Below are 41222 nucleotides of genomic sequence, written 5' to 3'. Positions count from 1 at the left end.
GAGATGTGGGATGTCATCGGCATTCGTATTCTTGTCGAATCCGAGGCGCTGCAACGGGCCGTAAGCCTCGGCAACGACGACTGGGAAGCGCAGGTGGTCGCCGCCTTCCACGCATTCAGCAAGGTCATCGCCAGGCACGAGCCGGAGACGGCAATGGCACCAGGCGCCTTCGACCAGGCTCTGGAGGATCGGCACCAAGGCTTTCACCATGCGCTGATCTCGGCCTGCGGTTCAGCCGCGCTGCTCGAGATCGCTGCCCAACTTTATACCAGGACGGAGCGCTATCGCCGGCCGGTGCTGTCGAGCGAACTGCGGGGCGGACCAAGAAACATCATGAAAGACCATTCCGCGCTGATGACCGCAGCCCTGCAGCGCGATGGCGGAGGCGCGGTCAAGCTGCTCGCCGAACATTATCGGCGCACCGGCGACCTCATCGAGATGGGATTGAAGGCAGCATCAACGACGATGACGGCCGGCAAGGTCGCCAAGCGCCACGCCACGAAATAAACGCTTTGTCAGCGAGCTACTAGAGAAATTGGATACGGCATACCCTGTGAAGCGCCGGTTTTAGGCTCAGGCCTCTGGGATTTGGCGAACGAACTCAGTGCTCCCATGGCCGTCAAACATCTCGGCCCCAACGGTTCGCATCGCTCTCGCACACCCGGTCGATCCTGTCGTCATGACGCGCCACAATCGACCCCACTTGCGGCTGGGCTGGATCCCTCCGCTGAATATGCTCTCAACTTCAACCGCGCAGGGACCTGGCGCTGCGCTCGATCATGGTTCGGCGCGCCACATGCCCCCCACGTCTGTGCTGCCTGAAGCAGGCACCACGTTCGCTTCCGTGAAAGCGACCCTCGCGGATATGGAGCTGGCAACACACTCGCGCGTCGGTATTGTTGCTTTGGCGGTCCCAAGTGGCCCGTGCGCTGACCAGACATCCCCTTCTCGCGTTGCCGGTTGCAAAGTGCATGCTTCTCAAGCCGCGTGTATCTGCGCGAGACCGCTTGTCGATTACTGATCCGACTGGTCGTCCTCGCGACCGTTGGGGAAAAACGGCAACGTGCGAACCCACAGTTCCAGTGTTGTCTCGTTGCCCAATGTCGCAGACCGGTGCGGGAGATGAGATTGAAAATKCATCGAATCCCCCTTGTTCAGGATGTGACGTTCTCCATCCACTTCAAGGAGCATGGTGCCTTCAAGGATATAGACGAAATCTTCGCCTTCGTTGCGCATGATCTCGGACATATGCCCTGCGGGACGACGGACCAGGGAAGGATGCAGCTGGGCGCCGGGAAACCCGCGGCCCAGAAGTTCGTAGCTCCGGCTGATGTCCCCCAGATTGAACGTTTCGCGTTCTCCCTGGCGAGAAACGGCAGCCGTTTGGCGTGGCGCTGGGACGAAGGTGTCGATGTTGGTCCCAAGCGCATCGGCGATGTTGCAGAGCGAAGACAGGGATGGCGTCGACATGCCCCGTTCGACTTGCGACAGGAAACCGATCGACAATCCCACCTTTTCTGACACCTGCTGCAACGTCATTTCAAGGGCACGACGCCGCTTGCGGATTTTTTTCCCGAGCGATGCCTGCGTAAGCTGATCGGCCGCGTCCGTTTGCTCGGTGCTTGGTTGCGAAACCATCTTGAAATCCATCGTGCGCCCGGCCACTGGCAACTATGCGGCGCGCCCTTAGTGAAGTCGATTAATGAGCTGATACCCGATTGTTCGCCAGACTCATAAAGTATTTTTCCACACTATAAAAATTTCACAACAGCTTAAATTTCTTTTGCCTGGCTTGGGTTTTTATGACAGATGTTGGGCATTCACGCTGGTGCTCAGGGAGGAGCGAATGCGCATTCATAAAAGGCCAATTCCGATTTGGGCTGCGATGGTGCTGGCAGGCACCCTCACAGCAAACGTGCAGGCGCAGGAGCCGCAGAAGGGCGGCACACTTCGAATACTCGCCACCGGCGAGCCGGATCACATGGATCCAGCACTTGCGGGTATGGTTCCGACCAACAATCTGATGCGGGCCATTTCCCGGCAACTGATCAGCTACGAGGCTTCGAACGACCCGACCGTCGCGATCAAGCCTGTTGGCGATCTGGCGACAGAAGTGCCACAACCGACCGACAATGGCCTGATCTACACGTTCAAACTGCGCCAGGGCGCCGAGTGGAACGCGCCGTCGGGCGCGCGCCAGATCACTTCCGTGGATGTGGAACGTGGCTTTAAGCGTCTGTGCAACCCGCATCTGCAGGCTGCAACGCTCACCTATTTTACGGCGCTAGTCTCGGGTCTCACCGAATTCTGTAATGGCTTCGCCAAGGTCGAACCGACCGCCGCGGCGATGAAGAAGTACATCGAGGAAAACGATGTGAAGGGCATCGAGACCCCAGACGACAACACCGTCGTCTTCAAGCTCAAGGAGCGGGCCGGAGACTTTATCTACATGCTGTCATTGCCAATGCCTGCACCGGTGCCGGTAGAGACGCTGGAGTACATTCCGGACAGTCCGGAGTACCGCGCCCATTTCATCGGCAGCGGTCCCTACACGATCGGCGAATACGCGCCCGATACGAGCCTCAAGCTCGTGCGCAATCCGGCCTGGAAGGCCGAGAGCGATCCTCTGCGCAAAGCGTATGTGGACGAGATCGAGATCACCATGGGCATGCAGCCCGACGCCATCATGCAGCAGTTGCAGGCAGGCGATGCCGATTTGTCTTATGACATCAATGTTCCGACCGCGATCCTGGCGACGCTTGTCGCCAATGGCGACGAGAAGCTAACCGCGATGTCGGCCGGCAACACCAACTTCTTGTTCATCAACACCGTATCTAGCAACAACAACAGCGCGTTGAAGAACCTTAAGGTCCGTCAGGCGCTGGCTTATGCCGTCGACAAGGCGGCGGTCGCACAGCAATGGGGCGGCATGACGGTCGCCGAACCGGTCGGCGGCATCTTCGGTCTTGGCGTGCTCGGTCATCACAAGTTCGAGCTCTATCCGTCACCGGATTCAAAGGGCGATCCCGAAAAGGCGAAGAAGTTGCTCGCCGAGGCTGGGTTTCGGGATGGGATTACGCTCAAGATGCCTTATCGCAACAAGGATATGGAGGCGACCACCGCCGCTACGATCCAGGCCAGCATGGCACGCGCTGGCATCAAACTTGAGCTCAGCCCGGTCACTGCCGCCGACTACTACTCCAAGTTCATGACCAATCCGATCAACACCAAGAAAGGCACCTGGGACATCGCGCCCGTTGGCTGGACGCCGGATTGGGTCGGGGGCGCGGCGCGCTCCGTGTTCCAGCCACAGTTTACCTTCAACGGCACGCACCAGACTTACAATTACACCGACTACAACAACGCCAAGGCCAATGAGATTGCCGCACAGGCGATCAACGCCACCACACCGGAGGAGACCGGGAAGTTGTGGGCCGAGGTCGATGAGCTCGTGATGGCGGACGTGCCTGTCATTCCGCTGATCGCTAACAAGAACCCGAAGTATCGCAGCGAGGAAGTGCAAAACTACCAGCCTTATGCGCTGGGCGTCGAAGGCGACTGGACCAATCTCTGGCTCGAACGTTGAACTGAGCACAAGCCGGCGCCCGTTGCGGCGCCGGCTTCCGATCCAGTACAAAAGGGTTAGAACGTGGCACTTCTTGAAGTCAAGCAGCTAACGGTCGATATTCCGACCGAGGACGGCGTCGTCCATGCCGTCCGCAACGTCTCATTTTCGGTCAAGCAGGGCTCTCTGTTCGGCATTGCAGGGGAGTCAGGCTCGGGCAAGAGCGTGCTCACCCAGGCGATCGTTGGTCTGCTGCCCAACGCGGACATCAGCGGCGAGGCCTTGTTCGAAGGGCGCAATCTGATCGGGCTTGCGCAGGAAGAGGCACGCAAGCTGCGCGGTGGACGCATCGGCATGATCTTCCAGGATCCGCTTTCCAGCCTGCACCCCTTTTACACGATCGGCGCGCAGATCGCAGAAGCGCTCTATCTGCACGAGAAGATCGATCGCCACGACGCGCGCTCGCGCGTCGTCGACATCCTCGGCAAGGTCGGTATCCCTTCCCCGGCCGATCGGCTGGATGATTATCCGCATCAGTTCTCGGGCGGCATGCGCCAACGCGTAATGATCGCCATGGCGCTCATTCTAAAACCGTCCCTGGTGATCGCGGACGAACCGACGACCGCACTCGACGTCACCGTTCAGGCCCAGATCGTCGCGCTGCTCGACGCCATGCGCAAGGAACTCGGCACGACAGTGATCCTGATCACGCATGACCTCGGCCTGCTGTCGAGCGTGGCCGATGACGTGATGGTCATGTATGCCGGAAATCGCATGGAGTACGGCAAGAGCGCTGCCGTTTTCCGCTCGCCTGTTCACCCGTACACGAGCGGTCTGCTTAAATCGTCCCCCGCCAATTGCCAGCCGGGCTCGGATCTCGTCCCGATCAAAGGGCGGACGCCCAGCCTGCTCGCCCCCTCCGCTGGCTGCGTTTTCGCACCACGATGCAATGACGCACTGGCAAATTGCACCTCAGAGCCACCACCCCTGAGGCTCTACAGCGACGGTGTAGAGTCTCTATGTTGGCGAGAGCATGGGGCAGACATCGAGCCTGCAGTCGCGCGGCCGATCGTAACAGTGCCGGACCAGACCAACGCCGCTGAGCCGATTGTTGAGGCAAGGGACGTGCATCTGAGCTACCAGATCGGCAACTTCTTCGGCCAGCGCCGAACCCTCGATGTTCTCAAGGGAATCGATCTAACCGTTGCCAAGGGTGAGACGGTCGGTCTGGTTGGGGAGAGCGGTTGCGGAAAATCGACCTTCGCGCGTGTCGTTGCGGGGTTGACCCGCGCTACCAGCGGCTCGGTCAAATTGCGCGGAGAAGACATCGGCGCGCTGGATGGCGCCCGCTGGCGCGAGATGCGCAAGAACGTACAGCTTGTCTTTCAGGATCCTTTCGGCTCGCTCAATCCGCGCCGCCGTGTCGGGTCCATCATCGGCGATCCGTTTCGCCTCCATGGAGAAGCCTACGGCGAGGAACGCAAACACAAGGTACGGCATCTGATGGAGATCGTCGGCCTCAACCCCGAACACTACAACCGGTTTCCCTCGGAGTTCTCCGGCGGCCAGCGGCAACGCATCGGCATTGCGAGGGCACTGGCGCTCAACCCGTCGCTGATCATCTGCGACGAGCCCGTCTCGGCCCTCGATGTCTCGGTGCAGGCGCAGGTTCTGAACCTACTGCGACGCCTGCAGCGCGAACTCGACCTGACCTATCTGTTCATTTCGCATGACCTCTCGGTCGTTCGGCATGTGTGCGACCGCATCGCCGTCATGCAGGGCGGACGCATCGTTGAGCTGGCAAGCTCGGAACAACTGTTTGCCGATCCGCAGCATCCATACACGCGAACTCTTCTGGCGGCGACAAATGTTCCGCCGACCCTGACGGGCGCGCCAGACCGCATCCTTCGCGAAACCCGGATGGCAGCGCTATGAGTGAAATCGTATCGCAAATTGGTATCACGGAAGCCGAGGTCATTCAGCGTGGCTCACTGGAGCTCACGCTTCGGCGTTTGCGGCGCGACAGTGCCAGCATGGCGGCGGTTGGCGTGATCGTTGCCGTAGTATTGCTGGCAATAGCCGCGCCTACCATTGCCGCCCTGACCGGCCATTCACCGATCGAGCAGTTCCGCGACATCGGCCTCACGCCGATGGGCATCCCGGTGGGACCAAGCGCGGACTTCTGGTTCGGCAGCGATCAGCTTGGTCGTGATGTTTTGGTACGGCTCGCCTACGGCGCGCGCGTGTCACTGCTTGTTGGCGTTCTGGCTTCGTTAGCCGCCTCGACGATTGCGGTCATCGTCGGGGTAACCGCAGGCTATTTCGGCGGCTGGGTCGACACCTGTCTCAGTCGGCTTACAGACCTTGTCATGAGCGTGCCGTTTTTGCTGTGCGCGCTGGCCTTGGTTTCGGCATTCGGCCCTAGTCTCTTGCTCAGTGTGATCGTCATTGTGTTCTTCAGCTGGGCGCCGATGGCGCGCGTCATCCGTAGCCAGGTCATTTCGCTGAGCAGGCAGGATTTCGTCCAGGCAAGCCGGTCGCTGGGGGCTCGTCCGCTGTCCATCATGGTCGTCGACATCCTGCCCAATCTGTCGGTGCCGATCATCGTCTACACGACCATGCAGATTCCCAGCTCGATCGTCTTCGAGGCGACGCTTTCCTTCCTCGGCATGGGCATCGTGCCGCCGACGCCAAGCTGGGGCGGCATGTTGGCGGACGCATCCTCCAATTCACTCTACCTGATCGCGTGGTGGATGGTGTTCGTGCCAGGCATTGCTTTGCTCTTGACCACTCTGGCCTTCAACATTCTCGGTGACGGCTTGCGCGATGCGCTCGATCCGAAAAGCGCCCGTACGGCACGCAGTCTCAGGAAGAAGGCAAAGGGAGCCACGAAACGATGATCGGTTTTCTCGGTCGACGCATCCTCTTTGGTGCCGGCGTCATGATTGCACTCAGCGCTTTCGTCTTCTTTTTGTTTTTTGTCGCGCCCGGCGATCCGGCACGCATGATTGCCGGTGATAAGGCAACCGAAGCCCAGATCCAGCTCATATGGAAGAATCTGGGCCTCGACCAGCCGATCCTTGAGCAATATGGCCGCTTCGTCGCCAACGCCGTTACCGGCGATCTCGGGTTCTCCTACCGTAACCAGCAGCCGGTCGCGGACATTATTCTGCGTCGGATTCCGGCGACGGTCTCGCTGGTGGCGGGTGCGGTTCTGCTTTGGCTTGCCATTGGCATACCCATCGGCATCAGTTCGGCGCGCCACGCAGGTAGCCTGCGCGACCGTTTCGGACAAGCGTTCATCTTGGTGGGTCTGAGTTTCCCGACCTTCGTTCTAGGCATGATGTCGCTCTACCTGCTTTATTTCCTGCCCAAGCAATCCGGCTTCACGCTGTTTCCGGCCGGTGGCTACAAAGCGTTGACCTCGAATCCCGCGACTTGGGCTTGGCATCTGGTTTTGCCCTGGACGACGCTTGCCCTCACCATGGCAGCCATCTACGCCCGGCTCACGCGCGGACAGATGCTTGAGGTCATGGGCGAGGACTACATTCGTACCGCCCGTGCCAAAGGTGCCAGCGAACGCACTGTGGTCTGGCGGCACGGCATGCGCGCGGCGCTCACGCCCCTGGTCACGCAACTGGGCGCCGACATCGCGCTTCTGCTGGGCGGCGCAATCGTCATTGAACAGGTCTATGGCCTGCAGGGCGTCGGCGCGCTGGCGGTKCAGGCCGTCAACAACCAAGACCGTCCCATTATCATCGGCGTCGTGTTGCTGGGTGGCGTGTTCATCGTTGCCGCCAACATCATTGTCGATCTGCTTTACCTCTTCCTCGATCCACGTGTGCGTTGAGATTTCCAATGGCTGTCAGTGAATACACAATCCCCGGAATGCTGGTGCGCGACCACAAGCTTGCGGTTCCCCTCGATTGGTCGAAGCCGGAAGGTACAGCCATCGAGGTGTTCGCGCGCGAAATCGTCGACCCGGTGCGCCGATCGGAAAACTTGCCCATCCTGTGCTACCTGCAGGGCGGGCCTGGCGGAAAGTCGCCGCGCCCGACGCGCGGTTCGCCGGCCTGGCTGGCCGAGGCACTGAAGACGCATCGCGTCGTCCTGCCCGACCAGCGCGGCACAGGGCGTTCGACACCCGTGGAAGCCGCCGCCATCGCGGGCTTCGTCGATGGCGAAGCGGCAGCCGACTATCTCGCCCATTTCCGCGCCGACTCCATCGTCGCCGACTGCGAGCACATTCGGAAGACGCTTTTCGGCGGAGGGCGTTGGGAGACACTCGGGCAGAGTTTCGGCGGTTTCATTACAATGACCTACCTTAGCCAGGCTCCCGAAGGACTTTCTGCCTGTTATGTTGCTGGCGGGTTACCCAGCCTCGTGCCTTCGGCTGACGAGGTCTATCGCAGAACCTATCCGCGCGTGGCGGCAAAGAATGCTGGCTATTTTCGACGCTATCCGGAAGACGCAAAACAACTGGCCGCAATCGCTGACTTCATCGCCGGCAACGATGTCCGTTTGCCTGATGGCGACCAACTCACCGTCAGGCGTCTGCAGACGGTCGGCCTTGATCTCGGCATGGGGCCAGGGTTCGAAAACATCCACTGGCTGCTCGACGAGGCTTTCGCCACACGAGATAAGGACCGGCTGACCGATTTCTTCCTGTCCAGCGTCATGAACCTGACCGCGTTTCGCGGCGCTCCGCTGTTCGCCACCCTGCATGAGGCGGCCTATATCCAGGGCGAGGGAACGACGAATTGGTCGGCCGAGCGGCTGCGCGGCGATTTCCCTTCATTTGCCGAAGACAGGCGCCCGCTGCTTTTCACCGGCGAGATGATTTATCCTTGGATGTTCGAGGAAATCGCTGGGTTGCGTCCTTTCAAAGCCGGCGTCGACGTTCTTGCCCAGCGCCGGCTTCACGGCCCGCTCTACGATACGGTACGTCTTGCCGAAAACGACATTCCGGTTTTGGCCATCATCTACCATGACGACATGTTCGTCGATGCGGACCTCTCTCTGCAGACGGCGAGGCAGGTCGGCAATCTCGACTTCTGGATCACCAACGAGTTCGAGCATGACGGCATCAAACAGGCCGGAACGGTGTTTCGCCGCCTGGTCGACATGGTTCGAGACAAGGGCGGGCCGCGGACGGTCGCATAGGACGCAACAGCGAAATCACACTCATGACATCGACAATGAATGAAATGACGGACCGCCTCGGCCGCTTGCGCAACTGGATGGCGAATGCCGGCCTGGACGGGCTCATCGTGCCTCGTAACGACGCGTATCAGAGCGGGATCACCGCCCCGCATGACACTTGCCTCGCCTTCATCACAGGCTTCACCGGTTCTGCCGGGCTGGCGCTGATCCTGCGCGACAAAGCGCTGCTCTTTGTCGACGGACGCTACCAGATCCAGGCTCGAGGCGAAGTCGATCTCGATGCCTTCGAACTGCGCCATCTTCGCGACCAGCCGATCGACCAGTGGTTTGGGGAGGCGGCCCAGCCAGGCTGGCGCATCGGCGTCGATGGCATGAAAACCACCTTCATTCTGCATGACAGGCTGGAGGCGGCGTTGACCGGGCGCTGCGCATCGATTGTCCAGCTCGATCGCGATCCATTCGACGCGATATGGGACGACCGGCCGCCGGCGCCGCTCGGCAAGATCCGTGCAATGCCGGTGGAAGCCACCGGCGAGACCTCCATCGACAAGCGCCGGCGCATCGCCGGGCAACTGCGCGAGATGGGGGCCGACTGGCTGATCGAGACGCTGCCCGACAACATCGCCTGGCTGCTCAATGTGCGCGGCTCGGATGTCGAGATGAATCCGGTGCCACACTCGTTCCTCGCGCTTGGCGCCGACGGAGCGGTCGAATGGTTTGTCGACAGCCGCAAGCTCGGCAACGACCCGAGCGCCTACGAAATCGCCGATGTGCGGCTAGCCTCGCCGCAACGCTTCCTCGAACGGATCGCCGAGATTTCGGCAACGAGAACAGCGATGATCGATGCGGATTTCGCGCCGCACGCGCTGCGCGCCCGGGTTTTGGCCGGCGGCGGCCGCGTTGCCGCGCAGACCAGCCCAGTTACGCTGGCGAAGGCGGCCAAAACCGAGGCCGAACTCGAGGGCTATCGCAATAGCCATGTCGAGGACGGCGTGGCGATGACCGATTTCCTGGCGTGGGTGACAAAGGAGGCCAGCCGACGGCAGCATGCGGTCAGCCCGCTGACCGAACTGGAGGCGGAAGCGCAACTGCTGGCCTTCCGCAGAGGACGGCAAGGTTTCCTGGAACCAAGCTTCCGCACCATCTCCGCGGCCGGCGCCAACGCCGCGATGTGCCACTATGCGGCGAAGCCGTCGACCAATGCCGCCATCGACGGCCAGGCGCCCTACCTGATCGATTCAGGCGGGCAATATCTGACCGCCACCACCGACCTGACGCGGACACTAATGTTCGGCGAACCGAGTAGCGACATGCGAGTGGCCTACACGGCCGTTCTGAAAGGGTTCTTGTCGCTGGTTTCGGTCCGTTTCCCGATAGGGACGCAAGGCCATCAGATCGACGCGTTCGCGCGGCGCGCGCTTTGGGATGCGGGTCTGGACTATGACCATGGCACCGGCCATGGAGTCGGCYACAATCTGCTGTTGCATGAGGGTCCGCACCGACTGGACAAGAGACCGAACCTGTACGGCCTCGTGCCAGGCAACATTATGACGATCGAGCCAGGCTATTACCGCGAAGGCGCCTTCGGCATGCGCGTCGAAAACCAGGTCGAGGTGGTCGCCGACGGAGCCCGTTTCTGCCGCTTTGCCTCGCTCACCCTCGTCCCCATCGATCTTGCGATGGCCGACCTGAAACGGCTGAGCCTGGACGAGGTGCGCTGGCTCGACGACTACCATGACCGTGTCAGGGACACGCTCGCCGACCTGGTGCAGCCGGAAACGCTGCCTTTCCTGATCGAGCAAACCCGCACCATCGCGGAACGCCGGCAGGACAGGCCCGCCGGCGATGGCAAGCGGACGCGAGTGCCGCTTGAACAGGAAGCTTGAAGTTCAGACTATGGAGCGGCGGGATCATAAATCCGCTTGCTCCTTCTCGTCATGTATCGATGTTTGACCACGCGTTCAATGCCTGCAAGCAGGGCATCGAGTCCGCGCCCTGACCCAGGAGTTGATATGGCTTTCCCCATCCGCCCGGCGCCGATCTCCGTTGCCGAAAGACAGCGGCGGCTGCAAAAGTTGCGCGAGAGCATGGAGGCGGCCGGTCTCGCCGCCGTGCTGCTCGGCCCGACCGAGAGCCTGCGCTACTTTACTGGCCTTGTCTGGCACCAAAGCGAACGGCTGTTGGGAGCGCTGGTGACGCCCGCCGGGCTCACCTACATCGTTCCGGCTTTCGAGCGCAGCCGAGTGGAGACGCTGCCRCATCTGGCCGGGGACATCGCAACCTGGGAGGAAGAAGAGAGCCCCGCCGCGCTGGTGCGGGCCCTTGTCGGTTCCACCGGCCGCGTCGGACTGGACGATGCGCTGCCGCTGTTCATCTACCATGCGCTGGTGGAGAGCCTGGGGAGCGAACGGCTTGCCAACGGCACGCGCCTCATTCGCGACCTGCGGCGCTGCAAGTCAGCCGCGGAGATCGCGCTGATCCAATATGCGATGGGCCTGACACTCCAGGTGCACAAACGCGCCCATGCGATCCTGACGCCGGGTGTCCGCGCATCGGAGGTGGTGCGCTATATCGACGAACAGCACCGGGCGCTGGGAGCGTCGGGCGGCTCGACTTTCTGCATCGTATCGTTTGGGGAGGCGACGTCCCTGCCGCATGGCGCCGACGACGATCAGGTGCTGGAGGCAGGCCAACCAATCCTGGTCGATACCGGCGCGCGGATCGAGGGTTACCATTCCGATCTGACACGTTCCTACATGCTCGACGAGCCGGACGCCGATTACACGCGGATCTGGCGGATCGAGCGGGAGGCGCAGCAGGCGGTTTTCGACAGCGCGCACCTCGATACCCCTTGCCACAGTCTCGACGAAGCAGCGCGCGCCGTGCTCATGCACCATGGCCTGGGCCCGCATTACCGGTTGCCTGGCCTCCCGCACAGGGCCGGACACGGCCTCGGGCTGGAGATACACGAAGAGCCTTACATCGTGCGCGGCAATGAAATGCCGCTTCGCCCGGGCATGTGCTTCTCAAACGAACCGATGATCGTTGTTCCCGGGCGCTTCGGAATTCGGCTGGAAGACCACATCTTCATGACCGAGGAAGGGCCGCGCTGGTTCACGCACCCCGCGAAGGGTCCGACAGAGCCTTTTGAATAATCTAATCTCTGGAGGGGGCTAAAGAGCCGATGCGCTTGTGACTAAAAGAATATCTTAAGCATTGAATCTGTTGTCACTTTAGTTCTTCTCAGACGCGCTTTATTATGGTGATGCAACAATGCGCATCCGCAATGCTAAGGATGGACACCCATGACACGTCGCCGACATTAACTTACTTGCCGCTGCCTCGCTGAATGCGTTCATGGCACATGGCGCCGTTGCCCAATCGAATGGGAAAGCATTGCCAACTGACAGCGCCCGTGCCTATTTCGCGGTGTCTGATGGTACTTCGGCATCGTTGGGCGAAACAATGAAGCTCAGCAGCACAGCAGCACACTTTTTCCTCGTTGAAAGGCGAAATGAAGCTGCAGTACTCGGGCGAGCGCAAAAGCGACAGTGAACCTGATACGAAATTCAGAGGAGACGTTTATCAGGTGCTGAACGCCGACGCGTTTTTCTCGCTGAACAAAGGTAGCAACCTTTGTGACAAACCAATTCGGTGGGCAACCATCAGAGATTCAAGCGATACCATCGGCGAAGGGACCGTTGCGTTGGCATGCTGAGCATCGACGATTGGCGCAAATATGATCCCAACACACTCGGCGCGTGCAGTGCGGATTCGTTCAAGCTGAAATAATCGCCTTTCGACTGACGTACTAAGCTAAATTATTCCATGGGCGCAGACGCAATTTGCGCGCTGCGCCCTCTTTTTTGATTCTCGTATGATGTCGGTCCGTTTCCCGACAGGGATGCTGGGCTTCAGATCGACGCGTTCACGCGGCGCGCGCTTTGGGACGCGGGCGAGCGCCGCTGGTTGCAAATTACAAGTCCCTCACTGGCTCTCCAGCGCCCCTAAACGGGGTCGATTGGAGATAGTGATGTTCCTCGATTTGCAATGTCCTCGGCAGCATCGAGAAGGACATCCTCGCGGAATCTCGCCGCTGTCAATTGGATACCGACAGGCGACTGTCCGTGCATTCCAGTGGCCACTGCTAGTCCAGGCAAGCCCATGAAGGGAAGACCGAGCTGCGGAATCTGCGCTTCCCAGACGGACAGGTAATCGCTTTCAGAGCCCATATCCAAATTACTCGGGAAGGGTAGACGCGCCGAAACTGGAAGCATCAGCACGGGATAGCGTTCGAAGAACAATTGCCATCTGCGCAGATAGTCCGTTCTCACTTTGAATAGTTCGGCGAAACCCGCCAAGGTGAGATCGCGAACAGCCTCCCGCTGTCCTTTCAGCATCGTCAGCGCTCCCGGATCGCCCTCGACCTCGGCGGTCCTGACCATCGCCTCATAGTCGTCACCGAGCCAGAGTTTTACTTGCATCTTCGCGGCGTCACGCAACGGAGGAGTCTGCGTCACTTGCTCGACTGTCCATCCAGCGTCACGCAATCGGTCAGCCGCATCAAACAAGGCGTCAATGACCGGCTGTTCAGTTTGCAGGCCGTCAGGCGCCACGCACAGCGCAACACGTTTGGGAAGTGGGCGCCCCAGCAGCGGCGCAGGCACCCACCACGGATCACGAACGTCCTCCTGCGCCATGGCTTCCAATGCCAGTCTCAAATCGCCAACCGTTCGCGCCAGCGGGCCGGAAACCGTCATAAGGTGGCCGCCAATAGATCGTTCCGGCAACGAAGGATTGTAGTTCGCCACCCTTCCAAAACTTGGTCTTAGTCCATGTACGCCGCATGCATACGCGGGATAGCGGATCGAGCCTCCGATATCGGTTCCATGCGCAATCGCACCGATACCCACCGCCAGTGCGGCGCTCGCGCCTCCTGATGAGCCGCCAGGAGTTAGAGAGCGGTCAAAGGGATTGAAAGTCTCGCCATGGAGCAGGTTCCCGGTGAACCATCGCAGCCCATAGGAAGGCATGTTCGATCGACCTATCGGAATGGCGCCGGCACGTTCGAAATTGTCAACGACCGTCCCGTTCGCAGATGGGTAGTGCTCCTTGTGAGAGGTTACTCCCATGGTTGTCGGGTACCCGACCTGATCGATTCCGGCCTTGATCGTCACGGGAACGCCGGCCAAGCAACCCGGGTCTTTGCCGACGGCAACCATCGCATCGATACGATCCGCGGCCTCAAAAGATCGTTCCGGGTCGTGGGCTACAACCGCATTAATTCTGGGATTCACGGCCTCCATACGTTTGATCGCGGATGCAGTCACCTCTCGCGCGGAGAAGGCTCTCGACTTCACGCCGATCGCTACTTCTTCAGCTGACAGCCGCCATAGCTCGCTAGTCGAGACCTCAGTCATGCGTGGCTCCAATGGTTTTACTACAGGTTGTGTGGCATTTCCGGAAGCTCCTCGCGTGCCGGCTACATGCCGCTCTTCTTGCCGCAACGACGGCCAGGGGGTGGGCATGCACACACGCGCCCAAGGAGATGTGCTTTGATTATCGTGCAATAATTATTGTGTCACTATAATTTTTTTGCAAAAGTACAATTTTTCACCTAACGTGCTCTTGATGCTAGTGCTCAAGGAGGAGGAGCGTATGCGCGTTAGGAATAATTCGATGCGGCTGTGGACCATAGCGGTTCTTACGGGTGCGATCGCAGCAGGTAGCGTTCAGGCGCAAGAACCACAGAAGGGTGGCACGCTGCGCATCCTTGCCACGGGTGAGCCGGATCACATGGACCCTGCCCTTACCGGCATGGTTGCGACGCAAAATCTCATGCGAGCCATTTYCCGGCAACTGATCAGCTACGAGGCGTCCAGCGATCCGGTCCTTGCGATCAAGCCGGCCGCAGACCTCGCGACGGATGTGCCGCAACCCACCGATAACGGGCTAACTTACACCTTCAAATTGCGCCAGGGCGCAATGTGGAATGCACCGTCGGGATCGCGTCAGATAACTTCAGCCGACGTGGAGCGTGGTTTCAAACGGTCGTGCAACCCGCACATGCAAGCGGCCACGCTCACCTATTTTACGGCGCTGATTTCCGGGCTTTCCGAGTTCTGCGATGGCTTTGCCAAGGTCGAGCCGACCGTTGCGGCGATGAAAAAATTCATCGAGGAAAACGACGTCACTGGCATCGAGACACCGGATGAGCAGACTGTCGTCTTCAAGCTCAAGGAACGGGCAGGCGATTTCATCTACATGTTGACGCTGCCCAATTCAGCGCCAGCTCCCATCGAGACGCTCGATTATGTTCCGGACAGCCTGGAGTATCGGGCTCATTACATCGGCAGCGGTCCCTACACGATCGGCGAATACACGCCCGATACGAGCCTCAAGCTGGTGCGCAATCCCGCCTGGAATGTTGAGAGCGATCCTCTCCGCAAAGCGTATGTGGACGAGATTGAGATCACCATGGGCATGCAGCCCGACGCTATCATGCAGCAGCTGCAGTCTGGCGACGCCGATCTCGCCTATGACATCAATGTTCCGACCGCGATCCTGGCAACGCTTGTCGCCAGCGGGGACGAGAAACTGGTGCCCATGTCAGCCGGCAATACCAATTTCTTGTTCATCAACACCGTATCGAACAACAACAACGGCGCTTTGAAGGATCTGCGGGTTCGTCAGGCGCTGGCCTATGCGGTCGACAAGGCGGCGGTCGCACAGCAGTGGGGCGGCTCGGCAGTCGCCGAGCCAGTCGGCGGCATCTTCGGTCTCGGCGTGCTAGGAAATCACAAGTTCGAGCTCTATCCGTCGCCAGATTCAAAGGGCGATCCCGAAAAGGCGAAGAAGTTGCTCGCCGAGGCCGGGTTTCGGGATGGGATTACGCTCAAGATGCCGTATCGCAGTAAAGATATGGAAGTGACCACGGCCGCCACGATTCAGGCGAGCATGGCACGCGCCGGGATCAAGCTGGAGCTCAGCCCGGTCACCGCCGCCGACTATTATTCCAAATTCATGACCAACCCGGTCAATACGAAAGACGGCATTTGGGATATCGCACCTGCGGGTTGGACGCCACAATGGTTAGGTGGCGCGGCACGCTCCGTGTTCCAGCCGCAGTTTACCTTCAACGGCACGCACCAAACCTACAACTACACCGACTACAACAACCCCAAGGCCAACGAGATCGCCGCCAAGGCGATCAATGCCACGACACCGGAAGAGACCGGCAAGTTGTGGTCCGAAGTCGATGAGCTCGTGATGGCGGACGTGCCTGTCATTCCGCTGATCGCCAACAAAAACCCGAAATATCGCAGCGGGGCGGTGCAAAACTACCAGCCTTATGCGCTGGGTGTCGAAGGCGACTGGACCAATCTCTGGCTCGAACGTTGAACTGAGAACAAGCCGGCGCCCGTTGCGGCGCCGGCTGGACGCGACCGATTTGGGCGAACCTATACTCGAAGGCGACGAACCAAACTAGGCGGTGCGTCAGGAGGAACGTGCGTCTGTTGCAGCAGCGCAGGAGGAACGACGTATCGAGCGCACGCGCGTATCTCACTCATGCATATGCGGGCAACGCTAAGGCTAACCGTCACCACTGACAGCCAGCAACTCCCGGGAATATTCCTAAACCACGCGACCTTCCTGAAGCTGACGCCGGGCGAGCGTTTCAACGCGCTCGCAGGTGCGTTGCTGCTTGTCACCCCCGCTTCTGCAGCGGGCATCGAACCCGAGGCCGACCGCACCTGACGATAGATTAGCCACAGATCATGCCTCTGCCCAGCGATGCGCCACTGCCACCCAATCTGCCCCGGTTACCCCCACCAGGAGTAACTGGGGCAGATTTGTTGGCGGCCCGACAAGCCGCGGCGCACTGTGACGAGATGTTCTGACGTTACGTCAGAAACGGTCAGGCATGTTTTTCAGCAGGCTAATTTGCAGGCGCCAGATTCTTGAACCTGTTCCATGGGGTGGTGTAGCTTGGCTAGATAACTGCACTGGCGTCGAAACCAGAGAGAGGGGAACAGGCAATCCACGGCCGTAAGCGAAATGCCACGTCCAGCTACTACGGGTTTCGACGCCGCGGCAGTCGGGAACCACCACCGGATCGTTGTTGTAACGGGGGCACATGCAGAGCAGCAGCGCGTAGCGCTGGTTTTCGACCCGCACCAGAGCTGTGCCAAACCAGATCAGCAGCCCCAGCGGCACGATGATTATGTCCCACAAATCCAGTCCTATCCGAACGTGCCCATCATCGCCTACAGCAATCGACCTGCAACACTGTCGTTCTTTTGGTCGGGGCGCGCCACCATGGAGCGGCGGCCCGTCAACCGAAGCAAATCTGCGCGCCAGAACGTGACATTCGCCGCGGATGCGAACGTTTGGGTTAGGTTTTGAAGCGGACCTTCCCGGTCAACATCTACCAGGTCAGCTTGACGCCGAGCTTGCCCTCCCAGGCGTGGGCGGTGCCGTCGAAGCTCTGCTCGTAGCCGACATTGCCGTAAAGGGTCGCGTCGGTGTTGAAATCCCAGCTGCCGCCGAGGTCGAGCTTCCACACGTTGTCTTGCAAGCCGTCGACGGTGAACGGCACGAACCCGCTGGCGGAGGAGAACTCGGTCGTCGGCTCAGCAATGAACTCATGCCAGAAGTCGCCGCGTAACCACAGCGAGGCTTGGCGTACCGGCTCGCCAGGTTTGGCGGGATCATTGCCTTGCGGCTCCTCCAGGTTCCAGCTCCGCGCCAGCCGAGCGCCAATACGGCCGGCCAGTGAATCTTCATTGCTGTAGCGCACGTCGGCATAGCCGTCATTGAAGCCGGAGAGGTTGATGGTCTGGTAGACAAGCTGCGCCTGCGGCTCGATAATCCATCCATTGCCGAGATCGAACGGATAGCCACCCTCCAGCGATGCAGCCAGGCCCCAGCCATCGGTCTCGCCGGCGCGCAGGCCACGCCTGCCCGTCATCGATGCGTCGTACCAAGTCGCCTGCAGCACGCCGTCCACATACCAGTCGCCCGGTCCGAAATGCGTCCAGTAGCCGCCAAGGCTGAAGGCATTGAACTCGTCCTTGCCGCCCTTGAAGCTGAAGCCGAGCAGTTGGTGGGTGACATCGACCTCGCCATGGCCGAAGGCGACGTAGAGGCCGGCGTTGTCGCGTCCACCATCCTGGCTTTCCCGGCGGTAGAGGTCGGTGCCTGCCTGCAGCGCGCCGAAGCCGTAGTCGAACTCGGGTCCGCCGCCATAGATGCCGAGCGGATTGCCGTCGCGGCGGCCGGAAGCGCCGATCAGCCGGCCCCATAGGCCATCGGGCGAACTGTCGTAGCTGCCATCCGCGCCCGGGCCGAGCGCCTGAGCGTTGCCGCCCATGCGTTCGTGCAGCGTGTCGATGATACGGCGGCCGTAGATCGCGGTCGCGACAGGCATCGCCGCATAGAGCGAGACCTCCTGGCGGAAGTGCGGTGTCGGGTTCGGCGGCACCGCGGCATCAGGCGGCACCGGCGGTTTCGGGCCTACGCATTCGGGCAGTGTCGGGACGAGCCCGCAGTCGAGCGCCGAGCGCAGAAACCAGGCCTCGCCGTTGCCGCCGGTCACGCTGCCGCGCTCGAGCGTGTATTCGTAGGGACCCGCCACCACCGGCGCGCCCAACCTGAACGCGCCCGCAGCGGTCGTGCCGCCATTGACCGTATCGACGACCTTGATGCCGTCCGCGCGCGTCAGCAAGCCCGGGCCGCCGGCATTGGTGACGACGATCCCCGTATTGCCGGTTGCAGTGCCGGCGTCGATGAGCAGGAGGTCGGAGGGAGATCCATCGGCGCCTAGAAACGTGGTCAGCGCAAGTGTGCTGCCGGCGGTATAGTCGCCGGCCACGGTAAGCACCGTGCCCTTGCCGGCGGCCGGCGATCCGCCGGTGCGGACGACGCCATGGTTGATGAGCCCGGGGATGGTCTGGTCGAAGCCGGCCAGGTCGAGCGTCCCGCCGCTGCCCACCGTAAAGCTGGAATTGGGACTGAAGGCTCCGGTAGCGCCTGCCCGTAGCGTGCCGGCCGAGATCGTGGTGCCGCCCGTGTAAGTGTTGGCGCCAGTCAGGATCGTCGTACCCGGACCGGTCTGGTTGACCGTTCCTCCACCGGAGATAACGGGCGCGAAGACGTAGCCCGATGCCGTATGATTGAAGTTGATCGTGCCGGTACCGGCGCCGAACTCGACTGACGCGGTGCTCAGCGAGCCCGGTGCCGCCGCCGGATTGCCGGCGCCCGCGCCGATGTTGAGCGTTCCGGTCGAACCGGCGCCCTTTGCGATCGTGATAGGCCCGGTGACCAAGCCGCCCTCCGCTATGGTCAGCGTGCCGGTGCCGAGGTTGCCGACGTTAACTCCCGACGTGTTGCTCCAGGTGGAGCGTGCGCCGGTCACTGTCACCATGCCCTGTGAGCCTGCACCGCTGCCGATGTTGGCGGCGAAGGCGGAGGCATTGATGACTCTGCCGCCGTTCTCGACCTTGAGCGTGCCCGTACCAAAACTGCCGATATTGAGACCGCCGCTTGTTCCGTTGACCCAGACGGAGTCCGGGCCGGCCACGGTCACCRTGCCCGTGGACCCTTGAGACAATCCGATGGAGCTGCTGCCGCTATTCACGCTGCCGCCGCCTTGGATTGTGAGCGTGCCCGTGCCCTGGCCGCCGATCACGACGTTTCCGGCATTCGACCAGTTGGAGCCCGCTCCGGTCACTGTCACCGTGCCCCGCCCGCCAGGTAAATTGCYGATCGCACCGGAGGAATCGGCCAATGTCCCGCCGCCTTGGACAACGAGTATTCCCGTCCCGTTTTGACCGATGGCGAGATTTCGGGCCAACGCGCCCGGGCTCGCGACCACCGTAGAATTCCGCGTCACCGTGTTGATGTTTCCGTCTATCGTCTGCCTGGGAAAGCCGGCAGTCCAGTTCTCAGCCAGAAACCAATTGGAGGAGACCGCGCCGGTCCAATCGGTGGACTGGGCGTGTGCCGGAACTATAGAGGCTGTTGCAAGCGCAACTGTCGTAAACAATCTGATGTGTGCAAAGCGTCGTGTCCGCAGTCGAACGAGCGGTCCGCGGGCGGGTGCGCGCATGGGCACCGTCTCCTTCTCCGCAAGGCGCCCTTGGCAGCCTGCGAGTCCAGCCCCCCGTACCCGATGCTGCCGTACGCTAGTCGGCAGCATCAGAAGCAATCATGTCGTGATCCGGCCGAATCCAGAAGCGCAAACCGTCCACCGCAGGCGCGGCGCCACGGAAATGGGGTGCAGTGTTGCCGCAGGGAGACACCCTGGCAGTCGCATTCCAACTCTTCGGATCTGCGAAGGACCGTCGGCGGCAATCGCGCCAGTCAATTCCTCGGCGAAAATGTCGATCTCGGGTCGAGCCCGACGCTCACCCTGATGCAGCGGTCGAGAAAGCGAGTTTCACAATTGCCCAGCGATGCGCCACTGCCCCCAAATCTGCGCCGGTTACCCACCAGGATTATGCACGGCGTCCTAGAGGCTACTTGTAAGCCATTGATTAACCTTAATACATTTTCCAATTACAAAGCTATCCGGCCATTTACTTTAGCCACATCGTGGTGCAAACGAACGATCTTTCCATATCGATAATGACCTCTTATCGATAATGATGGATTTCAGAGTCGAAATCGCTCAAATTCGTGCCAGACATGGCCGCGCGCGGCCCAGGAAATCCGCTCAAAAGGCACCTCATGGCCAAACTGCCCGCAGCTTCCAACGCCCAGCGTGACTTTGCCGAAGCCGTTGCCCGCCGGGCCGAAGCGCTGGATGCGCTCGATGCCGTCTTGCCGTTCGACCGCCGCACCCAGCTCGCCGGCGTCCTCAGCGACGACGACGTCGCAACCTTGCGCCACCTCGCCAGCCAGGGCCTCGGCCCAAACTCGCTGCGGGCTCTCACGTCTGATCTGTTTTATCTCGAGGCCTGGGCACTCGCCGCAACAGGCATGGAACTGCCGTGGCCAGCGCCGGAAACGCTGTTGCTGAAATTCGTCGCCCATCATTTGTGGGATCCTGTCCACCGCCTGAGCGATACCGCCCACGGCATGCCCAGCGAGGTGGCGGCAGCCCTGGTCGCCCAGGGCCTGCTTAAGGTGAAGGAAAGACCACATGCGCCAGCTACGGTGCGGCGCAAGCTGTCGAGCTGGTCGACGCTAACCAAATGGCGCGGCCTGCTCGGAGATTTCAACGCGCCTGGCCTCAAAAGTGCGCTCAAGCTCGCCATACGCGCCACGGATCGGCCGTCTCAGCGCAAGAGCCAAAAGGCGGTCACGTCAGACATTCTGGCGGCGGTGCTGAAGACCTGCAGCGGCGACAGTCTTGTCGATGGCCGCGACCGGGCGCTGCTGATCGCCGCCTTTGCTTCGGGTGGCCGCCGGCGCAGCGAGATTGCTGCTCTTCGCCTCGACCAACTGATGGAACAAGAGCCGGTGCCGGCCGATCCGCACGACCCCGACGGCGAAAAAATACCCTGCGTGGCGATAAAACTCGGTCGGACCAAAACCACCGACGGAGACAGCCGCAGCGAGGTGTTGCTGATCGGCCGCCCGGTAACGCTGCTCAAGGACTGGATCGCCCAGGCACAGCTCAGCGAGGGGCCGGTGTTCCGCGCCATCGACCGTTGGGGCCATCTCCAGCGCCGCGCGCTGACCCCGCAGGCGGTCAATCTGATCCTCAAGCGCCGCATCGCCGAAGCCGGGCTCGACCCCCAGGAATTTTCGGCGCATGGCCTACGCTCGGGCTATCTCACCGAAGCGGGCCGGCGCGGCATTCCGCTGCTCGACGCCATGCAGCAGTCGCAACACCGCTCGGTCAACCAGGCCTCGGCCTATTACAACGATGCCGAACGCAAGCTCGGAAGAGCCGCACGCTTGATCGTTTGACCGGAAGCGGACGCTTCATCCTAGGCAGCGCAGTGGCCGCTAACCTGCTTCACAGCCAGGAAACAGGCGTTTTCGGCAAGCGTTGATCGGGGTCGATCACCTTCAGTGAAGGCTTGCCCGCGCCGTTCCAGTGCCACAAGGCAACGCAGCTGCCGCCCGGCGACATGAAGGAGGGGTAGACGACACCTTCAAAGCCCTGAGACAGCAGCCTTTGCCGCAGCAGATGGGTTTCAGGCGTCCGGCCCTCGTCTAGATCGGCGCGCCACTCGCATCTGTGAATCGACGGATCAACGCCGAGCCCCTCCAGCACCGCGGTATCAGTCAGATCGGCCAGCCTCGCATCCGACAATTCAAGCTGTGCGATCAATGCCGGATGCTGGACAAAACCCTGATTATATTCGGCCCAGGCGGTGGAAAGCTCGCAAGCGGCATAAAGTGCCGACGCACCGACCGGATTCCAGCGTCCGCCAAAGCGTGCAGCACCCTCGCCTGACAACGGCATGTGCGCCCAGYGCGGCACAAAGGCTCTCCACAGCGTGCGGACCTGCTGCGTAGAAGCTTCAGGCATAAACGCCGGAGCGCACCGCCTCCAGATAGGCCAGAACCTTGTCGGCCTTGCCCTCGCCGACCAGATCGTAGGCCGTCTTCCCCGCCCAGCCTGGGATCGGCTGATGCTTGAACCAGATTACAGCGCGGTTTTCGTCGCCCGCCATCTCGGCAGCCATCGCCAGAATGCGCACGACCGGGCTCAGCGCCTGATCGACCTTGCGCGCGCCCGACCGCGCCGTCAGCGTATTGCGGGCGACACCGACAAGCCGGGCAAGCTCGGACTGGGTCACACCCAGCAGTTCCGACACGCGCCGCGCCGACAGAAAGGGCGACCGGGCGTCACCGAAATGGGCCGCCGACATTCCCAAACTCTGAGCCGTCATAACCCGCTCCTGTCGTAGTTTGATATCCATGTGATCAATATGTGCTCATTTGACGCTCAATTCAAGCTCAACCGACTTCTTCAAGCAATCGGCAGCTGTCGGTCACCCTGCCTTGGCCTGGGCCCCTCCCCTGCCCCGCAGCAGCGCCATCAGCACCGGTCCGATGGAGAACTCTCCGGCGTTGGCCTTGGCTGTGAGGCTGCGCAGGTAACCGCCCGGGCTTGCAATCGCCTCACCCCGCTGCAGCATCGCCGCCACCATGATCGCTGCGTCCACCGCCCCCATCGCCTCGCAGGCCTGGTTCCACGCATCCGGACTGACGCCAAGGGCGCCGCGCACCAAATTCGCCGTTTCCACCAGATCGGCCCAGCCCGAAATGCCGTTTCGTGCGTAATCGGCAATATCCGGGCAGGCACGCAGCACCATGCCAAGCGGATATCCCGTTGGTGGCTGGCTCTTGGTCTCCAGTTTCACCGCAACGGTCGTCCCCTGGTCTTTTTCTGGGCCGGGTTCAAATTCATAAGGTTGTGTATTTGAATTCTGTATGTGGCGCTCGAAATGAGACTCATTGCCGCTTGTTTCTTCAGTTTTAACGTGGCTTTCCAGTATCTTGCGCACCTCTTGGGCAAGCAGAGCAAGCTCAGCGGCAATTGGCTCAAGCTCAAGCCTGCTCGCCGTACGTGGAATGGCTGCTGCGATCTCGCGATACTCCAGATGCAGGCGCTGCCAATCGGCCTTGATGCCCTCCTCCAGGCCGAACGCGATCATCTTGGCGATGTCGCGGCGCAGGATGGTGATGCGCTCACGTACGAGCAGCAATGCCCGGCGCTCGGCCCTGACAGCCTCGGCCATATGCTCGAACTCTTCGGCACGTGCCAGAAGCGGGGAAAGGTCGAACCCAAAAGCCTGCTCGATCGAACCGTCAAAGCCCTTGCGGGCGTAGCGCTTGCCATTGGGGCTGTCGCGGCGCACCACAAGGCCGCAGTCGATAAGCACCGACAGATGCCGCCTGAGCGTTGCCGGCGCCATGCCATGCGCACGAAGCGCAAGCTGCGTGTTGGACGGAAACACCACCAGCCCCTCCCCTTCCACCAGATCCGTGTCCGGATGAAAGGTCAGCAGCGCGTTGAGCACAGCCAGAGCGCGATCGCTCGCCCCCAGCAGTCCCTTAGCCTCACAGACGGCGCGAAACACCTGCCATTTGTTGGCGCTAGCGCCAGGGGCGCAATTGTCGGCCGACATCTGCCCTGCCACCATGGCAAGCGACAGCGACCGCCGCCCAAAGGGCGTCGTCGAAATATGCTCGATCATCCTCGTTTACCTCACTGCGAGGCAAGCCAAAGGCGTTCCAGAACGCGTCCAGTGGTTGACAAGTCAGCCCGGAAATGATTCTCTCACAATTGCTACATTGATGAGGGCTTCCGGAATGGCGACGTTTCGGGGGCCTTTTTCTTGCCGGTTATCCTTCTATTTCCAGTCCTCTACACATTTGGCACTGACGCCCTACGCTCCACTTCCGCGGGGTGCTGCATTGAAGCATGCGCCCGATTCGCGGGGGCGTGGATAATTTAGTTTTGCCCGGCCGATTGGCCGCGCTCCTGTTTGAACCTTTCCAACAGCTTGGGCAGCTCCTCGCCCAGAAAATCCTCAAAACCGTCGGAAACCTTTTCCACGAAGTCGACGCGGGCCTTGCCCTTGGCGACGCTCAGATGCGCCACCGCCCTGCCCTCGCCATTGCGGATTTCGCGTGCGCCATCGGCCTTGACCTTGCGCTGCAGCCGCGTGAACAAGAAGTTGAAGCGCTCATCGCTCGAAGCAGCAAGGAAGCGGGAACTTGATACCTCGTCTTCAGCCTTGACGCGCGACGCCTCGCTCTTGAGCAGTTCGGCGAGCGCCATCCAGCGCGGCCGACCGACCTTGGGCGCGGCACCTATGGCGCGCACGATACGTTCTGGTACAGCATCGGCGACCTGCAGGAAGCGCGTCATCTCGGCCTTGTGCAGCGACAGCGCATCCTGGACGAGCCCACGCTCGAAGCCACGTCCAATCAGTTCATGGGCAAACAACGCGCGCTCGATGAAGGACAGGTCGCGCCGCTCGGAATTTTCCTTGCCCTGGGCCAACACCAGCTCGACGTCGGAGAGCACCCGTACGATCGCCAGCGCGGGAATGCCGAGCCTGTTTGCCGCCCGCACACGACGATGGCCATAGGCAGTCTGATAGCGGCCGGGCTTGTCAGGGTGCGGTCTTAAAAGCACCGGCACTTGCTGGCCGGAAGCCTCGATGCTGGCGACCAGCGCCTCGAAGTCGTCGTCCTGCGCGCCGTGATCTAGCCGGTCGGCAACGAAGGACGCTTCGATCAGCGCGGTATCGATCTGGGTGACGCGCTCGGCCGTGTCGAGACTTGCCTTGATCTGGCGCGCCTCCTCGATCTCCCTGGAAAGACCGCCGAGCGAAAGCCCCATCGCCTTCACAGCACCCGAAGCGCTGCGCGGCCGCACGGCTTCTGTTTCGGCTGATTTTGTTTCCAGCGCCTTCACGGTTGGGCCCACAGCCATTGGTGCCGGGTCCGCCGCGCCGAAAAGTGCCTTGAGCTGATCCTTGCGATTCTGTGCCATGTGCGCCTCCCTCAGCCTGCCCGGTTCCAGGCTTTGAGCATCAAGGCTTCGATCTCGCCGTTGACAGCTGTCAACGATTCCATCGCGCGGTCGTAGGTAACGCGGCTGAAGTTCTCTCGCGCCACTTCGTAAAGCGTCTGCTTGGTCAGGCCGGCGTCGGAAAATGCCGTCGACTTGACCAAGGGTGCCGTCAAAACGCGATCGCCAAACAGCGAGCGAAGGAAGCCGACGATCTGCGTCTGTGGCCCGTCATTGGGCTCGTAACGCGTGATCAGGTAACGCATGAAATCGAAATTCAGCTCGCCACCCGCCTCACGCACCACCGACAGCAGATCGGCGGTCATGAATAGGAACTGGCTCATCGAGGCGACGTCGAGCATCTGCGGGTGAATGGTCACCAGCACGGAGGTCGCAGCACAGAGCGCCGATAGCGTCAGGAAGCCGAGCTGCGGCGGGCAGTCCATGACAACGACGTCATACTCGTCGGCAACAGTCTGCAGCGCCTCCTGCACCCGGGCAAAAAACATCGCCTTGCTGTCGCCAGCCTGGCGCGCCGCCAGCATCTGCGGCGTGGTGTGCTCGAACTCCTGGAGTTCGAGATTTCCCGGCACAAAGTCGAGCCCGTCGAAATAGGTACGGCGGATGATCTCGGAGAGCGGCCGACGCTCCTCGTCGTAACGGATCGCGCCATAAAGCGTGTCGTTGCCATCGAGGTCTAGCTCGGGCTGGTAGCCGAGCAGCGCCGACATCGACGCCTGCGGATCGAGGTCGATGGCAAGCACGCGGTAGCCGGCGAGCGCCAGATGCTGGGCGAGATGCGTGCTGGTGGTGGTCTTGCCCGAGCCGCCCTTGAAGTTGGTGACGGCGATCACCTGCATATGCTCGCCGCGCACGGCGTCGCGCCGCGGCAGGTAATGCCGCGCCTTGGTCGGATTCTGCTCGGCGAGATGCCGACGCAGCCCGTTGATGTCGTCGAGCGCGTAGTAGCGACGCCCCCCTGCCCCGGTCTCCGGCTGCGGGCCTTCGCCGGCGATGGAGAGCTGGCGCAGATAGCCGTCAGTGACGCCGATCAGACGCGCCGCCTCGCCGCTCGAAAACTTGCGCAAGACCTTCTTCGAGGTCGGCGAAAACAGCCGGTCGCGCATCGCTTGCAATTGCGCCGACAACATCTCGGCGTCGCGCGCAATGGCACGATCGGTCGCCACGACCTCGGCCTCTTCGCTCGCGTTTTCCGCCCGTGCTTGAACTGCCCCTACCAAGTCTTTAGTCCCCTCTCGCCATCCAGCACCGGTCGCTCGCGACCCGCCGTCAGGCTTCGTTAAGATTTATGCGCCGATTCGCTTCAGAATCCGAATCCGGGTTACRCCTTCCCACATTTTAACGTGGCGGAGCGTGGATAACGGTTTGCTGAAGCGGTTACGCCGGACACATCGAATTACGACGATTTGCCGTAACAAAGGTGCTGGAGAGGTCGAGTCGAGTCAACTTGTTTATAGTTAACGCAAATTAACCATTGTGACGGAAACGAAACGGCCCATGACGGCGATCGTTTCGGCCCTATCACTAGGTCGTTGACAGCTGTCAACGCGCGTCGAGATAGCCGCGCTTGATCTTGGAAGCCGCCAGGCGGCGCAAAGCCATCTGCGCCTGGCAACGTCGGCGAAGAGATCAAGGCGACGACGCCCCGAGGTTCCTATGCGACCCCCTTCGCGCACCAAAGCCGTATCGCCAAACAGCGACTGCTCAACCGACAGGCAATAGAACCGGGCCATGTTTCGGCTCCGGTCGCGGCGCTCAAGATGCAATGGGGAGGTCGGCTGGTCCATATCAGGCAGAATCGCGCGCGACGAATCCACCGTCCAGTGAAAGTGCTGAATCGATCAGCCGTGATCGATTCAGCCTATTGATGCTACCGAAGTGAGGCTCAGGCCGCCTGCGATTTCCGCGGCTTCCGCAAAGGCTGCGAGCAACTCGACCTTGCGATTTTCAAAACGCTCAACAGATGCGAGCTTCACGTGTCCGTAACCGCGGATCTCGTCCGGCAGTGCCGCGAGTTCGGTCGCGGCGCGCAGATTGTCCGCCGAAAGCCGCGTGATCAGGTCTTCGACCAGCGCGACATAGTCGGCGGTCAGGCGCCGCTCCATCTTGCGCTCGGCGGTGCGGCCAAACGGATCGAAGCGCGTGCCGCGCAGGCCCTTGAGACGGGCGAGCACCGCGAAGGCTGGCTCGATCCAGCGGCCAATGGCGATCTTGGCCGGATGGCCGGTGCGCGGATCGGTGCGGGTCAGCATGGGCGGCGCCAGATTGTACTGCAGCTTGAAGTCGCCTTCGAACTGCTCGGCGAGCTTTTGCCGGAACGCCGGATCTCGATGCAGCCGCGCCACTTCATATTCATCCTTGTAGGCCATCAGCTTGAAGGCGGCCTTGGCGACCGCATGGGCGAAGGCTTCCTGCCCTGGCACAGCAATCGCCGTCTCGGCACGCCGCGCTTTATCGACCAGCGCACGATAGCGCCCGGCATAAGCGGCGTTCTGATAGCCGGTGAGGAAATCAACGCGGCGCGCGACGATCTCGTCGAGAGTCTTTGCCTCGCCGGCGGGCAACGACAGGACGCCCGCCTGCCGGCTGACGAAGTCCATATCCTCGGCCGAGCGCCGGCCCCACGCAAAGGCGGCACGGTTCATGGCGACGCCAGCGCCATTGAGGTCGATGGCCTTTTCGATCGCCTCGCGGCTGATCGGCACAAACCCCTTTTGCCAGGCGTGGCCCAGCAGGAACATGTTGGCGGCAATGGCGTCGCCGAAGACCGCGGTCGCGAGCTTCATGGCGGGCAAAGTCGTGAGCGCGTCCTCGCCACCGGCATTGCGCAACCGCCGCAAAGTGGCACTTTCGCGGAAGTCGATGGTGGTGTCTTTCACAAAGGATGCAGTCGGGGCGACATGGTCGTCGACCACGGCCTTGGTCCGACCCTTGCCGAAGGTGGCGATGGCGTTCTGCGATGCTGCGACCACAAGATCGAAGCCGAGCACCAGATCGGCCTCGCCGGGCCCGATGCGCGCCGCGTTCAGCATTTCGGGTTGCCGGGCAAGCCTTATATGCGAGACCACCGCACCGTTTTTCTGCGCGAGGCCGGTCTGGTCGAGTGTCACCAGCGACAGCCCGTCGAGATGGGCGGCTTGTGAGAGGATCGCGCTGACCGTTATGACGCCTGTGCCGCCGATGCCAGTGAGCAGCACGCTATAGGGCTCGTTGCCCAGGGCAGGGCGATTGGGCTCGGCAAGGCTGGCATCTACGCCACCGGCGGCCTTGGCGCGCGGCTTGCGCAGGCGTCCGCCTTCAATGGTGACGAAGCTGGGGCAAAAACCCTTGGTGCAGGAAAGGTCGGTGTTGCAGCTCGACTGGTTGATGGCGCGCTTGCGACCGAACTCGGTCTCGCGCGGTTCGATGGAAATGCAGTTCGACACCGCAGAGCAGTCGCCACAGCCTTCGCAGACCAGTTCGTTGATGAAGGCGCGCTTGGGCGAGACGGGGTAGGTGCCGCGCTTGCGGCGGCGGCGCTTTTCGGCGGCGCAGACCTGATCGTAGACCAGCACCGTGACGCCCTCGACCTCGCGCAACTCGCGCTGCACCTGATCAAGCTCGTCGCGATGGCGTACATTGACCGAGCGCGGCAGCTCGCCAGCCAGCAGCTGTGGCCGTTCGGAAACGACGACGACCTGCTTGGCACCTTCAGCCAGGACCTGGCCGACGATCGAGGCCACCGAGAGCTCGCCGTCATGGCGCTGGCCGCCCGTCATGGCGACGGCGTCATTGTAAAGGATCTTGTAGGTAGCGTTGACCTTGGCGGCGATGCCTGCGCGGATGGCGAGCAGGCCGGAATGGAAATAGGTGCCGTCGCCCATATTGACGAAGATGTGCTTCTCGTCGGTGAAGGGCGACAACCCGATCCACGAGCCGCCTTCGCCGCCCATCTGGGTGAAAGTCGAGGTGTCGCGCTCCATGCCGATCACCATCATGTGGCAACCAATGCCGGTCGAGGCGCGGCTGCCCTTGGGCACGACTGTCGAAGTGGAGTGCGGGCAGCCCGAGCAGAAATAGGGCTCGCGGTTGAGTAGGCCGGGCTCAACAGGGGAGGGGAGCCCGACGGTTGACAGCTGTACAGCGCGCGCGGCAAGGCCAGCATCTTTCGGGCCAAGCCATTGCAGGATGGCGCGGGCCACCGACAGCGCGCCGATTTCGCCGATCGACGGCAGAAGAGGGGATCCGTCCGGGCCCGTCTTGCCAAACACCTGCGGCCGGCGGTCGCCGGCCAGGTTGAACAGCTGCGACTTGATCTGCTCTTCGATGACGGGGCGCTTTTCCTCGACAACGAGGACCTGTTCCAGCCCGTCAGCGAATTCGCGCAAGCCTTCCGGTTCCAGCGGCCAGACCATGCCGACCTTGTACAGGCGGAGGCCGAGTTCGGCGGCGCGGGCTTCATCGATGCCAAGTAGCGACAGCGCGCCCTTGAGGTCGAGCCAGGATTTGCCCGTCGAGACAATGCCGAGCCTTGCCTTGGAGGAGGGCCAGACCTGCCGGTCGAGGCGATTCGCACGGGCGAAGGCCAGCACTGCCGCAAGCTTGGTCTCGAGCCTGCGCTCCATCGCCTGCTGCCCGTCGGGCCATCGCATCGACAGGCCATCAGCCGGCAGGGGCAGGTCGGGCGTGACGATCTCAAGGCGCGTCGGATTGAGGTCGACGCTCGCCGAGCATTCGACGATTTCGGTTTGGCACTTGAAACCGACCCAGGCGCCGGAATAGCGGCTCATCGCCCAGCCGAGCAGCCCGTAGTCGATATATTCACCGACGCCCGCCGGCGACAGCAGCGGCACCATGGCCGAAATCAGATTGTGCTCGCTCTGGTGCGGCAAGGTCGAGGACACCGCGCCGTGGTCGTCGCCGACGAGCAGCAGCACGCCGCCATGCTTGCTGGTGCCGACAGCGTTGGCGTGACGGATGACGTCCATGGTGCGGTCGACGCCGGGGCCCTTGCCGTACCACATCGAAAAGACGCCATCGTAACGCGCGCCAGGAAACATGCCTGTCTGCTGCGTGCCCCACACAGCAGTCGCCGCCATGTCCTCATTGAGGCCGGGCTGGAAAACGACGTGGCTGGCCTTGAGATATTTCTTGGCGCTGCCCATTTCGCGATCGAAGCCGGCTAAGGGTGAGCCGCGATAGCCCGAGACATAGCCCGCCGTGTTAAGGCCAGCCGCGAGGTCGCGCTGGCGCTGGACCATCGGCAGGCGCACCAGCGCCTGCGTGCCGGATACAAGGATACGTCCGCGCTCGAGCGTGTAGCGCTCGTCGAGCGCTGAGGGCATGTCGACCTTTTGGGCGCCATCATCGGGGGACTTCACTGCAGTCATGGTGGATTCTCAGACGTTGAGCGGGGCAGGCGGCATGTCGAAGATGCGGCCCGGATTGAGGATGTTACGCGGGTCAAGCGCTGCCTTGAGACGGCGCATCGCAGCGAGTTCGGCGGGCGTCCGCGCCAGATGCAGATAGGCCTTCTTGTCGAGACCGATGCCGTGCTCGGCCGAGATCGAGCCACCCGTTTGCGCGACGCTGTCGAACACCGCCTTGGCGACCTCATTGGGCCTGTCGGTGCGCACGACATAATGCAGGTTGCCGTCGCCGAGGTGGCCGAAGACATAGTCCCGCGCCACTGGGTCGGCGCGCGTCTGGCCTGCCTTGGCCAGATCGAGGAACTCGCCCATGCGCGGCAGCGGCAGGCTGACATCGAGACTGAGCATCGCGCCTTCGGCAAACAGGAAGCGGTTGCAGTCGTCGCGCAGGGTCCACAGCGCCTGGAACTCGCGCTCCGACTGCGACAGCACGACATCCTCGACCAGCCCGTCCTCGATCGCTTGCGAAAGGGCCTCGGTGAAGGCTTCCTCGTCCGCGCCCGGCGCCATGCCCTGGATGTCGGTCAGCACATAGACAGGCGATGAAAGCGCAACCGGAGCGGTCAGCCCGAGGGACGAGACCATGTCGCCCATCAAAGGCGCCAGGATGACTTCGAAGCCGGAAAGCAGATTGCCAAGACGGCCACGCAGGAATTTGAGCAGGCCAAAGGCCGCATCGAGCGAGGGCACCGAACAGAAGGCGGCCGACTGGGTGACGGGCTTGGGATGTAGCTTGAGGCAGGCGCGAGTGACCACACCGAGCGTGCCTTCGCTGCCGATGAAAAGCTGGCTCAGATCGTAGCCGGAATTGTCCTTGGCAAGCCCTTTGAGTGAGGACAGCACCGTACCGTCGGCGAGCACGGCTTCCAGTCCCAGCACCTGGGCGCGGAAATTGCCGTAGCGCAGCACGCGAATGCCACCCGCATTGGTGGCGATGTTGCCGCCGATGGTGGCGGTGCCACGCGCGCCGATGTCGACGCCAAAGACCAGCCCCGCCGCATCGGCTTTTTCCTGCACGATCTGCAAAGGAACACCGGCCTCGGCGATGATGGTACCGGCGGTCGGCTCGACGTCTTGCAGGGCTGTCATGCGTTCGAGCGAAAGCACCGCCTCGCCCGCCAATACCCTCGCCCCGCCGGAAAGTCCGGTGCGGCCGCCCTGGACGACCAGAGGCAGCCGCGCAGCGTTGCAGGCGTTGAGGATCTCAGCGACTTCGTGGGCGTCGCGCGGGCGCAGCACAAGTTCGGGCCGGGCGCCCGGCTCGCCGGAAAGGTCGTCGCTGTAGCGCGGGTCGATGGCGTCGCCCACAAGGATCGCTGCCTTGTCGAGCCGCGTTTGAAGGGTGGAAAGAACCTGATCGGTCGGTCGCGCCATGATGCCTGGATGGCCCGGAGGAAGCCATTTCCGGGCGCTGTCTCGGGTCAGCTTATTTCGCTTGCAATATTTGTCAAACCTATATTGTTTATTCGCATGTCGAGACGGGTGACGGCCTTGCAGGTCGCACCGACGGAGGTCGAATGCCGATCGAATATCAAGACGTGGTGCGCACAGGCGTTGCCCGGCAGGTCGCTGACAAGATCCGCGCGGCCATTCTCGACGGCCGGCTCCAGATCGACGAACGCCTGCCGACCGAAGAGGATCTGGCGAAGAGCTTTGGCATCTCAAGGCCAACCGTTCGCGAGGCACTGAAGCGGCTCGCAGCCCAGAACCTCATCCGTTCGCAGCGCGGGCCGACCGGCGGCACCTTTGTCAGCCGCCCAGATCCGGAGGGCCTATCGTCGGCGATAACAGGGGCTGCAACGCTGCTGGTCGGCGTCGGCGCCTTCGACATCGACGAGATCATCAGCGCGAGGCTGGAGACAGAGGCGATCTGCTCCCGGCTCGCCTGCGAACGCCGCAGCGACGCCGATCTGGCAGCGATGCGCACCGAGATCGCGCTGCAGCGCTCCAAGTCGCTCAGCGACGAGGATTTTTGCGCCTCCGACGTTCGCTTCCACCGCGCCGTGGTCAAGGCCGCCGGCAATGGTCCGCTCAGCCTGATGATGTACACGGTGGTCGAGGCCTTCATGCCGATCACCAACATGATCGTGTCGCATGTGCGCGAGCGCAGCACCGTGGCCGACTTCCACGAACGGCTCGTGTCGGCACTGGAAGCGCGCGATGCCAAAGCCGCAACCTCTGTGCTTTCCGAGCTCCTGACCTATGTTCGCCAAAGCTATGCGATCAGCCTGGCGCGGCGCGCCGAACGCGAAGCCATATCAGGCTGACGCACGAGATTTACCCCTATGATTTCCTGGAGACTATCATGAGCGAGACTTTCACAGCTTTGATGCTGGAAGATGTCGACGGCAAGCCGCGCGCCGGCTTCCGCGAGATCACCAAGGCCGACCTGCCCGACCATGACGTGCTGGTCGAGGTCGCTTATTCGAGCCTCAACTACAAGGACGGCCTCGCCGTATCGGGCAAGGGCCGCATCGCGCGCCGCCTGCCGATGGTCGCCGGCATCGATATCGCTGGAACCGTGGTCGAGTCGCGCTCGCCGGCATGGAAGGTCGGCGACCGCGTCGTCGCCAATGGCTGGGGCATGTCGGAAACCGAATGGGGCGGCTACACGCGTTTCCAGCGGCTGAAGYCGGAATGGCTGATCCGCCTGCCCGACGCGTTTTCGATGGAACAGGCGATGGCGATCGGCACGGCCGGCTACACGGCTGCCCTTTGCGTCGACGCGCTTGAGAATTGGGGCACCATCCAGCCCGGCACGGGCGAAGTGCTGGTGACTGGTGCTGCCGGCGGCGTCGGCTCCACCGCCGTCAGCCTGCTTTCCTCCAAGGGCTACACCGTCGTTGCCTCCACCGGCCGCGCCGAGACGCATGATTACCTGCGTTCGCTGGGCGCCACCTCCTTCCTCGAACGCGCTGAGCTCGCCGGCGAGGTCAAGCCGCTGCAGAAGGAGCGCTGGAGCGGGGCTGTGGATTCTGTCGGCTCGTCGACGCTTGCCAATGCGCTGGCCCAGACCATCTATGGTGGTGCTGTCGCTGCCTGCGGGCTTGCCGGCGGCCATAACCTGCCTGGTACCGTCATGCCGCACATCCTGCGCAGCGTAGCGCTGATCGGCGTCGATTCCGTTTACGCACCGCTGCCCAAGCGCCAGAAGGCGTGGCTGACGCTGGCCGATCATCTCGACCGGACAAAGCTTTCGGCGATGACCGAAGTTCACAAGATGGCCGAACTGCCCGAGCTCGCCAACCGCATCCTGGCGGGCGCCGTGCGCGGCCGCGTCGTCATCGAAATCGCGTGAAGGGAACGGGAGAGACCATGACCAGCGAAGTCGTAATCTGGGAAAAGGACGCCGAGGACGCGTTCGTCACCTTGACCCTCAACCGTCCCGACAAGATGAACGCCATGAACCAGGAGCTCGGTGACGCGCTTGAGGCGGCGATCGACCGTGCGATCAAGGATCCTGAAATCCGCGCGGTGATTATCACCGGCGCAGGCCGGGCGTTCACGGCGGGCTTTGATCTCGGCGGCGAAGATTTCGAGATGGACACCGAGGCCTGGCGCGAGGACATCGGCGCCAATATGCGCCGCATGAAGTTCATCCGTGAAGCGCCGATCCCGATCATCGCCGCCGTCAATGGCTATGCGCTGGCCGGCGGGCTGGAGCTGATGATGTGCTGCGACATGACGATCGCCGCCGAGGACGCGATGCTGGGCGAGCCGGAAGTGCGCCACGTCTCAGCGCCGCCGACGCTGATGCTGCCCTGGACGGTGCCGATGATCCATGCCCGCCACCTGATGTACACCGGCGACCTGGTCGACGGCCGCGAGGCCGCGCGCATCCACCTCGTCAACAAGGCGGTGCCGCGCGACCAGTTGAAGGCCGAGTCAGAAAAGCTGGCGCGCAAATGCGCCCGCATGCCCGGCGCTTCGATCAAGTTCGCCAAGGCAGCGCTCAACCACCAGCAGCAGACCGCAGGCCTGGAAAGCTCGTGGACCTATAACCGCGAAACCACCGCGATCCTGCATGGCTCGGAAGAGGGGCGTAGTTGGATGCGGCTGCTCAAGGAGCATTCGCTGAAGGAATTCCTCGACATCCGCGAAAAGCCGTTCCGCGATCTCGATTGAATTGGATCATGCGTCAGGCGCCCCTGGGCGCCTGACCTCCACCTGCCTGCAGCGCCTCGAACAGTTCCGCGTTGTTGCGCAGAAAACGTGACTGCACGATCTGCCCCTTGTCCGACAGTTCGCCCTTGCTGCGCTCTGCTGGTGTTGTCGCCAGATCAAAGCGAGCAATCATTGTCGAACCGCCGGKATTGGCCGCGTTCCAGCCGGCGATGCGCGCGCTAAGTTCATCAACGCGATCCTTGCCCGCCGCCGAGGCAAGAATCAGCGCCACCAGCCGCTCGCGGTTCTCGCCTGAAATCACGATGTCGTCGGCCAGCGGCGCGCATTGCGCCAACAACCCAGCGCGCAGCGGGCCGGTGCGCACCTTGACCCCGCTCGACAGCTTGAAGTCCTCGGCAAGACGGCCATCGAAGCCGAAAACCGGAATGCCGTCCGAGCGCGAAAGCAGCACAGCAGCGTCGCCGGTGCGGTAAAAGCCAAACTCATCTTTGGGCAGTTCGACCCTGCCGCCCTCGATGAGGTAGCAAGGTGCTATGTTGGGGCCTGAAACACGCAATTCGCTGCGGCCGTCGATATCGACCAGCGCGAGCTGGTGCCCAGGTAGGGGATGGCCAAGTTCACCCGGCCGCTCCAGCGGCGCCGGCGACAGCGTGATAGTCGAGGCGGCCTCGGTCGCGCCATAGCCTGACAGGATCTGGAAATCGCCATGCCTGTCGCGGAAATGGGCGAGCCGGCGCCACAGCTCGGCATCGATACCTGCACCGGCAAAAAAGATCGCCCGTAGTTTGCCGGTGAAGGCGCGCGCGGCTGGCTCATCATTCTCCAACCGGTCAAGCAGCAATTTCAGACCAAGCGGCACGGCGATATGCATGGTCGGAGAAACCTCCTCCATGATCCGCACGCTCGCAGCCATTGTAGATGGGCTGGGCGCGGCATCGACATGCATAGCGCCACCGTTCCAGATCACCTTGAATATATTGTCGAGGCCACCGAAAACATGATGCCACGGCAGCCAGTCGACCAGCACCGGCGGGGTTTCGGCGACGAACGGCCACATCGCGGCGATAGCGCCCTGGTTGGACGAAATCATGCCGCGCGTTATCGGCACGCCCTTGGGTGCGCCGGTGCTGCCCGAGGTGAAGAAGATTGACGCCCAGTCATCGGGCGAGGTTTGTTCGTCGGCATCGAACGCCGTTTCGCCCGCGTTTTCGCGCACAAGATCGGCAAGCGAAACCGCATTCATGCCTTCGATGGCCGGGTGGCCCGCCGGTGCGACAATCAGAGTGGGTTTGACGGCGACAAGAAACGGCTTCGTCGCGGGGCTTTCGACACCGTCGCGGAAAGGGAAGGGGGGCAGCGCGGCATGAACGAAACCGCCCGAGAGACAGGCCAACTTGAGCACCAGCGCATCGATGCCCGCAGGCGCCAGCGTTGCCACGCAATCGCCCTTGCGCAGGCCATGGAGGCTGGCAAGCACCTGTCGCATGGCGCGGGAACGGGAAAGGGCGGCACCATAGCTGATAGAGGGCCTGGCGCCATCGGCAGGCTCGGACAACAGGGTCCTGTCGGGCTGCTCGGCCGCCCATGTGGCGAGCCGCGCAAAAATGTCCGGCAGATCGCCGGGCAGGGGGGTCGAACTGCGATAAAGGCGGCGCCCGTCCGGGAGCTGCTCTTCAATCAGCTCCTGGCCTGGGGCCACCAGGAAACTCATCGGGCTTCCTGCCTCTCGGCTACATCGGCCTGCCGTGCCGACAACGCCTTTTCATAGACGCTCGACTGATAGGCGATGAGTTCTTCGAATGCGGCGGTAGCGGCGGCCGCGTTGCGGGCGCGCAAGGCTTCCAGGATATCGGCGTGTAGCGATACGACGCGGCCGCGCTCGCGGAAGCGGAACGAGATCATGTTGGTTGCCGGGATCAGCGAGTCGTTGACCACCAGCATGATGAAGCGCAGCTCGTTGTTGCCGGTTGCCTGGGCGATGGCATGGTGGAAGGCGACATCGAGCCGGCAAAATTCCTCGTCGGAAATGTCGTCGCGCTCGAAAGCATCCAGTGTTGCCTCGATCGATTCGAGGTCTGCGCTGGTGGCGCGTTCGGCGGCAAGCTGAACGCAGGTGCGGCCAAGCAAAAGCCGGGCTTCGACAATTTCGTTCAAGCCAAAGACCCCGAGGCCGACGAACCAGGTCGTCATCTCCTGTAGCATCTGGCTGGCTGCGGTGAGCGAGGGCGCATTGACGAAGACGCCGCCATTGGGGCCGCGCTTGGAACGCACCAGCTTCTTCGCCGCCAGGATCTTGAGTGCCTCGCGCACCGTTGGCTGCGAGACGCCGAAACGCTGCGCGATCTCGGCTTCTGACGGCAGCCGCGCCTCGACGCTGAGCGTGCCCTGCACGATCTCTTGCTGGAGCGCCGTCGCGATCTGATGTGCCAGGCTCTTGGTCGCCTGGACTGCCTGCTTGGCGTCCTCCATGCGCGTATTCTCTCCCTCGTTGGCCGCTTCTTATTATTTCAATATTACAATATCTAAATTGTTGACCGTCTGGTCAGAAAATGCAAGCCTTCGATCCAACAGGGCTGCGCTTTCGACCCGCGACGCAAGCCACAATAAGAACTTCAGTGGGAACATGGGAGATAATTTCCGATGAAGCTGACTAGGCGTGAATTCGCCGTCGGTACGACGGCTATCTTTGCCTCAATGACCCTGCCGCGACTTGCATCGGCGCAATCGTCGCTGGTCGTCCCGACCTATGGCGGGCTGTGGGCGAAGTTCTGGGAAGAGAACCTGCTGCCGGGCCTTACCACTGCCACCGGCATCCAGCCGCAGCTCGACGTCGGGCTTGGCAAGGACTTTGTCGCCAAGATCCGCGCCGGCGGCGACCGTTCGCCCTACAGCATCTTCATGGGCAACGAGAATATTGCCGCCGTGCTGCGCGCTGAAGGCTTCTTCGAGCCCTTCGACCTCGCCAAGGTGCCTAACGCCCAAAAGACCTTCCCGCAGTTCATCAACAAGGACGCCAAGGGCATCCGCGCCATCGTTTCGCCGATCGGTCTCGCCTATCGTACCGACCTGGTGAAGACCGCACCCACCTCCTGGCACGATCTGTGGGAAAACCCGGAATTCAAGGGCAAGACCGGTCTCTACCAGATCGGCAACACCGGCGCGGTTCTGTTCCTGCGCCTTGTCGCCGAGCTGTTTGGCAGCGGGCCGGACGATTTCGATACCGCTTTTGCCAAGATCAAGGAACTGCTGCCCTTCACGCAGGCATCGTGGAGCGGTGAGGTGGCAACAGCACTGATCCGCGGCGATGCGATCATCGCCCCGGTCGACTGGACCGAGATCATGACGCTGCAGGACAAGGGCGCACCGGTTGCGATCATCGCGCCCAAGGAAGGCGTGCTCGCTTTCGAGCAGTCGTTCAACCTGGTTGGCACCGGCGCCGAAAAGGACGCCGCGCACGCCTATCTGAACTACATCCTCGACGCCAAGGTGCAGCAGGACATGGCCAAGGCTTTCTACACCTCGCCCAGCAACAGCTCATCCGTCGTCGACGCGGCGATGTCGGCGCGCACGCCGATCGTCGGCCCGCGCATGGCCGAGATCAAGAGCTACGACTGGGACAGCTACGTCGACAAGGCGGCCGAGATCGCCGACCGCTGGAACCGGGAAATGACCTGAGGCCCCGGCCTTAGCAACCAGCCTGCAAACGCGTGACCGGGAGGCGCCCCCGCCTCCCGGCAGGGAAACTGCGCGAGGACATCGGATGACCGCACTCACCATCGACCGTATCAACAAGCGGTATGGCAATCTGCACATCCTCAAGGACATTTCGATCCCGATCGGCCAGGGCGAGTTCGTCTCGCTTTTGGGGCCAAGCGGCTGCGGCAAGACAACGACCTTGCGCTGCATCGCCGGCTTCGAGCGGCCCGACAGCGGCCGCATCCTGTTTGGCGAGCGCGACGTCACGCACGCTCTGCCCGAGCAGCGCGACATCGGCATGGTGTTCCAGTCCTACGCGCTGTTTCCGCACATGACGGTGGCTGAAAACCTGAGTTTTGGCCTCGAAGTGCGCAAGGTCTCGATGCATGATCGCCAGCGGCGCATCGCCGACGTGCTGGCCATGGTGCGCCTTGAAGGCTACGACAAGCGCTATCCGCGCGAGCTCTCSGGCGGSCAGCAGCAGCGCGTGGCGCTGGCGCGYGCGCTSRTCAYCGAGCCGYSCGTGCTSCTGCTCGACGAGCCGCTGGCCAATCTCGACGCCACCTTGCGCGACGAGATGCGCTTCTTCATCCGCGACCTGCAGCAGCGCGTCGGCATCACCAGCATCTATGTCACCCACGACCAGGCCGAGGCGATGGTCATGTCGGACAAGATAGTGGTGATGAACGCCGGCACGATCTCGCAATTCGGCTCGCCGCGCGAGATCTACGAACGCCCGGCCTCGCAATCGGTAGCCGGCTTCATCGGCCGCTCCAATACGATCGGCGGCAAGGTCGCCGAAGCATTGGGCGGCGACAGCTACAAGGTCGAGACCGCCAGTGGCAGCATCGGCACGACTGGCCCGGCGGGCCTGGCCAAGGGAGCGTCCGTGCAGGTCATGATCCGGCCGGAGAATATCCGTACCCGCAAGCAAGGGGCTGGCCACCAGCAAGGGGCCGGGKCAGGGGATGCGGGCAGGGACGAAAACGTGCTTGCCGGCGCTGTGGTCAACTCGGTCTACCAGGGCAGTGCCAACCAGCTCGCCGTCAAGCTCGCCAGCGGCGACCGCGTCATCGTCGACGTCAATGGCCGCAATCCGCTCGAGGTCGGCGAACAGGTCGCGCTGGGCTTTGCCGCGCGCGACACATGGCTTTTGGCGTCATGAGTGTGGTCGAAGCAGCGCCGCGCCTTGAAAGCCGCAGCAGTCGCGGCAGCGCCACCTGGATGATCGTGCCGGCACTTGTGCTGCTGATCGGCTTTTTTGCCCTGCCATACCTGACCATCATCACCATGAGCCTGCGCGAGGCTTCGACCCGCGCGGTCTATGGTGAAGGCTTCACGCTGGCGCACTACACGACAGCACTTGCCGACTTCTACATCTGGGGCATTCTCGGCCGGACCCTGCTGATCGGCGCAACCGTCACCGTGCTATCGCTGCTGCTCGGCTACCCGGTCGCCTATCACCTTGCCATGTCACGCTCACGCTGGACAAGCCTGCTCTACATCTTCGTTCTGTCGCCGCTGCTTGTCGGGCTGGTGGTGCGCACCTTTGCCTGGATGATCATCCTGTCCAACAACGGCGTTGCCAACCAGGCGCTCAAGGCCGTCGGCCTGATCAGCTTCCCGCTCCAGCTGATGAACAATTCGCTCGGCGTGACGATCGCGCTGACGCATGTCTTCTTGCCCTTCATCATCCTGCCGCTGCTCGGCAATCTGCAGGCGATAAGCCCCGATCTCGCCATGGCGTCGCGCTCGCTCGGCGCCTCGCGCATGCGCACATTCTTGAAAGTGACCTTGCCGCTCAGCATGCCTGGCATCCAGGCCGGCACCATTTTGGTGTTTGTGCTTTCGATCAGCGCCTATGTCACACCCGCCATGCTCGGCGGCACCGGCGGACGCACCATGTCGGTGCTGGTGGTGCAATATCTGGTCGACAATTTCCGCTGGCCGGCAGGTGCCGCACTCGCCATCATCATGGCGGCGGTGGCAGTCATCTTCGTCGGGCTCTATCTCAGGCTTACGGCGCGCGCGATGCGGAGGCTGCCATGACACGCGTATCGAGTGGCGTCGAAAAGACGATCTGGGACCGGCTGTTCACGGCCCTGGTCGCTTCGATCTACATCTTCTTGATGTTCCCGATCGTGCTGGTGGTCTTGCTGTCGTTCAATTCGGGCGAGTTCCTGGCTTTTCCGCTCGAGGGCTTTTCAATGCGCTGGTTCGAGGCGCTGTTTTCAAACAAGCGTTTCCTCGACGCCACGCTCTATTCGATCCAGATCGCCGCGGTGTCGACAATCGTCAATGGCGTGATCGGCACGCTTGCGGCRATCTACGTCGCCCGTCATGCGACCGTCGCACGCGATTATTTCYGCCTGATCATGACCGCTCCGCTGCTGGTTCCGGAGATCCTGACCGCGATTGCGCTGCTGTTTTATTTCTACGAAATCCGGGTCGGCACCGACTATTCCATCGGTATCCAGATCGGCCACATCGTCGTCACCTTCCCCTATGTCTTCCTCAATGTGTCCTCCGCGCTGTTCAACTTCGACCGCTCGCAGGAAGAAGCGGCGCGCAGCCTGGGCGCCGGCGGCTGGATGACGTTCCGCCGTGTGACGCTGCCGGCGATCAAGCCGGGCATCATCACTGGCTGCTTGTTCGCCTTCGTCATCTCCTTCGACATCTTCAACATCTCGCTGCTGCTCAAGTCGATCGGCCAGAACACGCTGCCGCTGGAACTGTTCGACTATCTGCGCTTCAATTT

General features: G+C 62.1%; 33 protein-coding genes. 19 read left to right on the top strand and 14 right to left on the bottom strand.

What is annotated here, in order from left to right:
• On the top strand, nt 1-507 hold a 507-nt coding region (locus AC1DWF_RS10380), incomplete at its 5' end, for an FCD domain-containing protein (protein WP_476841660.1).
• A gap of 507 nt (nt 508-1014) precedes the next feature.
• Here the strand turns inward: AC1DWF_RS10380 and AC1DWF_RS10375 are convergent.
• On the bottom strand, nt 1015-1650 hold the full coding sequence (locus tag AC1DWF_RS10375) for a helix-turn-helix domain-containing protein (RefSeq protein WP_476841659.1): 636 nt from the start codon (nt 1648-1650) through the stop codon (nt 1015-1017).
• 196 nt (nt 1651-1846) lie between these two features.
• Between AC1DWF_RS10375 and AC1DWF_RS10370 the strand changes: the two genes are divergently transcribed.
• From AC1DWF_RS10370 to AC1DWF_RS10335, 8 genes are all read left to right on the top strand, one after another.
• Nucleotides 1847-3586 carry an ABC transporter substrate-binding protein gene (locus AC1DWF_RS10370; RefSeq protein WP_476804310.1) on the top strand — a complete coding sequence of 580 codons (1740 nt, stop codon included), beginning with the start codon at nt 1847-1849 and terminating at the stop codon, nt 3584-3586.
• Between the two features lie 63 nt (nt 3587-3649).
• On the top strand, nt 3650-5500 hold the full coding sequence (locus tag AC1DWF_RS10365; protein ID WP_476789254.1) for an ABC transporter ATP-binding protein: 1851 nt from the start codon (nt 3650-3652) through the stop codon (nt 5498-5500).
• Nucleotides 5497-6465: an ABC transporter permease gene (locus tag AC1DWF_RS10360; RefSeq protein WP_476789255.1), complete on the top strand. Its 969-nt coding sequence runs from the start codon at nt 5497-5499 to the stop codon at nt 6463-6465. Before AC1DWF_RS10365 ends, AC1DWF_RS10360 begins: the two co-directional genes overlap by 4 nt.
• Nucleotides 6462-7415, top strand: a complete 954-nt coding sequence (locus AC1DWF_RS10355) for an ABC transporter permease (RefSeq protein WP_476789256.1) — start codon at nt 6462-6464, stop codon at nt 7413-7415. Before AC1DWF_RS10360 ends, AC1DWF_RS10355 begins: the two co-directional genes overlap by 4 nt.
• Before the next feature lie 8 nt (nt 7416-7423).
• Entirely contained in the window at nt 7424-8728 is a 1305-nt protein-coding gene (locus tag AC1DWF_RS10350) for an alpha/beta fold hydrolase (RefSeq protein ID WP_476789257.1), read from the top strand.
• Nucleotides 8729-8763: 35 nt separating this feature from the next.
• Nucleotides 8764-10614, top strand: a complete 1851-nt coding sequence (locus tag AC1DWF_RS10345) for an aminopeptidase P family protein (protein ID WP_476841658.1) — start codon at nt 8764-8766, stop codon at nt 10612-10614.
• Between the two features lie 126 nt (nt 10615-10740).
• Nucleotides 10741-11883 carry a M24 family metallopeptidase gene (locus AC1DWF_RS10340; protein WP_476787358.1) on the top strand — a complete coding sequence of 381 codons (1143 nt, stop codon included), beginning with the start codon at nt 10741-10743 and terminating at the stop codon, nt 11881-11883.
• A 359-nt stretch (nt 11884-12242) separates the two neighbouring features.
• Nucleotides 12243-12446 carry a hypothetical protein gene (locus tag AC1DWF_RS10335; RefSeq protein WP_476789258.1) on the top strand — a complete coding sequence of 68 codons (204 nt, stop codon included), beginning with the start codon at nt 12243-12245 and terminating at the stop codon, nt 12444-12446.
• Between the two features lie 289 nt (nt 12447-12735).
• On the opposite strand, the gene AC1DWF_RS10330 is transcribed toward AC1DWF_RS10335, so the two are convergent.
• Nucleotides 12736-14148 (bottom strand): amidase family protein, encoded by a 1413-nt coding sequence (locus AC1DWF_RS10330; RefSeq protein WP_476786891.1) that lies wholly within the window; start codon nt 14146-14148, stop codon nt 12736-12738.
• 259 nt (nt 14149-14407) lie between these two features.
• Here AC1DWF_RS10330 and AC1DWF_RS10325 point away from each other — a divergent pair, with 259 nt between their 5' ends.
• Nucleotides 14408-16129 (top strand): ABC transporter substrate-binding protein, encoded by a 1722-nt coding sequence (locus tag AC1DWF_RS10325; protein ID WP_476841657.1) that lies wholly within the window; start codon nt 14408-14410, stop codon nt 16127-16129.
• 168 nt (nt 16130-16297) lie between these two features.
• On the top strand, nt 16298-16486 hold the full coding sequence (locus tag AC1DWF_RS10320) for a hypothetical protein (RefSeq protein ID WP_476804309.1): 189 nt from the start codon (nt 16298-16300) through the stop codon (nt 16484-16486).
• Between the two features lie 150 nt (nt 16487-16636).
• Here the strand turns inward: AC1DWF_RS10320 and AC1DWF_RS10315 are convergent, their stop codons facing one another.
• Nucleotides 16637-16963, bottom strand: a complete 327-nt coding sequence (locus AC1DWF_RS10315) for a hypothetical protein (protein ID WP_476786857.1) — start codon at nt 16961-16963, stop codon at nt 16637-16639.
• Nucleotides 16964-17156: 193 nt separating this feature from the next.
• A complete protein-coding gene (locus AC1DWF_RS10310; protein ID WP_476841656.1) occupies nt 17157-19838 on the bottom strand; it encodes an autotransporter family protein in 2682 nt (893 codons plus the stop codon).
• Nucleotides 19839-20458: 620 nt separating this feature from the next.
• Between AC1DWF_RS10310 and AC1DWF_RS10305 the strand changes: the two genes are divergently transcribed.
• Nucleotides 20459-21646 carry a site-specific integrase gene (locus AC1DWF_RS10305; protein ID WP_476786058.1) on the top strand — a complete coding sequence of 396 codons (1188 nt, stop codon included), beginning with the start codon at nt 20459-20461 and terminating at the stop codon, nt 21644-21646.
• A gap of 49 nt (nt 21647-21695) precedes the next feature.
• Here the strand turns inward: AC1DWF_RS10305 and AC1DWF_RS10300 are convergent, their stop codons facing one another.
• From AC1DWF_RS10300 to AC1DWF_RS10265, 8 genes are all read right to left on the bottom strand, one after another.
• Nucleotides 21696-22214: an RES family NAD+ phosphorylase gene (locus AC1DWF_RS10300; RefSeq protein ID WP_476841655.1), complete on the bottom strand. Its 519-nt coding sequence runs from the start codon at nt 22212-22214 to the stop codon at nt 21696-21698.
• Entirely contained in the window at nt 22207-22578 is a 372-nt protein-coding gene (locus AC1DWF_RS10295; RefSeq protein ID WP_476786060.1) for an antitoxin Xre/MbcA/ParS toxin-binding domain-containing protein, read from the bottom strand. Before AC1DWF_RS10295 ends, AC1DWF_RS10300 begins: the two co-directional genes overlap by 8 nt.
• 102 nt (nt 22579-22680) lie before the next feature.
• Nucleotides 22681-23889, bottom strand: a complete 1209-nt coding sequence (gene repC / locus AC1DWF_RS10290; RefSeq protein WP_476788839.1) for a plasmid replication protein RepC — start codon at nt 23887-23889, stop codon at nt 22681-22683.
• A gap of 257 nt (nt 23890-24146) precedes the next feature.
• Nucleotides 24147-25196 carry a plasmid partitioning protein RepB gene (repB, locus tag AC1DWF_RS10285; RefSeq protein WP_476804307.1) on the bottom strand — a complete coding sequence of 350 codons (1050 nt, stop codon included), beginning with the start codon at nt 25194-25196 and terminating at the stop codon, nt 24147-24149.
• An 11-nt stretch (nt 25197-25207) separates the two neighbouring features.
• On the bottom strand, nt 25208-26401 hold the full coding sequence (repA, locus tag AC1DWF_RS10280; RefSeq protein WP_476788841.1) for a plasmid partitioning protein RepA: 1194 nt from the start codon (nt 26399-26401) through the stop codon (nt 25208-25210).
• Between the two features lie 291 nt (nt 26402-26692).
• A complete protein-coding gene (locus tag AC1DWF_RS10275) occupies nt 26693-26968 on the bottom strand; it encodes a WGR domain-containing protein (RefSeq protein WP_476804306.1) in 276 nt (91 codons plus the stop codon).
• Between the two features lie 123 nt (nt 26969-27091).
• The gene (locus tag AC1DWF_RS10270) at nt 27092-30604 is read right to left on the bottom strand and encodes an indolepyruvate ferredoxin oxidoreductase family protein (protein ID WP_476785834.1); all 3513 of its coding nucleotides are present in this window, start codon (nt 30602-30604) and stop codon (nt 27092-27094) included.
• Nucleotides 30605-30613: 9 nt separating this feature from the next.
• Nucleotides 30614-32017: an FAD-binding oxidoreductase gene (locus AC1DWF_RS10265; protein ID WP_476788843.1), complete on the bottom strand. Its 1404-nt coding sequence runs from the start codon at nt 32015-32017 to the stop codon at nt 30614-30616.
• Between the two features lie 143 nt (nt 32018-32160).
• On the opposite strand from AC1DWF_RS10265, the gene AC1DWF_RS10260 reads away from it, so the two are divergent.
• The 3 genes from AC1DWF_RS10260 to AC1DWF_RS10250 are packed head-to-tail and all read left to right on the top strand — an operon-like array spanning nt 32161 to nt 34768.
• Nucleotides 32161-32910, top strand: a complete 750-nt coding sequence (locus AC1DWF_RS10260; RefSeq protein WP_476788844.1) for a FadR/GntR family transcriptional regulator — start codon at nt 32161-32163, stop codon at nt 32908-32910.
• Nucleotides 32911-32948: 38 nt separating this feature from the next.
• Entirely contained in the window at nt 32949-33941 is a 993-nt protein-coding gene (locus AC1DWF_RS10255) for an MDR family oxidoreductase (RefSeq protein ID WP_476841654.1), read from the top strand.
• 17 nt (nt 33942-33958) lie between these two features.
• Nucleotides 33959-34768, top strand: coding sequence for an enoyl-CoA hydratase/isomerase family protein (locus tag AC1DWF_RS10250; protein ID WP_476788846.1), 810 nt, complete (start codon nt 33959-33961; stop codon nt 34766-34768).
• Between the two features lie 13 nt (nt 34769-34781).
• Here AC1DWF_RS10250 and AC1DWF_RS10245 read toward each other — a convergent pair whose 3' ends face one another.
• Nucleotides 34782-36479, bottom strand: coding sequence for an AMP-binding protein (locus tag AC1DWF_RS10245; RefSeq protein ID WP_476841653.1), 1698 nt, complete (start codon nt 36477-36479; stop codon nt 34782-34784).
• The gene (locus AC1DWF_RS10240; protein WP_476785482.1) at nt 36476-37237 is read right to left on the bottom strand and encodes a FadR/GntR family transcriptional regulator; all 762 of its coding nucleotides are present in this window, start codon (nt 37235-37237) and stop codon (nt 36476-36478) included. The genes AC1DWF_RS10245 and AC1DWF_RS10240 overlap by 4 nt, the downstream gene beginning before the upstream one ends.
• Nucleotides 37238-37408: 171 nt before the next feature.
• Here AC1DWF_RS10240 and AC1DWF_RS10235 point away from each other — a divergent pair, with 171 nt between their 5' ends.
• From AC1DWF_RS10235 to AC1DWF_RS10220, 4 genes are all read left to right on the top strand, one after another.
• Nucleotides 37409-38443: an ABC transporter substrate-binding protein gene (locus AC1DWF_RS10235; protein WP_476785481.1), complete on the top strand. Its 1035-nt coding sequence runs from the start codon at nt 37409-37411 to the stop codon at nt 38441-38443.
• Nucleotides 38444-38528: 85 nt separating this feature from the next.
• On the top strand, nt 38529-39629 hold the full coding sequence (locus tag AC1DWF_RS10230) for an ABC transporter ATP-binding protein (protein WP_476841652.1): 1101 nt from the start codon (nt 38529-38531) through the stop codon (nt 39627-39629).
• Nucleotides 39626-40513 (top strand): ABC transporter permease, encoded by an 888-nt coding sequence (locus AC1DWF_RS10225; RefSeq protein ID WP_476788847.1) that lies wholly within the window; start codon nt 39626-39628, stop codon nt 40511-40513. Before AC1DWF_RS10230 ends, AC1DWF_RS10225 begins: the two co-directional genes overlap by 4 nt.
• Nucleotides 40510-41222: ABC transporter permease (locus AC1DWF_RS10220; RefSeq protein ID WP_476841651.1), on the top strand; the 713-nt coding region annotated here is incomplete at its 3' end. The genes AC1DWF_RS10225 and AC1DWF_RS10220, both read left to right, overlap by 4 nt.

This window comes from Aminobacter sp. P4_D5 (assembly GCF_056401815.1).
Note: the sequence above shows the minus strand (reverse complement) of the source record. Positions and strands in the feature narration are given on the sequence as shown.

What these genes read in the sequence shown, in the direction of transcription:
- AC1DWF_RS10305 (WP_476786058.1), top strand. Translation starts at nt 20,459, where the DNA reads ATGGCCAAACTGCCCGCAGCTTCCAACGCCCAGCGTGACTTTGCCGAA.
- AC1DWF_RS10360 (WP_476789255.1), top strand. Translation starts at nt 5,497, where the DNA reads ATGAGTGAAATCGTATCGCAAATTGGTATCACGGAAGCCGAGGTCATT.
- AC1DWF_RS10250 (WP_476788846.1), top strand. Translation starts at nt 33,959, where the DNA reads ATGACCAGCGAAGTCGTAATCTGGGAAAAGGACGCCGAGGACGCGTTC.
- AC1DWF_RS10320 (WP_476804309.1), top strand. Translation starts at nt 16,298, where the DNA reads ATGCATATGCGGGCAACGCTAAGGCTAACCGTCACCACTGACAGCCAG.
- AC1DWF_RS10260 (WP_476788844.1), top strand. Translation starts at nt 32,161, where the DNA reads ATGCCGATCGAATATCAAGACGTGGTGCGCACAGGCGTTGCCCGGCAG.
- AC1DWF_RS10235 (WP_476785481.1), top strand. Translation starts at nt 37,409, where the DNA reads ATGAAGCTGACTAGGCGTGAATTCGCCGTCGGTACGACGGCTATCTTT.
- AC1DWF_RS10270 (WP_476785834.1), bottom strand. Translation starts at nt 30,604, where the DNA reads ATGACTGCAGTGAAGTCCCCCGATGATGGCGCCCAAAAGGTCGACATG.
- AC1DWF_RS10350 (WP_476789257.1), top strand. Translation starts at nt 7,424, where the DNA reads ATGGCTGTCAGTGAATACACAATCCCCGGAATGCTGGTGCGCGACCAC.
- repB (WP_476804307.1), bottom strand. Translation starts at nt 25,196, where the DNA reads ATGGCACAGAATCGCAAGGATCAGCTCAAGGCACTTTTCGGCGCGGCG.
- AC1DWF_RS10295 (WP_476786060.1), bottom strand. Translation starts at nt 22,578, where the DNA reads ATGACGGCTCAGAGTTTGGGAATGTCGGCGGCCCATTTCGGTGACGCC.
- repC (WP_476788839.1), bottom strand. Translation starts at nt 23,889, where the DNA reads ATGATCGAGCATATTTCGACGACGCCCTTTGGGCGGCGGTCGCTGTCG.
- AC1DWF_RS10335 (WP_476789258.1), top strand. Translation starts at nt 12,243, where the DNA reads ATGAAGCTGCAGTACTCGGGCGAGCGCAAAAGCGACAGTGAACCTGAT.
- AC1DWF_RS10225 (WP_476788847.1), top strand. Translation starts at nt 39,626, where the DNA reads ATGAGTGTGGTCGAAGCAGCGCCGCGCCTTGAAAGCCGCAGCAGTCGC.
- AC1DWF_RS10265 (WP_476788843.1), bottom strand. Translation starts at nt 32,017, where the DNA reads ATGGCGCGACCGACCGATCAGGTTCTTTCCACCCTTCAAACGCGGCTC.
- AC1DWF_RS10330 (WP_476786891.1), bottom strand. Translation starts at nt 14,148, where the DNA reads ATGACTGAGGTCTCGACTAGCGAGCTATGGCGGCTGTCAGCTGAAGAA.
- AC1DWF_RS10370 (WP_476804310.1), top strand. Translation starts at nt 1,847, where the DNA reads ATGCGCATTCATAAAAGGCCAATTCCGATTTGGGCTGCGATGGTGCTG.
- AC1DWF_RS10275 (WP_476804306.1), bottom strand. Translation starts at nt 26,968, where the DNA reads ATGGCCCGGTTCTATTGCCTGTCGGTTGAGCAGTCGCTGTTTGGCGAT.
- AC1DWF_RS10240 (WP_476785482.1), bottom strand. Translation starts at nt 37,237, where the DNA reads ATGGAGGACGCCAAGCAGGCAGTCCAGGCGACCAAGAGCCTGGCACAT.